The organism is Psychromonas sp. psych-6C06 (assembly GCF_002835465.1).
Lineage (GTDB): Bacteria > Pseudomonadota > Gammaproteobacteria > Enterobacterales > Psychromonadaceae > Psychromonas.
On the sequence record NZ_PIZM01000007.1, the window covers coordinates 57,672 to 115,342 of the forward strand.

Annotated in this window: 51 protein-coding genes (2 of these 51 cut by a window edge); 17 read left to right on the forward strand and 34 right to left on the reverse strand. The window is 40.8% G+C overall.

What is annotated here, in order from left to right:
* From CW745_RS11255 to CW745_RS11270, 4 genes are all read right to left on the reverse strand, one after another.
* Positions 1–1,177, reverse strand: the 5' portion of a protein-coding gene (locus tag CW745_RS11255) for a pilus assembly PilX N-terminal domain-containing protein (protein WP_193755595.1). 434 nt of this gene lie to the left of the window's left edge; only the first 1,177 of its 1,611 coding nucleotides appear in the window; it begins with the start codon at positions 1,175–1,177; its stop codon lies beyond the left edge, outside the window.
* A 276-nt stretch (positions 1,178–1,453) separates the two neighbouring features.
* Complete coding sequence (locus CW745_RS11260) at positions 1,454–1,921, reverse strand: FKBP-type peptidyl-prolyl cis-trans isomerase (RefSeq protein WP_101108781.1); 468 nt, start codon at positions 1,919–1,921, stop codon at positions 1,454–1,456.
* Positions 1,922–1,983: 62 nt separating this feature from the next.
* Positions 1,984–2,457 carry an NYN domain-containing protein gene (locus CW745_RS11265; protein WP_101108782.1) on the reverse strand — a complete coding sequence of 158 codons (474 nt, stop codon included), beginning with the start codon at positions 2,455–2,457 and terminating at the stop codon, positions 1,984–1,986.
* Between the two features lie 278 nt (positions 2,458–2,735).
* Complete coding sequence (locus tag CW745_RS11270) at positions 2,736–4,022, reverse strand: DEAD/DEAH box helicase (protein ID WP_101108783.1); 1,287 nt, start codon at positions 4,020–4,022, stop codon at positions 2,736–2,738.
* A gap of 203 nt (positions 4,023–4,225) precedes the next feature.
* Here CW745_RS11270 and CW745_RS11275 point away from each other — a divergent pair, with 203 nt between their 5' ends.
* On the forward strand, positions 4,226–5,821 hold the full coding sequence (locus tag CW745_RS11275) for an ABC-F family ATPase (RefSeq protein WP_101108784.1): 1,596 nt from the start codon (positions 4,226–4,228) through the stop codon (positions 5,819–5,821).
* Between the two features lie 249 nt (positions 5,822–6,070).
* Here CW745_RS11275 and CW745_RS11280 read toward each other — a convergent pair whose 3' ends face one another.
* The 5 genes from CW745_RS11280 to rluD all read right to left on the reverse strand — a co-directional run bounded on the left by CW745_RS11280 (position 6,071) and on the right by rluD (position 12,658).
* On the reverse strand, positions 6,071–6,907 hold the full coding sequence (locus CW745_RS11280; protein ID WP_101108785.1) for a hypothetical protein: 837 nt from the start codon (positions 6,905–6,907) through the stop codon (positions 6,071–6,073).
* 2 nt (positions 6,908–6,909) lie between these two features.
* Positions 6,910–8,100, reverse strand: a complete 1,191-nt coding sequence (locus CW745_RS11285; RefSeq protein ID WP_101108786.1) for a methyltransferase — start codon at positions 8,098–8,100, stop codon at positions 6,910–6,912.
* Entirely contained in the window at positions 8,090–10,663 is a 2,574-nt protein-coding gene (gene clpB, locus CW745_RS11290) for an ATP-dependent chaperone ClpB (protein WP_101108787.1), read from the reverse strand. The genes CW745_RS11285 and clpB overlap by 11 nt, the downstream gene beginning before the upstream one ends.
* A gap of 199 nt (positions 10,664–10,862) precedes the next feature.
* The gene (gene pgeF / locus CW745_RS11295; protein ID WP_101108788.1) at positions 10,863–11,615 is read right to left on the reverse strand and encodes a peptidoglycan editing factor PgeF; all 753 of its coding nucleotides are present in this window, start codon (positions 11,613–11,615) and stop codon (positions 10,863–10,865) included.
* Positions 11,616–11,689: 74 nt separating this feature from the next.
* Positions 11,690–12,658 (reverse strand): 23S rRNA pseudouridine(1911/1915/1917) synthase RluD, encoded by a 969-nt coding sequence (gene rluD, locus CW745_RS11300; RefSeq protein ID WP_101108789.1) that lies wholly within the window; start codon positions 12,656–12,658, stop codon positions 11,690–11,692.
* A 193-nt stretch (positions 12,659–12,851) separates the two neighbouring features.
* Between rluD and CW745_RS11305 the strand changes: the two genes are divergently transcribed.
* Entirely contained in the window at positions 12,852–13,640 is a 789-nt protein-coding gene (locus tag CW745_RS11305; RefSeq protein WP_101108790.1) for an outer membrane protein assembly factor BamD, read from the forward strand.
* 65 nt (positions 13,641–13,705) lie between these two features.
* Here the strand turns inward: CW745_RS11305 and glnB are convergent, their stop codons facing one another.
* On the reverse strand, positions 13,706–14,044 hold the full coding sequence (glnB, locus tag CW745_RS11310) for a nitrogen regulatory protein P-II (RefSeq protein ID WP_101108791.1): 339 nt from the start codon (positions 14,042–14,044) through the stop codon (positions 13,706–13,708).
* A 121-nt stretch (positions 14,045–14,165) separates the two neighbouring features.
* Between glnB and CW745_RS11315 the strand changes: the two genes are divergently transcribed.
* Positions 14,166–14,666, forward strand: a complete 501-nt coding sequence (locus tag CW745_RS11315; RefSeq protein ID WP_101108792.1) for a GspH/FimT family pseudopilin — start codon at positions 14,166–14,168, stop codon at positions 14,664–14,666.
* Here the strand turns inward: CW745_RS11315 and CW745_RS11320 are convergent.
* The 12 genes from CW745_RS11320 to murJ all read right to left on the reverse strand — a co-directional run bounded on the left by CW745_RS11320 (position 14,663) and on the right by murJ (position 28,780).
* Entirely contained in the window at positions 14,663–14,971 is a 309-nt protein-coding gene (locus CW745_RS11320; RefSeq protein ID WP_101108793.1) for a TapY2 family type IVa secretion system protein, read from the reverse strand. The genes CW745_RS11315 and CW745_RS11320 overlap by 4 nt on opposite strands.
* 10 nt (positions 14,972–14,981) lie before the next feature.
* A complete protein-coding gene (locus CW745_RS11325) occupies positions 14,982–15,395 on the reverse strand; it encodes a type IV pilin protein (RefSeq protein ID WP_101108794.1) in 414 nt (137 codons plus the stop codon).
* A gap of 100 nt (positions 15,396–15,495) precedes the next feature.
* The gene (locus tag CW745_RS11330) at positions 15,496–18,912 is read right to left on the reverse strand and encodes a PilC/PilY family type IV pilus protein (protein WP_101108795.1); all 3,417 of its coding nucleotides are present in this window, start codon (positions 18,910–18,912) and stop codon (positions 15,496–15,498) included.
* A gap of 69 nt (positions 18,913–18,981) precedes the next feature.
* Positions 18,982–19,422: a hypothetical protein gene (locus tag CW745_RS11335; RefSeq protein WP_101108796.1), complete on the reverse strand. Its 441-nt coding sequence runs from the start codon at positions 19,420–19,422 to the stop codon at positions 18,982–18,984.
* Positions 19,415–20,428 (reverse strand): PilW family protein, encoded by a 1,014-nt coding sequence (locus CW745_RS11340; RefSeq protein WP_101108797.1) that lies wholly within the window; start codon positions 20,426–20,428, stop codon positions 19,415–19,417. Before CW745_RS11340 ends, CW745_RS11335 begins: the two co-directional genes overlap by 8 nt.
* Entirely contained in the window at positions 20,425–21,039 is a 615-nt protein-coding gene (pilV, locus tag CW745_RS11345) for a type IV pilus modification protein PilV (RefSeq protein ID WP_101108798.1), read from the reverse strand. The genes CW745_RS11340 and pilV overlap by 4 nt, the downstream gene beginning before the upstream one ends.
* Positions 21,040–21,334: 295 nt before the next feature.
* Positions 21,335–22,279, reverse strand: a complete 945-nt coding sequence (gene ispH / locus CW745_RS11350; RefSeq protein ID WP_101108799.1) for a 4-hydroxy-3-methylbut-2-enyl diphosphate reductase — start codon at positions 22,277–22,279, stop codon at positions 21,335–21,337.
* A 9-nt stretch (positions 22,280–22,288) separates the two neighbouring features.
* Positions 22,289–22,735, reverse strand: a complete 447-nt coding sequence (gene fkpB / locus CW745_RS11355; RefSeq protein WP_101108800.1) for an FKBP-type peptidyl-prolyl cis-trans isomerase — start codon at positions 22,733–22,735, stop codon at positions 22,289–22,291.
* Complete coding sequence (gene lspA, locus CW745_RS11360; RefSeq protein WP_101108801.1) at positions 22,735–23,253, reverse strand: signal peptidase II; 519 nt, start codon at positions 23,251–23,253, stop codon at positions 22,735–22,737. Before lspA ends, fkpB begins: the two co-directional genes overlap by 1 nt.
* A 75-nt stretch (positions 23,254–23,328) precedes the next feature.
* Entirely contained in the window at positions 23,329–26,160 is a 2,832-nt protein-coding gene (gene ileS, locus CW745_RS11365; protein WP_101108802.1) for an isoleucine--tRNA ligase, read from the reverse strand.
* A gap of 24 nt (positions 26,161–26,184) precedes the next feature.
* A complete protein-coding gene (gene ribF / locus CW745_RS16825) occupies positions 26,185–27,135 on the reverse strand; it encodes a bifunctional riboflavin kinase/FAD synthetase (RefSeq protein WP_101108803.1) in 951 nt (316 codons plus the stop codon).
* Positions 27,136–27,199: 64 nt separating this feature from the next.
* A complete protein-coding gene (gene murJ / locus CW745_RS11375; RefSeq protein ID WP_101108804.1) occupies positions 27,200–28,780 on the reverse strand; it encodes a murein biosynthesis integral membrane protein MurJ in 1,581 nt (526 codons plus the stop codon).
* Between the two features lie 610 nt (positions 28,781–29,390).
* Here murJ and rpsT point away from each other — a divergent pair.
* Complete coding sequence (gene rpsT, locus CW745_RS11380) at positions 29,391–29,651, forward strand: 30S ribosomal protein S20 (RefSeq protein WP_101108805.1); 261 nt, start codon at positions 29,391–29,393, stop codon at positions 29,649–29,651.
* A 147-nt stretch (positions 29,652–29,798) separates the two neighbouring features.
* Here rpsT and CW745_RS11385 read toward each other — a convergent pair whose 3' ends face one another.
* The 3 genes from CW745_RS11385 to epmA are packed head-to-tail and all read right to left on the reverse strand — an operon-like array spanning position 29,799 to position 31,320.
* Positions 29,799–30,059, reverse strand: coding sequence for a DUF4404 family protein (locus CW745_RS11385; RefSeq protein ID WP_101108806.1), 261 nt, complete (start codon positions 30,057–30,059; stop codon positions 29,799–29,801).
* 54 nt (positions 30,060–30,113) lie between these two features.
* Entirely contained in the window at positions 30,114–30,338 is a 225-nt protein-coding gene (locus tag CW745_RS11390) for a hypothetical protein (RefSeq protein ID WP_101108807.1), read from the reverse strand.
* 1 nt (position 30,339) lies between these two features.
* A complete protein-coding gene (epmA, locus tag CW745_RS11395) occupies positions 30,340–31,320 on the reverse strand; it encodes an elongation factor P--(R)-beta-lysine ligase (RefSeq protein ID WP_101108808.1) in 981 nt (326 codons plus the stop codon).
* Positions 31,321–31,482: 162 nt separating this feature from the next.
* Between epmA and frdA the strand changes: the two genes are divergently transcribed.
* From frdA to CW745_RS11420, 5 genes are read left to right on the forward strand one after another with little or no spacing between them, the layout of a single operon-like run.
* Positions 31,483–33,261: a fumarate reductase (quinol) flavoprotein subunit gene (frdA, locus tag CW745_RS11400; RefSeq protein ID WP_101108809.1), complete on the forward strand. Its 1,779-nt coding sequence runs from the start codon at positions 31,483–31,485 to the stop codon at positions 33,259–33,261.
* Positions 33,261–34,013, forward strand: coding sequence for a succinate dehydrogenase/fumarate reductase iron-sulfur subunit (locus tag CW745_RS11405; RefSeq protein WP_101108810.1), 753 nt, complete (start codon positions 33,261–33,263; stop codon positions 34,011–34,013). The genes frdA and CW745_RS11405 overlap by 1 nt, the downstream gene beginning before the upstream one ends.
* A gap of 31 nt (positions 34,014–34,044) precedes the next feature.
* Positions 34,045–34,434 (forward strand): fumarate reductase subunit C, encoded by a 390-nt coding sequence (locus CW745_RS11410; protein WP_101108811.1) that lies wholly within the window; start codon positions 34,045–34,047, stop codon positions 34,432–34,434.
* A 9-nt stretch (positions 34,435–34,443) separates the two neighbouring features.
* A complete protein-coding gene (gene frdD, locus CW745_RS11415) occupies positions 34,444–34,821 on the forward strand; it encodes a fumarate reductase subunit FrdD (RefSeq protein WP_101108812.1) in 378 nt (125 codons plus the stop codon).
* Between the two features lie 21 nt (positions 34,822–34,842).
* Positions 34,843–35,622: a transporter substrate-binding domain-containing protein gene (locus tag CW745_RS11420; RefSeq protein WP_101108813.1), complete on the forward strand. Its 780-nt coding sequence runs from the start codon at positions 34,843–34,845 to the stop codon at positions 35,620–35,622.
* 94 nt (positions 35,623–35,716) lie between these two features.
* On the opposite strand, the gene efp is transcribed toward CW745_RS11420, so the two are convergent.
* Entirely contained in the window at positions 35,717–36,286 is a 570-nt protein-coding gene (gene efp, locus CW745_RS11425) for an elongation factor P (protein ID WP_101108814.1), read from the reverse strand.
* Between the two features lie 27 nt (positions 36,287–36,313).
* On the opposite strand from efp, the gene epmB reads away from it, so the two are divergent.
* Both epmB and CW745_RS11435 read left to right on the forward strand, forming a co-directional pair.
* On the forward strand, positions 36,314–37,330 hold the full coding sequence (gene epmB, locus CW745_RS11430) for an EF-P beta-lysylation protein EpmB (protein WP_101108815.1): 1,017 nt from the start codon (positions 36,314–36,316) through the stop codon (positions 37,328–37,330).
* A gap of 38 nt (positions 37,331–37,368) precedes the next feature.
* The gene (locus CW745_RS11435; protein ID WP_101108816.1) at positions 37,369–37,683 is read left to right on the forward strand and encodes a hypothetical protein; all 315 of its coding nucleotides are present in this window, start codon (positions 37,369–37,371) and stop codon (positions 37,681–37,683) included.
* 17 nt (positions 37,684–37,700) lie between these two features.
* Here the strand turns inward: CW745_RS11435 and CW745_RS11440 are convergent, their stop codons facing one another.
* A complete protein-coding gene (locus CW745_RS11440) occupies positions 37,701–38,261 on the reverse strand; it encodes a rhomboid family intramembrane serine protease (protein WP_101108817.1) in 561 nt (186 codons plus the stop codon).
* Between the two features lie 64 nt (positions 38,262–38,325).
* Here CW745_RS11440 and CW745_RS11445 point away from each other — a divergent pair, with 64 nt between their 5' ends.
* Positions 38,326–40,047 carry a proline--tRNA ligase gene (locus tag CW745_RS11445; RefSeq protein ID WP_101108818.1) on the forward strand — a complete coding sequence of 574 codons (1,722 nt, stop codon included), beginning with the start codon at positions 38,326–38,328 and terminating at the stop codon, positions 40,045–40,047.
* A 109-nt stretch (positions 40,048–40,156) separates the two neighbouring features.
* Here CW745_RS11445 and CW745_RS11450 read toward each other — a convergent pair whose 3' ends face one another.
* Positions 40,157–40,369 carry a hypothetical protein gene (locus CW745_RS11450; RefSeq protein ID WP_101108819.1) on the reverse strand — a complete coding sequence of 71 codons (213 nt, stop codon included), beginning with the start codon at positions 40,367–40,369 and terminating at the stop codon, positions 40,157–40,159.
* An 89-nt stretch (positions 40,370–40,458) separates the two neighbouring features.
* Between CW745_RS11450 and CW745_RS11455 the strand changes: the two genes are divergently transcribed.
* The 5 genes from CW745_RS11455 to CW745_RS11475 all read left to right on the forward strand — a co-directional run bounded on the left by CW745_RS11455 (position 40,459) and on the right by CW745_RS11475 (position 45,579).
* Positions 40,459–41,535, forward strand: a complete 1,077-nt coding sequence (locus CW745_RS11455; protein WP_101108883.1) for an alpha/beta fold hydrolase — start codon at positions 40,459–40,461, stop codon at positions 41,533–41,535.
* Positions 41,523–42,314, forward strand: coding sequence for a Cof-type HAD-IIB family hydrolase (locus CW745_RS11460; protein ID WP_101108820.1), 792 nt, complete (start codon positions 41,523–41,525; stop codon positions 42,312–42,314). Before CW745_RS11455 ends, CW745_RS11460 begins: the two co-directional genes overlap by 13 nt.
* Positions 42,315–42,467: 153 nt before the next feature.
* On the forward strand, positions 42,468–44,054 hold the full coding sequence (locus CW745_RS11465) for a hypothetical protein (RefSeq protein ID WP_238596789.1): 1,587 nt from the start codon (positions 42,468–42,470) through the stop codon (positions 44,052–44,054).
* 381 nt (positions 44,055–44,435) lie between these two features.
* Positions 44,436–45,356 carry a transporter substrate-binding domain-containing protein gene (locus CW745_RS11470; protein WP_101108822.1) on the forward strand — a complete coding sequence of 307 codons (921 nt, stop codon included), beginning with the start codon at positions 44,436–44,438 and terminating at the stop codon, positions 45,354–45,356.
* Complete coding sequence (locus CW745_RS11475) at positions 45,346–45,579, forward strand: hypothetical protein (protein ID WP_101108823.1); 234 nt, start codon at positions 45,346–45,348, stop codon at positions 45,577–45,579. The genes CW745_RS11470 and CW745_RS11475 overlap by 11 nt, the downstream gene beginning before the upstream one ends.
* Positions 45,580–45,804: 225 nt before the next feature.
* On the opposite strand, the gene CW745_RS11480 is transcribed toward CW745_RS11475, so the two are convergent.
* The 6 genes in view from CW745_RS11480 to CW745_RS11505 are tightly spaced (at most 20 nt apart) and all read right to left on the reverse strand, a layout consistent with a single transcriptional unit that may run on beyond the window.
* Entirely contained in the window at positions 45,805–46,365 is a 561-nt protein-coding gene (locus tag CW745_RS11480) for a hypothetical protein (protein ID WP_101108824.1), read from the reverse strand.
* Positions 46,365–46,949: an OmpA family protein gene (locus CW745_RS11485; RefSeq protein ID WP_101108825.1), complete on the reverse strand. Its 585-nt coding sequence runs from the start codon at positions 46,947–46,949 to the stop codon at positions 46,365–46,367. Before CW745_RS11485 ends, CW745_RS11480 begins: the two co-directional genes overlap by 1 nt.
* Positions 46,936–48,252 carry a TolC family outer membrane protein gene (locus tag CW745_RS11490; RefSeq protein ID WP_101108826.1) on the reverse strand — a complete coding sequence of 439 codons (1,317 nt, stop codon included), beginning with the start codon at positions 48,250–48,252 and terminating at the stop codon, positions 46,936–46,938. Before CW745_RS11490 ends, CW745_RS11485 begins: the two co-directional genes overlap by 14 nt.
* A gap of 20 nt (positions 48,253–48,272) precedes the next feature.
* Entirely contained in the window at positions 48,273–49,589 is a 1,317-nt protein-coding gene (locus tag CW745_RS11495; protein WP_101108827.1) for an HlyD family type I secretion periplasmic adaptor subunit, read from the reverse strand.
* Positions 49,586–51,727, reverse strand: coding sequence for a type I secretion system permease/ATPase (locus CW745_RS11500; RefSeq protein WP_101108828.1), 2,142 nt, complete (start codon positions 51,725–51,727; stop codon positions 49,586–49,588). Before CW745_RS11500 ends, CW745_RS11495 begins: the two co-directional genes overlap by 4 nt.
* A protein-coding gene (locus CW745_RS11505; RefSeq protein ID WP_101108829.1) for a hypothetical protein crosses the window boundary here: on the reverse strand, positions 51,727–57,671 show its 3' end. 6,913 nt of this gene lie beyond the right edge of the window; 5,945 of the gene's 12,858 nt are visible here — the last part of the coding sequence; its start codon lies beyond the right edge, outside the window; its stop codon occupies positions 51,727–51,729. The genes CW745_RS11500 and CW745_RS11505 overlap by 1 nt, the downstream gene beginning before the upstream one ends.

Sequence of the window (57,671 nt, forward strand, 5' to 3'; positions counted from 1 at the left end):
TTAATTCACCCTTGACCATAATGGTGACATCACCAGTGATAGTCACCATCGTATTTTTCATTTTGACACTATCAAAAACATACACCTCTTTACTTCCTTGCCAAAGCTCAGAAGTTAAGGAGGTTGGATAAACGGTAACCAACTCGTTTGTGGTGTTAGTTTCATCAAAGACTTGTGCACTCATTTCGCTGAATTCTAACTGTGCAAGCTCACCACCATGTGCAGTACTCAAATTTGATTTCACATGCCCAGAGGTCGTTGTGGGCATTGCATTTGCAATATCTTTCTCATTGCATTTATGAGAGGCCATCATCGGCGCGACAGGGCTAGCGTCGTTCACGGTGCCTGAAAACATTGCGATATCGTAAGAGTCATATTGCTTAGTTAAGTTACCAGCATAATTAAGTGCGCCCGTTGTCGTTGCAGAGTCATTTAATTTAAAATTACCAGTTATATTAACATTACCTGAATCTGGATCAGTAAGCTTGCCAATCGATCCTCCCATAATAGTTGCATTTTGACCGACACTGACGTTTCCATGTACCGTCGCCTGCGCTAAGTTTAAATCCTTGCTGGCATTAATATCGCCACCAATGGTTGTAGAGCCACTTTGAGTAATCGTACCATTAACAGTAAGATCGCCCTTAAGGTTGGTCCCACCGTGAATACCGACATCACCATTTATGCTAACTACATCGGCATTACTTGTTGCACTTAATGCACTATAACTGCCATTACGGGAATCAAAACTATCAATCAAACCGCCACCCGTTAATGACACACCATCGCAGGCAACTACCGCACCACCGTTACCTAAAGCTGCGGTACCATTTTCTATCAAAACTTCCGCTTTTAGGTAAGCCGTTGCGCCATGATATTGCCCTTTACTTGTTATTAGTAATGTATTAGCCGTTGCGCCAAAATCTGCACTCAACAGATAATGACCAACTTCACTTTGCCCACTGATCAGCGACTTTATCTGTGCTAATGTTTTATCATTATTTTGTTGCTGTTTAATAAACTGGTAACTATCAAACACACCTTGTTCTGCTTTAGCCCGCGCATTGATCTCTTTTGCTTGATTACCTGCAATACGCTCTTGTAAGCGGTTTTCACCGATTGCAGATAAAGCAACAAAAGTTGAAATGGTAGTGATAATAAGGACTGAAATCAGCACGAATCCCTGCTGCTTTGATCTCGTTGACATATTAACCTTCTAATATTTTTATGTTTTTTATTTCAATGTACTAGCAAGTAACCTTGCAAAGTGTGCGATTTTATAATTTAGCAATATTACGTAAAAACAGAGTCAAAGGCAGTAATGAATTTGTAACAATAGGCAAGTTTTGGGTGAGATATTAGAAGCTGTCACAATAAAAAAATATTTGTGAAAATAATTTGTTTTATACAAAAAACAGTCTACGCCCCTCGAAGTGTTAAGGGGCAAAATGGATTAATTGATGCTGAAAAGCTCTACATCAAAGATTAATAGTGAGCCCGCTGGAATAGCGCCTACACCACTATTACCATAGGCAAGTGAGCTCGGGATATAGAAACGATATTTATCTCCCACAACCATTAGCTGTAATCCTTCCGTCCAGCCTTTTATCACTTGATTCAATTTAAATGAGATGGTTTTATCGCGCTCTACAGAGCTATCAAATACACTACCATCAATTAAGGTACCGTGATAATGGACCGTTACTTTACTCTTAGCAGTGGGGTGAACAGATCCGTCACCTTTACTTAATATCTCATACTGCAAACCAGATTCGGTTGTGTGCACCCCTTCTTTTTGACCATTTTCAGCCAAAAATTCAACGCCAATTTGAATATTTTGCGGTGCATTTTTACTGGCCATAAAATTTTTGAAAAGAAAAAATAAGCCAACTAATATCAGCCCAACAATAACTACTTTCAATGTATTCACCTTTTAAATTAAATAAACCACCACTCTACTAAATTTACAGAAAAATGGATATGTTAAAGCAACAGTTCTCTGTCTATGGCATGAAAATAAGTACATGAATCAATCAGCGATTTAGAGGTTAGCTGTGGCACACCATAAGCCTCCGTTTGTACCGAAAATCGTTGCTTTACATTATCAAGTAAAATAGCAAAATCACCATCGCCCGATAACAAAATAATAGTATCCACTTGCATCGCTATTTCCATAATGTCAATGGTAATGCCGACATCCCAATCACCTTTGGCTGTGCCGTCGCTACGCTGAATGTAGGGCTTTAGCTTGACCGTAAACCCCAAGTGTTTAAGCATATCTTGAAATTTTTTCTGTTGGTTATCGCCTTTATCAATGGCATAAGCAAAAGCATGGGTTATCTCGCCCTGCGATTGTATCCTTTGCCATAACTTGCGGTAATTAAATTGTTTGCCGTAGGCTTGCCGCGAGGTGTAATAGATATTTTGAACGTCGGCGAAAATTGCAATTTTTTTCATTGAAGTGCTAGCCTCTCATTGTGAACCTCAATCATGCCAGAAGGCGATAAAAAAAGCCCCCAATAAACAAGGTTATTAGAGGCTAATAGTATCTGTTGCTAATAGCAGTGAAATTTAGAAAGTGATCTCGTATTACATAGGAAAAATTACGTAGGAAAAATTTAAACTACCAAGGTGTGAGATGCACAAGTTAGTTGTTCTCCCTTGAAGACCCACAACACAGGTAGTGTAAATTTTAACAAGTAAGACTGATCAGCTTTTTAATTCTTTTGCTATAACTACCCACCCACAAAGTTATTTCGTGGGCTACGCTGCTTGTGACGACTTCCAGTGCCAGCACCAGAGCGAACACCATCTGCATGGCCCACTTTAGGCTTTTTCGGCTTTTTAGGTTTCGGTGCGCGTGTATCTAGCACAGATGGTGGCAGTGGTGTACCCGGTTCAAAACCCGCTACCGTTTTACGTGGAATCACTTTTTTAATTAGCTTTTCAATATCTTTAAGCAGTTTAAACTCTTCGTTACACACCAATGAAAGTGCTTGCCCGAAATTACCTGCGCGCCCCGTACGGCCAATACGATGCACATAATCTTCACTGACATGCGGAAGGTCGAAGTTAACAACTTGTGGGAGTTGATCAATATCGATACCACGGGCTGCAATGTCGGTTGCCACTAAAACGGTGATCTGCCCCTCTTTAAAAGCAGCTAATGCTTTGGTACGTGCGCCTTGACTCTTATTACCATGAATAGCAGCAGCACGAATGCCACGCGCTTCAAGCTGTTTGACTAAACGGTTAGCACCATGTTTGGTTTTTGAAAAGACTAATACCTGTTTCCAGTCGTTTTCTTTAATTAAGGTCGTTAATACGATCGATTTTTTAGTTTTATCAACTTCGTAAATAAACTGTGTGACACTCTCGGCAGTAGTATTACGTGGGCTTACTGATATTTCTACAGGGTTGTTGACCAAACCTTTGGCAAGCTGGCGAATATCTGGCGAAAACGTGGCCGAGAAGAGTAAATTTTGTCGCTTTTTAGGTAAGAAACCGATGATACGTTTGATATCATGAATAAAGCCCATATCTAACATGCGATCCGCTTCATCTAAAATCAATACTTCAAGTTGCTTAAAACGTACTGCGTTTTGGTTATACAGATCTAATAAACGTCCCGGAGTTGCCACTAGCACGTCAACACCTCGGCGAAGCAGTTGCATTTGCGGATTAATCTTCACACCACCAAAAACAACCGCACTACGTAGTGGTAAATTTTGACCATAGTTTTTAACGCTATCATGTATCTGTGCAGCCAACTCTCGAGTCGGCGTTAAAATCAACACTCGTACTTGATTGGATTTTGCAGCTTCACCATCAATAAGGTTAGCTAATAAAGGTAAAGTGAATCCCGCTGTTTTACCCGTTCCCGTTTGCGCGGCTGCCATCACATCTTTTCCCTGTAAAATAACAGGAATTGCTTGTGCTTGAATAGGTGAAGGCTCTGTATAGCCTTGTTCTTTAACCGCGCGCAGTAGCGTTTCAGGTAAACCTAGGGAGTCAAAACTCATAAATAAATCTCTTTGTAAAATGGGTGTACAGGTGACATTAATGGCTAAATTTTAGCAATTAATCACAGGTACAAAGCAAATAATCGCGTAGCTTACAGCAAAGCGCCGATTAGATGTGATTTAAATCACCATTGCTCTATAAATAATCAATTTGATCGGTATAATGCCATTTTTTATTATTAACCCCATTTAGGAAGATTGCCTTGCTTAGTACAAACAACATCACCATGCAGTTTGGTGCAAAACCACTTTTTGAAAATATCTCTGTTAAATTTGGCACAGGAAATCGTTATGGTTTAATCGGTGCAAATGGATGTGGTAAATCAACATTCATGAAGATCTTAACCGGTGATCTTGAGCCAAGTGCGGGTAATGTCAGTAAAGATCCAAATGAGCGTATTGCTAAACTTCACCAAGATCAGTTCGCCTTTGAAGAATACACAGTACTAGACACTGTTTTAATGGGCCACAAAGAGATGTGGGCCGTTATGAATGAACGTAACCGCATCTATTCTTTGCCAGAGATGAGTGAAGAAGAGGGGATGCAGGTTGCTGACTTAGAAACTGAATTCGCAGAGATGGACGGTTATACTGCCGATTCGCGTGCAGGGGAAATTCTACTTAGCGTTGGTATTCCACTGGAACAACATTACGGTTTAATGTCTGAAGTAGCACCGGGTTGGAAACTACGTGTATTACTGGCACAGGTACTTTTCTCAAACCCAGATATCATGTTACTCGATGAGCCAACCAATAACTTGGATATCGACACTATTCGTTGGTTAGAAACAGAATTGAATGCACGCCAATGTACAATGGTTATCATCTCGCATGACCGTCACTTCTTAAACTCTGTTTGTACCCATATGGCAGATATCGATTACGGTGAGCTTCGTTTATTCCCGGGTAACTACGATGAGTACATGACGGCAGCAACACAAGCGCGTGAGCGTTTATTAAATGAAAATGCTAAGAAAAAAGCGCAACTTTCTGAGTTACAAGACTTTGTTAGCCGTTTCTCTGCAAATGCTTCAAAAGCGAAACAAGCGACTTCACGTGCTAAACAGATGGATAAAATTCAACTTGAAGAAGTTAAAGCATCAAGCCGTGTTAACCCTTATATCGTCTTCAAACAAGAGAAGAAGCTTTTCCGTAACGCATTAGAGATGGAAAATGTCGCACAGGGTTTTGACACAACATTGTTTAAAGACTTAAACATCATGATTGAAGTGGGTGAGCGTGTTGCTATTATCGGTCAAAATGGTGTTGGTAAAACGACGTTATTACGTACATTAATGGGCGAAATCGAAACAAAAGCGGGTGAGTTCAAATGGTCTGAAAACGCGAACTTAGGTTACTATGCACAGGATCACGCCTACGCATTTGAAAAAGATCAAACACTCATGGAGTGGATGGCGCAATGGATGAAAGAGGGTGACGACGAACAAGCCGTTCGTGGAACACTCGGTCGTTTATTGTTTGGTTCAAACGATATCGGCAAATCGGTTAAAATCATCTCTGGTGGTGAGCAAGGCCGTATGTTGTTTGGTAAATTAATGATGGATGCGCCAAACATCCTGTTAATGGATGAGCCAACCAATCACTTGGATATGGAATCAATCGAGTCATTAAACTTAGCCCTTGAAAACTATGAAGGTACGCTGTTGTTTGTTTCTCATGATCGTGAGTTTGTATCATCACTAGCTACTCGTATCATCGAAATCAAAGAAGATAAAGTCGTTGATTTCCAAGGTACTTATGCAGAATACTTAGCAAGCCAAGGTATTGTAGAGGGTTAAACCTCGCGGTCTAATAGCTGCCAGCTTTTAGCTGTCAGCTGTTAGACAAACTCAAAGACTCCCCTTTCAGCTTTCAGCTTTCAAGCATTCTAACTTTCCAGCCCCTAAGCCTTCCAGCCCCTAAGCCTTCCAGCTTACAGCCTTCAAACCTTCCAGCCCCTAAGCCTTCTAGCTTTCAAGCCTTCTAACTTTCCAGCCCCCAAACCTTCCAGCTTACAGCCTTCTAGCTTTCAAACCTTCCAGCTTCTTTTACTCCTGCTCCTGTGCCTTAGAAACATAAAAGTACTGCACATCATTGCTCCATAACTGTAAAAATTTACGTTTTTTATCTTTACTCTGAATGCATTTAGCAAAAATAATAAACCCCGCCCCTTCGAGATCACGTGGCTCCTGTATATCAAAGCGCGATAAAAGTGCCTGTCGATATTTACTGATAGGGATAGAAACAGTGCGCTCTTCCGCAGGGTTTAACCAATTTAAGGTTTTATCGGCATCCGCGATGGTGCCCCAATACATTCTTGGTGCACCATTATCAGTAGGCTGTGCATCATTGACATGAATAAATAGATTCTTGGCACGCCATTTATGTGTTTCACTGGTATATACCCACACATCAGAAGTTGCCAGTGAACTACCCCGTAATAAACTCACTAGCAGTTTTTTAAGTCCCTGCTTATTGACCCTAATTTCAGCTTGTTGCTTTACTGTACTTAAAGCGGGTGTGGTTTTGATGCTTGCTGTAACGCTCGATTCAGTGTCTCGTTTTTTGCTAATGGGCGCACTAAAGTCTATCTGTAAGGCATCGCCTTCAAGCAATAGGTTTTCCACCTCAGCGACCTGTTTTTCTTCTTCGCTTTTACGTTTTGAGGGGTTAAATTCAGCACAGTCGGGCAAATGATAGCGACTACCAAAACAAGCTTGTTTTCCATCTCGCGATGCTTTTCTAAAATATGCTTTCTGCCGGCAAACCGGGCAAGATAATGTGTAACGTAATCGGTCTATTTCACTTTCTGGCAATGTTTTAAATTCAAAAATGGAGAAGACTTTTTCACTGTTTTCGTCAATAACACAAATTGCATCCAGCATACTTACTGCTCCGTTAACCTAGCTTGTATTAATAAATTACGTGGCGTTATTTTCTCGGCACAAAAAGTCGATAATCTCACCTGATAACCTGACTCTTGAAGTGCTAATGCCCTATCATAAACTAACCATAGCTCGAGTGGGCGTACAAAAAATTGGCTAAGTAATTCCATTCGACGTACTTTTTTTACTCTTTTCTGTGCCAATTCAAGAAAAGGCTGTAAGCAAGCCGGTAGCTGAAATTGCAATGATTTTTCTAACATCGCCCAATTAACGAATTCACTAAACTGACCTGATAATAATGCCTTAGGAAAACTAGGTAGTGGAAAGTAATGTTCCGTTTTTAACATCTGCTTTTGTAGCTCATCAAACGCGAGACGCCACAATACTTCCTGCTCGCTCAAACGAGATTGCCGTTTACCTGTTGTGGTCTGCTTGTTTACCGCCAGCTTCAATTGCTGTTTACTAATGTCTAAGAGGGAGTTTTTAGCGACGCGCGAATAGGGTTGATAGGTTGTCTTTTGCGTCAGGTGATAACAACAAGGGCTAATCGTTAGCTGGGCTGGCTGTTGTGTTTTAGCCAGCGTAATCAAACGTAGGTGCAAATCACCACAGGCGTGAAGTGCAATGGCGTGGACATCAGGTTTAATATAATAATCTGCCTCGCCCTTTAATACATCTGCTTGTTTGAAATGTTGATTGAGTTGCATCTTTTTTGATTCAGCTTCGCCTGCTTCACAGAGTGACTGTTGCCACTCAATCGAAGTGACAGGCAATTCCTGTTGCCAACTAATTAATCGCCCTAAATGGCCTTTACCCGCGCACCATTCAACAATCTCATTTTGATTATTAACCTGATTAGCAAAGGCTGATATTTGTGACCATTTTCGCCCTTTGATGCCATTACTTAACCAAAATGGTGTTTTTATCTCTTTAGGCGCCAACAAAGGCACACAAAAGAGCTCATCGGTTAACGCTAAAAGATTTCCAATAAAAGCACTTAAATGAGGCAGTAATGTGTCGGGGTATTGCTGATAAGTTAACAGTTCCTGCTCGGTGATGTTATCTAAAAACTCACATAAAGCAGGATCTGTTGCTTGCCATGGATAGTCGCCATGATGAAACGCTTCAAATTGCCAGAAGCGTTTCAGGTCGGTTAAATAGCGATCAAGAGATTGAAAGCGTTCATTGAACAAAAGCTATTTTCCCTTCAACCACATCAACTAATATTTTCTTACCTTTTTGCAACTCTTCTGAAAGCATCTGCTGTGCCAGTTGATTCTCTAGTAGTTGCTGAATAGCACGTTTTAAGGGCCTTGCACCATAAACAGGATCATAACCAGCATTCACTAACAACTCAATGGATGCATCATTGAAAGTAAGGTTGTAGCCCAAGCCTTTAAGACGTTTTTGTAATTGGTGCAATTGAATAGTGGCAATCGATTTAATATGTTGCTCAGCTAAGGGATGGAACACGACAGTTTCATCGATTCTATTTAAAAACTCAGGTTTAAAGTGGCCACGCAAAATCGTCAATAATTGCTCCTTCACATCATCATAACCATTTCGCCCAAACTGCTCATGAATGATATCAGAGCCAATATTAGAGGTCATAATGATCACGGTATTGCGAAAATCAACTGTTCGTCCTTGCCCATCGGTTAAGCGTCCATCATCTAATACTTGTAATAAAATATTAAATACATCTGGATGCGCTTTCTCTATTTCATCAAGCAAAATAACTGAGTAGGGTTTACGACGCACCGCTTCTGTTAGATAGCCCCCCTCTTCATAACCGACGTAACCGGGAGGCGCCCCAACCAATCTGGCAACTGAATGTTTTTCCATAAACTCTGACATGTCGATACGCACCATATTATCTTCACTATCAAAGAGAAAATTAGCCAATGCTTTACAAGATTCGGTTTTACCTACACCCGTCGGCCCTAAAAATAAAAACGAACCAATAGGGCGATCAGGGTCGCTCAATCCTGCACGACTGCGGCGAATCGCATTGGAAATAGCATCTATCGCTTCATTTTGACCAATCACGCGACTATGTAGATGCTTCTCCATTTTCAATAGCTTATCACGCTCGCCTTCAAGCATTTTATCTACAGGAATACCTGTCCAGCGCGCTAAGATCTCTGCAATCTCATTTTCAGTCACGCTATGCTTGAGTAATGTCATCTCCTGCATTTCAGCCTGTGTTGCTAGGTCGAGCTGTTTTTCAAGCTCAGGTATTTTTCCGTATTGCAACTCAGACATGCGCGTTAAGTCAGCAGCACGACTGGCAACTTCTAAATCTAACCTTGCCTGTTCAAGTGCTTTTTTAATATTTTGTGTACCAGAAAGTGCTGCTTTCTCAGCTTTCCACACTTCGTCTAATACTTTGTACTCTTTACCAGTTGTCTTAAGTGATTTCTCAATGGTTTTTAAACGTTTTAATGTTTCGTCATCGGTATCGTTTTTAAGTGCTTTTTGTTCTACAGTTAGTTGGATTATTTTACGTCCGAGCTTATCTAAGCTTTCAGGCTTAGAGTCCATCTGCAGGCGAATACTTGAAGCGGCTTCATCAATCAGATCAATCGCTTTATCCGGTAATTGACGATCTGAAATATAACGATGTGATAGGGTTGCAGCAGCGACAATTGCTGGATCAGAGATCTCAACCTTATGGTGTAACTCATAGCGCTCTTTTAGACCACGTAATATCGCAATGGTATCCTCAACCGTAGGCTCATCAACTTGTACTTTTTGGAAACGGCGTTCAAGAGCGGCATCCTTTTCAATATATTGACGGTATTCGTCGAGGGTAGTCGCACCAACACAATGTAACTCGCCACGTGCTAACGCAGGTTTCAGCATGTTACCGGCATCCATTGCGCCATCAGTTTTACCCGCACCGACCATAGTATGAAGTTCATCAATAAAAAGAATTACTTGCCCTTCTTCTTTGGCAAGCTCTGCTAATACCGACTTTAACCGCTCTTCAAATTCTCCGCGGTACTTAGCACCTGCAATCAATGAGCCCATATCCAATGATAAAACACGTTTATTTTTTAAACCATCTGGTACTTCGCCATTAATGATACGTTGCGCAAGCCCCTCAACAATGGCTGTTTTACCAACACCAGGTTCGCCGATAATAACAGGGTTGTTTTTGGTGCGACGTTGTAGTACTTGAATCATGCGACGCACTTCATCATCGCGTCCAATCACTGGATCAAGCTTGCCCTGCTCAGCCCGTTCGGTAAGGTCAACAGTAAATTTATCAAGCGCTTGCTCTTGTCCATCGCTATTTTGATCATCGACATTTTGCCCATCTCGAATTTTATTAAGCGACTGATTAACCTTTTCTTTCGTTAACCCAAGATCCGTTAGTATTTTTCCCAATGCCCCCTTATCTTCACAAGCTGCTAATAGAAACAGCTCAGAAGAGATAAACTTGTCTTTGTTTTTTTGTGCAAATTTATCGCAAAGGTTAAACAGAGTACCAAGTTGCGCAGAAAGCTGGATATCGCCACCAATGCCAGAAACAGCGGGAATGCGCTCAAGCTCAGCTGATAGTTGCGAACGAAGGCGATTAAGATCTATCTCAAGATCTGCGAGTATAGGTCGAATTGAGCCACCATCTTGGTTAAGTAGCGCCAACATAAGATGTGTCGCTTCTATATATTGATGATCACGTCCTAATGCGAGAGATTGCGCATCGGAAATGGCAAGCTGGAATTTACTAGTAAGTTTATCTAAACGCATAATCCTCTCCTAACATATGCCAGGAATACTTTTCCTAACATACTTGTTTAATATGTTTGAACTGTACTTATTAGATGTAGTTAGTGCTGATATATTTCAAGGGTGTGTTCGATTATTGTACGAATAAACCTGCAAAAAATGACGTTTAATTAATTATGTAGCGCCCTCGGCCTATTGTAGCGTTTACCAGCTGTTGGCCTTAACTTTCTGCGGCGATATAAATCACCGTGGCCATTCGTCCAGTTTTTCCATCACGACGATAGGAGTAAAACAGATCAGGCTCAGTAAACGTACAATGTTCGCTAGCACTTATTTCAGCGACTTGAAACGGCGCTAAACGCAAGCGCGCGAGCTGATGCAGATCAGCTAAATAACGGTCTTGATATACTGAAAATGCATACTTTGCTCGTGCATCATGCTGCATAAACTGCTCTCTAACTTCACTACCGACTTCAAAGGACTTTTTACCGATACACGGGCCAAGCCAGACGAGACATTCCTGAGCAGATATTTCCATTTTTTGACAAATTTGTAGTAACGATTTTTCAATAATTCCATCACATAGCCCACGCCAGCCGGCATGAATAGCGCAAACAAAACTACCTTGCTTATTTGTTATTAACACTGGTAAACAATCTGCAGTCATCACTACACAGGCTACCCCTTTATTGCTACTCCAAGCGGCATCTGCTTCAAGACATTGCTCTGTTTCAGCACTTAACTTTAGCAATAAAGTACTGTGGGTCTGATTTAACCAGCAGAGCGGGGAAGCTAACGGTAAGGCTTCATTGAATAACATACGATTCTGATCGACTAGAGAAATATCATCCCCAACATGCGCCCCCAGATTAAGACCACGATACGGTCCTTTACTAACGCCATTAATACGTGTCGTTGAAAAAGCTTTAATATGATTTGGGGCAGACCAAGCAGGAGTGATTAAGTTAAGCATGAAAGCTTCCTCAACAATACTAAGTATCAACCGACAGTAGGGAACTGCCGGCTAACGATGAAAGCTTCAGGGGGTTATTTTTCGTAAAAAATAGTATCTGCACGCAATACGGCAGCTAATTTTTCCATATCTTCTGGCACTGGCGCATGCCACTCCATCAATTCACCAGTAATCGGGTGGTAAAGACGTAACATAGTTGCATGTAATGCTTGACGCTTAAATGCACGCAGTGTTGTTGTGAGTTCTTCCGATGCACCTTTAGGGGGACGAGGGCGACCTCCGTATACAGGGTCTCCAGCTAATACATGTCCTAGGTGTGCCATGTGTACACGGATTTGGTGAGTACGTCCAGTCTCCAAACGTAAACGTAAACGTGTATGTGCGCGATACTTTTCAGCAACTCGATAATGTGTCACCGCATGCTTACCGCCAACCGTTGCAACCGCCATTTTTACACGATTAACTTTGTCACGACCAATCGCGGCTTCGACACGCCCACCAGCAGTAAAAATACCCATCGCAATGGCATCGTATTCACGCGTAATTTCACGCTCTTGTAAAGCCGCAACAAGATGAGTCTGAGCTGGAATTGTTTTAGCGATCACCATTAATCCCGTCGTGTCTTTATCAAGGCGATGCACAATACCGGCACGTGGTACCTCTGCAATTTCTGGGTAACGATATAAAAGCGCGTTTAATACCGTACCATCAGGATTACCTGCGCCAGGATGAACAACTAAACCAGCAGGTTTATTGATAACAAGAATATGCTCATCTTCAAAGACAATATCCAGTTCGATATTTTGTGCTTTAAATACAACTTCATCTTCTAGGAAGGCATTCACTTCGACTGCTTGATGGGTATACACTTTTTCACGTGGAATATTCACAACTTCCCCATCAATCTGTACCATTCCTTCTAAAATCCACTCTTTGATGCGAGTACGAGAATAGTCAGGAAATAACGACGCGAGCGCTTTATCTAAGCGGAAACCTAATTGTTGATCGGTTACTTCTGCGGTTAGGTGTAACTCTTGACTCATATTCTCTTCTCTTCTTTTTCTTTTAACGCGATGCTTGATGACGCTAATGGCGATTAATTAACTGTGATTTGCGCATTGTAATGCAATCTTGTCACATTTTGTCTTTTTTAACTTTTCTTTTTTAAGTCGATAGCAGATACTGTGCGCTTATCTACCCGATTTTCAGAAAGGCATGACAGGCATTATAACACTTATGAACAAGATCCTCAGACTATTAACAACCTCTGTTTTCATTATTTTTTTTACTGTGGGTTGCTCATCGAAAAAGAATGACGCGCCTAAAGTTGAAGATAAGCCACCAGCAGAGTTATATGCTGATGCACAAAGAGAGCTTGATGCTGCAAATTATGAGAAAGCCACTGAAGTTTTAGAGGCGCTTGATAGTCGTTATCCTTTTGGCCCTCATTCAGATCAGGTCCAACTTGACTTAATTTACGCTTATTATAAACGTGATGAAACAGCACTCGCTTTAGCGAATATCGACCGTTTTATGCGCCTTAACCCGACCCACCCGGATCTTGATTATCTCTATTATCTGCGCGGATTAACGCATATGGCCACTGACCAACAGTTTTTCCAAAATATGTTTGGTATCGATCGTTTTAACCGAGATCCAAGTCATTCATTACAAGCGTTCAAAGATTTCAACCACTTGATTAAATTTTATCCTAAAAGCAAATATGCAGTAGATGCACAGCAACGTATGGTATATATAAAAAACCGTCTAGCACGCTATGAAATTGCAATTGCAGAGTGGTATATCAGACGAGAGGCTTACGTAGCAGCCATTAACCGCAGTAAATTAGTATTGAATAATTACCCTAATACCGCGTCAGTTGAAGATGCATTGAATATTATGATTGATGCTTACGATGAGTTAGGTTTAGTGGAGCCTAAAGAGAATGCATTAGCGGTATTAAAACTAAATTATCCTAAAAGCCGTACTGTTCGAAGAAGTGAACGTTGGACACTATTTGATTAAGACAGTTTGACTAATACTTGCTGTCAGCGAGATGCTGACAGCAAAGGTGAGACAACAGTTACAATTTAAACCGCTTCATTATCTTCTTCACCGGTACGAATACGAATAACGCGCTCAACTGGCATAACAAATATTTTACCGTCACCAATTTTACCCGTTTGTGCAGTATTCATAATAGCTTCAATACAACGCTCCACGTCTTCTTGTTTAACTACTAGCTCAATCTTTACCTTAGGTAGAAAATCAACCATGTACTCGGCACCACGATATAACTCTGTATGGCCCTTTTGACGGCCAAAACCTTTTACTTCAGAGACAGTCATACCTGTGATATCGATATCAGCAAGGGCTTCACGTACATCATCCATTTTAAACGGTTTAATTATTGCTTCTATTTTTTTCATGATTCTCTCTCTTAATTGAACAATTGTTTTCTACTTTAATACGAATTGAGACAAATATACAGGCAGAAAATTAAAAACAAGATTACACTCATAGATTGTGTTTAGTGAATAAGGTTTTGATATGTACGCTGCGCGTGGTTTTACGCTTCTTGAGTTAGTTATTGTATTAATTATTAGTATGTTACTTATCACAATTGGTATTCCTGGATTTCAAACCCTCATTCAAAATAATCGTTTAACAGCGGCCGCTAGCAGTATTAAAAATAACCTTTTATTTGCACGTAACCAATCCGTCAGTTACCTCAACTATGTAACAGTTTGCCCGCTTGAAAGTAACGTGTGTACTAACAACTGGATTTCGGGAATTGATATATTTATTGATAGCAATAGAAATGGCAGCTATGACAGTGGTGAAGTGTTATTAAAGACAGGGGATAAGTTTAATAGTAATGATACCCTGGTTTTCCCAAGTAGCAGTATTACTTATACGCCAGATGGACAGATAACAGGAAGTTCAGCGATATTTAGATATTGCACCGGAGACGAACGCATTGGTGTTTCAGTGGCTTATAGTGGTCGCCCCAAAACTATCTCCGGTGAAACATTTAGTAACTGTAATTAAAAAGGGGTATTTCTTTCTAGTTTAATTGCTTCTTTATTCTTAAAGTTACTTTTATTATCTACACACTCATAAACAGTAATTATTGTTTGTTCTGTTTTGCCATCGACCATGAACACAGGTTTTCCAATTAGTTGGCTGGCAAATTGCTTACTGTTTTTCTCATTACTAACAAACTGATGCACAATATTACTGTTGTCTTCTATCTGTACATAACATTTTATCGGTATACGTAACTCATTTTTTGCAGTTGCAAAGGAGGTGATCGTAATTCCCAATAACCCTATTAGCCAATATTTAGTTTTCATTATAATCTCCCTATTTCCAGCAATTTGTACCATTTGCATTAGTCGCTTGTTTGTCTTGATCATGTGTAATTGATAGCGTTGCACAGTCACTATCAGCAGCCTGTGTATCAATCGCGGTTGCAGTTAGTGTAAAGCCAACAGCGGCAGAAACAGACCCGCTGGGCTGGATAGAGTAATAACCATTATCGGTGATAAATGGATGTGCTCCCATGCCTAAATCAGTATCTAAATTAGTAGCATAAGATCGGTGATCAAGGTAATACATCTCCTGACGATTAGCTAAATCAATAAGCGCAGATTGTGCTTCTGTGCGACGTGCTTTTTGTACATAACTTATATAACTTGGGTAAGCGATACTACTTAAAACGGCAATGATAATTACAGTTACCAACAACTCTATCAGTGTAAATCCTCTGTTTTTCATATTGTGCTCTTTATGTAAAGTTTGTTGCAACAAAGATGAGAAAATCATTGTTGCATTGTAACCTTGTCGCCTTAAGCAATAAGGCGACAAGGTTTGAAAATTAGTTTTCTTTAAAGTAACTATAGATACGGCGAGGCATCATATCGGTATTAGTATCAACCGTTCCCTTAAAAATAACTTCTTCTTTTTGAGTTTCTTCATTATAGACAACCTGTTTATCACCTTGACCTACTCCTAACAGGCGAATAACGCTTTTTTCTTGGTCATCAACACCAGCGTGAATAACTAAGGAATCAGGTACACGGGAGCCAATATCTACTTTAGCAATCGCTTCCTCTTTATCATTTTTAAAACGACGTTCACCTGTGTGTAAGTCAACAGCATATAACCAACCTAAACCTAGATCGCCGACACCACAGCCAATATTAATCGTTGAATTAGGCACAAACGAGGTAAAATAGACAGTCCCTTCTAATACAGCGCCTTGCCCTAATGATTTCTCCCCGATCCCTGTAAATGCATACTTCCATCCTTTATAAGTACTTAAGTCTGCAAACACATCTAATATTTGCGAGCCACTGTAATTACCGACTGGATCCTCTTCAATACTATAAAGGTTAGCGATATTGATTGGTGTTGGCTTTTCGGGAAAACCGGTTTCACCAAATAACGTTGGGAAAATGGCATAATCATGAACAGAAAAGTAATAATCGTTAACATCAACACTAGAGGCTGGATGGGCTCTATCACCAGAGCCAATCAAAATGCCATCATAGGCAACCTTTTCATAGGAGAAAACGTCTTGGTCACTTTTGTTCACTTTATTCTGATAGGTTCTTACAATCACAGGCGCGGTAAAGAAGCGTCTATCTTGAGTCGTTGAATCACTTGCTAAGGAAGCAAGTTTAATAGTGCTCCATTTACTCGTATCTGTGCCTGCAAGATCCATTCGCCATAGGTTACCACCGGAGTCTCCAGCATAAAGTCGATCAACATACCCGTCGCTGTCTGCATCTAATAATCCAACCTGCCCAGGAATACTATCTCGCATACAATGAACATCATCAGTGGCACAAGTTGCTCCCCCTGTAGACCAAATTTTGTTCCCTGTTAACGCATCAACAATAAACACGCCTCGCCCAGCAACATCATCACAGTTTTCTGAAGCAGAAGGTATACAACTATCTTTATTAGTGTCATAACCCGCTCCGAACGCAAGCCCAGGACCTGTTGTTGGGGTACTACCTACTTTATAGGAAAACAAACCAATACTTGGCATCGACCATGTCTGAGCTAACTCAGAAAAACCGCTTGTACTAGCATCTATTTTCCATGCCAATGACGGTGAGTCGGGGCTGGTAATATCTATTGCATAATAACTTTGCCCTCCACGGCGCATCCCTACAATGGCAATAATTTTACTCACCCCCCCATCATTTTCGATAACTTTGATAGCAATAGGTGACAAATCCATTCCATATTGATGGTCACTTGATACAGGCGCATCGCGTAAAGAGGCCCCAAAGCTCAGAAGCTCTGCAGGAATAAACGCCCAATTTTCAGTGACACTATCACCGTTATCAGTAAACATATGTAAGAATCCAGCATTAGTACCGACTAATAAACGCACCACATTAGCGCCATTTTCTGTATAGGTAATAGCAAGAGGTTTAGAATGCAAGGGATCGGCAAATATATCACTACGATAATCGACGCGAGAGTTATCGCCATTATCATCATCAACATCAACTCCTTTCAACCAACTTAATGTATCAGCTAGATCTGTTTCATCTAGGCCTAATTCACTCGCAACAGCGGCGTCTGTAGCGACAGAGTAGTAAGCCTTAAGGTTTGTAATGTTAGGTTCTTTCAAAGTAGTTGGGTTAATATTACTAAGTACTTTACGGCTAGTCACATCACCTAGCATGGCTGCAACCCCGCCTTCTGCAACGGCATTACCATCTTGATCCCCCCCCCAATAGGTAGAAGCGGAGTCCTTAATATTCCCGTCAGCATTGATAGCTGGCACACCAAGTCTATCGACTAAAACACCATCACTATTCATCGTTAATTTTTTAATATTACCCTGCCAAACTGATGTATTACTTGGCATAAACATAGAGTAATAAACTGAATCTAAACTACGCGTTCTATCGAAGTTGTTGTTAGCAATAGCGGGTGATGAAAGGCTTGATGAACTATTTAAAATATCTAAAATAGTTGCTTGAAAAGCTTTCTGCAGAGCAATTGCATCTGAAGCGGGATAATAAGCCCCCCCCCCTCTGACTGCGGTCTCACTTAATAGCTCACCAGCATCATCGTCAGCGTCTTTACCAAAACCAATCGTATAAGTAGTAATATGCTGATCGCCATTTGTTGCTTCTCCATCAATATCACTGCTATTCATCCACTCCGTTAACGTAGGCATAAAGCTATCTTGAATTTTTCCTTGCCCTGTTAACGTGCTAATTAAAGAATTAGCTGCGGCATCTTTGGTTGGCTCACCGTCGGTCATCAGGATAATATAGGCGCGCTCCTGACAATTTTTAAATGGAGAGGTATATACCCCATTATTTTCAGCAGTCATATCTCGACCAGGTAGCGCGCTATCATTATCATCTCCAAAATATACCCCTTTACCAGCGTAATAACGGTATGCTTCATACATACTTTCACATAATGGTGTCCATGTTTCTGCATTAAGAGAGTTAATTCTATCGATTAAATCCTGTGATTGTTGTGTATTACGTAACATCACTTTATCCACAATACGTGCGCCATTTTTATCACTCGCACCATCGCCATTATTTGCATTAAAAATACCTAAACCAAAATCAACGGAAGGAGTACTACTGATCAAACTGCCAATTGCCTCTTTAGCGATATCTAAACGACTTTTACTAGTACTGCCACTATTTTTATGCCAATAGATATAATTAGCCGAATACAAGGTGACTGCATCACTGCCCGAAAACACACTGTTTACAGTGGAAATATAAGGCCCATTTTTACCACTTCTCGGAAAGCCAGGATCACCAGTTGTTGCCGGATTAGTGGGATCTTCATTAGAAAAATCCTCTTTACATTCAAACAGATCACCATTATTACCAGATAATGTTTTCCAGCGTGATTTAGAAGACTTTTTGTTAGGTACCCAGCGTCGCACATTACCGTTGTACAACCCGTTGCTAGCAAGTAACGCAATAGAAGCATTACAATTATTTTTACTAGTTAAAAAATATTGGTTGCTACCAGTATCAGGGACTTCTCCCCCCTGTTTCGTCCAATAGATGCGATCGGACTTACTACCAGCCCCATAATCCTGTGTATGATCATAGGGCACAGCTACGACTTCCTCAGAGCTTCTCATGCTCCCAGAATTATCAAAAATAATCAGAACTTGAGGCCTTATTCCATTTTGCGCACTGACATCCGACACAAATAGTTCTGTGTCATCGGCAACCAATAACGAACAATAAGCAGTTAATAATGTTGCGAGCAATCGTTTCATAAACATAATATTTCTCCCTTTGCCTTTCTAAAAGTACGCTGGCAATACGCTTTAAACCTATAAATTTACTGTTAATTAATCTGAGATAATAGGTTGTTCAACCCCGATGCTCATAGCATTTTGAGCCCATTTAGCGCCCCCAGATTTTGTTCTTCCAAACTCATGTACAAAGTTAACTTGTAGATATTTACATTTGAAATTATTGCCACTTGCTTTCATGCGCCGTTTACAGTTTATTTCACCATTTAATTCAACATTACTGCTGACATCGCCATAGGAAAAAATAGTGTTCGTAGTTGCGCTAGCAAAGGATTGAGCTGTGCCTGAGCGGTGTAAAATTTCGTTGGCAGCACTGTTCAGAAGAATATTTGACTCTCCCTGTAACACGCGCGCATCAATCATCTTAAGCCCAAGAAAACTATTACTCATTACCAAAACACCAAGTACTAATAACAATGGTAAAATTAACATCGCAATAAAAAGTGCGATCCCTCTTTGTTTATGTAAGCTAGTCATTTACTAATACCACGCTATTTTGGAAAAGAATCACTGTTGAAACGAGCTCTCTTTTATAATTATCATTGGCAGCAGGAAACAAGTAATCCCCCATTTGGTAAGTATTGCCATTTGTATAACCGGCAGTTTTCTCAAGAGATTTGACCAATAAAAATATTTTTACTCCGATCACTCGGCCAGTATCCCAATCATTATTGGTCACCTGTGAAGCACCAACAAAGGAGTGCACAGAGCCATCCCGTTCGCTTGCAACCAAAGCGTCTAATGCGAACATAAATTGCATACTTTCAACACCTTCCACTAAGACTTCTTCACGAACCATTTTACTTGTTCGTAAGGTTAAGCGACGTAAACGACCAATCTCATCCTGCTTATCTAAGTAGTAGACGTGATGAATATATTCCCAAACCGGTTTGACTGCACTACTGGTTAATGCACTGGCATCACCTTGGTAAACAGTTAACGCTGAGGTATTGATATCCAAGTAAAATCGATCAGCAATATAGCTACCCTCTTGCTGGTAACCACGTACTCTTTTTAATGAAAGGTAATCACTATTAACCACTAAGCTAGTATCACTGTCGCCATCATTAATACAACTCATCGCTAAGCTACCGATGGATGCAGGCACAGAAGCTGCCCACAAAGGGCGATATTTCCCGCCATTAGGGAAAGATCCACTGGATACATTGTCTAAGCAGTCATCACTATTAGCGATAATTGCACCATTGAGATCCCACAAGCTTTTATTTTCACCAGTCGCCTGTGAAAAAAAGTACGATTGCTTGAGGTCTCGCGCTAATAGCTGCAAAGCAAACGTCGCATTTTCTTGACGTTCACCACTGCCCAGTGCTTCATTAGTTGCTCGTTGACTCGCAATAAAAACACTTAACAAACCAGCGGTTAAAAACAACGAAAGTAATATCGCAATCATCCATTCAACTAACGAATAACCTAACTGCTGGCGGATATTTTTAGGGGGTGAGATAAGACGAGGACCAATCATGATGATTTACTGATGTAAGTTTCAACACTTAGCTGACGACGATGCGCATTCGCCGTACCACAAGTATTGGTTAGATCCGTCGCCCCAGCATTCGCAGCTGCATCCTTACTTTTAACAGTTGAAAACCAACTAATGACGATCTGCACAAGCTCACCATCAGAGCCCGATGCCGGGGATACTGCTATGCAAGCATCTGCTTCAACTAGGCCATTTTCACCATTTGTGCTGGCATTAACCTCTGCACCAGTAAATTTTTGCTTCCACTCATAAAGGTCGTTGTTTTTTATATCTTCGCCACTACAATTAACAAACACCCCGCCCGACCCAATACAGTTCGGTATCGATAGGTTAGCATCTGTCAAGCTATCAATACTGTAGCTATTACCAGCACCACTTAGCCATAAACGATTAAGTTGCATACGTTCAGTAATATCGGTAATAAGGGAATTGGCGAGACTTCTTTGCTGAATTTCGATAGTAGATTTGACGGCTGTAGATTGCATGCCAGCTAAACCGAGCAAGCCGAGCGCTAAAATAAAGGCACTGATCATAATTTCAATCAGGCTAAATCCACCATGAGTGGCATTAATGTTTAAACAAGTCTTTTTCATAAATCAATCCATTGCTTAACCTTAAAAAGGTTTCCAATCAATAATTATAGTTCGTGTTGAACATTAGGAATCAATAAAAGACAAAACTGATGTGAATAGTAGGTGATCTCTTAGGGGAAAATGAGACACAAAAAAAGCCAATTTATAAAAATCATAAATTGGCTTTAAAAAAGACGACAGGCATTCTAACAAAAACCGTCGATTACAATAACTACACACTCGTAATTATTTGATTTGTTTGTAAAATAAAATCGATAAGATAATATTCACAAGGTGACTTTAATAGTCGTTAGGCTTAGTCTATCTGTCTTACTCGTAGCTCAGCAGGCACCTCAAAAACTGTATTTTCACGCACACCAGGATTTTCAATGACTAACGTCCCACCGAGTGCTTGTAACTTATCAACCACCTCTTTAACTAATACTTCAGGTGCGGAAGCACCAGCTGTAACACCAACTTTATTGACATTTTCAAACCATTCGCAATTAATATCTGATGCATTATCAATAAGGTAAGCGTTCACTCCTTCGCAACTCGCCTTTTCTCGGAGACGGTTTGAGTTAGAAGAATTGGTTGAGCCGACGACTAACACTAGATCGGTTATTTGTGCGAGATCCTTCACTGAGTCCTGACGATTTTGGGTGGCATAGCAAATATCGTCTTTACGAGGGCCTTCTATTTCCGGAAACTTTTCACGTAATGCATTGATTATGTTGGCTGTATCATCTACTGAAAGCGTCGTTTGAGAGCTATAGCATAACTTAGTCGCATCTTTTACTTGTAACTTTTCTACATCCTCAGGCGACTCAACAAGATAAATTCCCCCCTTATCATTGTCATACTGCCCCATGGTACCAACGACTTCAGGGTGCCCTTCGTGACCAATTAAAATACACTCCTGAGCACGGCGACTTGCTCGTGTTACTTCCATGTGCACTTTTGTCACTAACGGACAGGTCGCATCAAATACTTTTAACTCGCGTTTTTTCGCTTCATTACGTACTGATTGTGCTACACCATGGGCACTGAAAATAACAATATTATCATCGGGCACTTCATTGAGCTCTTCGACAAAAACCGCACCACGCGCTTTTAATCCGTCAACAACATACTGGTTATGAACCACTTCATGGCGAACATAAATAGGCGATGGAAAAAGATCTAAAGCTCGCTCAACAATTGAGATTGCACGGTGTACCCCGGCACAGAAACCACGTGGGTTTGCTAAAATAATTTGCATAATAAATACCTAGCCTAATACTTCAAGTACATCAACTTCAAAAGTCAGTATCTGACCAGCAAGTGGATGATTAAAATCAACGGTGACACTGTCCGCGATCACCTCACGAATAACACCGGGTAACTCGCTACCATCTGGTTGAGCAAAAGTAATAATTGTACCCACCTCTGCTGGGACATCGGCACTAAACTTACTTAACTCTAAATGATGGACGTTATCTGGGTTTGGCAAACCAAATGCATCTTCAGGTGCAAGGGTAAAAGTTTCAGACTGCCCCTCTGTTAAACCTAATAAACAACGCTCAAAATTAGGCGTTAGGCTACCATCCCCCATTACAAATTTTGCAGGCTTATTGTCAACCTTACTGCTGTCTACCGCAGAGCCATCGGCTAAACGGATTGAAAAGTGCATCATCACTTCACTGTCTGCAGTAATTGTTTTTGTTGAATCCGTCATTATTTATTTTCCTTTTCTTTTGCTTTATCTTTTTGCTCTTCAGGGTAGAGAAGAGAAGCAAGAATAATCATTGCGGCACCAATAAAAATAGCAATATCCGCTACATTAAAGGTTGGCCAACGATAAAAACCTAAATCAAAATCTAAAAAATCAACCACATAGCCAAACATCAATCGATCCATCACATTACCGATTGCGCCTGACAACACTAAACTAAAGGCAATATTTTCCCAACGTTTATTAACACTGTTGTTTTTCAATGAATACAGTAAATAGGCTGACACCGCAAAAGCAATACTGGTAAACAGATACTTTTGCCAGCCGCCTGCATCGCCTAAGAAACTAAAAGCAGCTCCGTAATTACGCGCATAGGTAAAATTAAAAAAAGATAATACTTCATAAGACTCATAAAGGTCGAGTGCCTGAACGGTCCAATATTTAGTTGCTTGATCTAAAATTAACAATACGGCAGTTATCCATAACCAGCGTAACCCTGACTTTTCAATTATCTCTGTCATTGCTTTCTCTTATTTTAAAGCTAAAAAAAACGCCTTAATAATGTAAGGCGTTTTATTAAGGATCGTGCTTACTTATTAAGCAAACTGGCGCTGTTCGCCATCGCCATCAACGTTAGTGACACAACGTACACATAACAGAGGGTGTGTTTCATCGGTACCCACACTTTCGTGGTGGTGCCAACAACGATCACATTTAGCATGTACGCTTTTCTCAACGGCAACACTCAATCCAGCAAGCTCAGTTGTTACCGCGGTTTCAGGTGCATCTGAAAGTGCTTTTACAGTCGCTTTTGAAGTAATTAAAACAAAACGTAATTCATCTGCTAAACCGTTTAATAAGTTAGCAGTGTTATCATCTGCGTATAAAGTGACTTCCGCTTCTAAGCCACCACCGATAACACTCTCATTACGCGCAAGCTCTAATGCTTTGTTAACTTCAGCACGAACAGCAATTAATTGATCCCACTGCTTATTTGAAACAGCTTCGTTATCTGTTAAACCAAATAAGCCATCGTACCAAACGCCAGTGAAGACAAATTCATCACGCTCGCCCGGCATACGTCCCCAAATCTCATCGGCTGTAAAGCTTAAGATTGGTGCCATCCAACGAACTAATGCTTCCGCTAAGTGGAACATCGCGGTTTGACAACTACGACGTGCAATACCGTCTGATTTAGCGGTGTACTGTCTGTCTTTAATGATATCTAGGTAAAAGCTACCTAGTTCAATTGAACAGAAGTGTGTTAGTTTTTGATGAACGGCATGTAGGTTGTATTCGTTGTAAGCAGTAACAATTTCAGCTTGTAATGCATCCGCTTTAGCAACGATCCAACGATCTAATGCAACCATCTCATCGCTTGCAAGCATATCTGCTTTTGGATCAAAACCGTTTAAATTAGAGAGTAAGAAGCGCGCTGTATTACGAATACGACGGTAGCTATCTGCACTACGGTTTAAGATCTCATCGGATACGGTGATTTCACCGGTGTAATCGGTAGAAGCAACCCAGAGACGCAAAACATCAGCGCCTAAGTCATTCATTACTTTCTGTGGTGACATTACGTTACCAACAGACTTAGACATTTTCTTACCTTGTGCATCAACCACGAAACCGTGTGTTAATACCTCTTTGTAAGGGGCCTTATCTTTGATTGCAACACTGGTCATGAGTGATGATTGGAACCAACCTCGGTGCTGATCTGAACCTTCAAGATAAAGGTCGATATCATTAACAGCATCGCCATTTTGGTATTCATCGCGTACGCCAACAACAGCTGAGTGAGTCGTACCAGAGTCAAACCATACATCTAATGTATCTGTCACTTTACGGTATTGGTCTGCTTCAAAACCTAATAGTTTTTCTGCGTCTAAATCCCACCACGCTTGAATCCCCTCTTTTTCAATTTTAAGGGCGATAAGCTCCATCATCTCAACACTATTAGGGTGTAATTCATCCGTCTCTTTATTAACAAACAGCGTAATTGGTACGCCCCATGTACGCTGACGAGAAATACACCAATCAGGGCGACCTTGAATCATTTTTTCAATACGCTGCTCACCCCAAGCAGGGATCCATTTAACTTCTTTGATTTCACCTAACGCATTATCACGCAACCCTTTTTGGTCCATCGCAATAAACCATTGTGGCGTCGCACGGAAGATAATCGGCGTTTTGTGTCTCCAACAATGTGGGTAGCTGTGTTTTAGTACTTTATGGCAAACTAGCGCATTCTTTTCAGTTAGCACTTCGAGCACTTTATCGTTCGCTTTAAATACATGTAGACCGGCAAAGAATTCAGTATCTTCACGGAATACACCATTATCAGCAACTGGGTTTGCAACCTCGAGATCATATTTTAAACCAACGGAGTAATCGTCTTGACCATGACCCGGCGCAGTGTGCACACAACCTGTACCAGCATCAATGGTTACATGGTCTGCAATAATCGCAGGTACCTGTAGATTTAAGAACGGATGATTAAACAGTTGTTTTTCTAAATCAGCACCGCTACAAATTGCCACTGTTTTAGCATCTTCAATGCCGTAACGCTCCATTGCGCTATTAACTAAATCAGTCGCTAAAATCAAACGACGCTCGCCCGCTTGCACTAATGAGTATTCAACTTTAGCAGCCAATGCAACCGCGCGGTTAGCAGGCAGTGTCCAAGGCGTTGTTGTCCAAATAACAGTACAAATATCACCGTGACCTAAGTCATCACCTTCAGGGTTAAAACAAGCAATGACAGCTTCGTTATCAACCGCAGTAAATGCGACATCAATCGCAGGCGAGTTTTTATCTTCGTATTCAACTTCCGCTTCTGCTAATGCAGAGCCACAGTCTGTACACCAATGCACAGGTTTAGAGCCTTTATGCAGGTGATCATTTTTGATGATTTTCGCTAAAGCACGAACAATGTTCGCTTCTGTTTCAAAGTTCATCGTTAGGTAAGGGTTTTCCCAATCACCTAATACACCAAGTCGCTGAAAGTCTTTACGTTGCCCATCAACTTGACGTGCAGCATATTCACGGCATTTAACACGGAACTGTGCAGGCGTTAATTTTTTACCTGGTTTACCATGTTTTTGCTCAACTTTTAGCTCGATCGGTAAACCATGACAATCCCAGCCCGGAATGTAAGGCGCGTCGAAGTCAGAAAGTGTTTTAGATTTGATAATAATATCTTTCAGAATTTTATTTACCGAGTGACCGATATGAATATCACCATTTGCATAGGGAGGACCATCATGCAGAATAAATGTTTTTTTACCTTTTTTAGCGCTGCGAATCTTGCTGTACAAGTCATTTTTGTACCAGTTTTTCAACATATTTGGTTCACGATTCGCCAAATTTGCACGCATCGGAAAACCTGTTTTAGGAAGGTTTAATGTACTTTTATAATCACTCATCGGTTTTTTATTCCATCTTACGATTTAATTGTTAATTGTTTTGATGCTGGCATTTTCATGCCATCGCTTAGCGTCTTGTATATCTTTATCTATCTGAACTTTTAACTCAGCGAAGGACTCAAACTTCACTTCACTGCGTAATTTCTCTTCTAACACGACTTCAAGTTGCTCTCCGTAAAGATCCCCCTCAAAGTTAAAAATATGTACTTCTAACTGCTGCCTTTCACCTTTAACCGTCGGGCGGGTACCGATATTAGCAACCCCCTGATAGCTTTTCCCTTTAATGCCAAGTACCGTGACAACAAACACGCCTGATAACGGAGATACGCGACGTTTTAGTAGCAAGTTGGCAGTCGGCACACCAATGGTGCGTCCGAGTTTACGGCCATGGCTTACACGCCCAGCAATACTATATTTACGCCCCAACATATCGGCGGCTTGAGCTAGTTCACCCTTCGCTAAGAAATCACGAATACGGGTGCTGCTTATACGTTGTGATTGCTGCACTAAACTTTGCGTATCAACAACTTCAAAGCCATGTTTTTTACCCGCTTGCTGTAAAAGCTGAAAGTCTCCGCGGCGCTGGTAGCCAAAATGAAAGTCATCACCAACGACCAAAAACTTTATATTTAGCTTATTAATCAATAACTCTTCAATAAAAGCTTCTGCGCTAATATTGGCAAACTGTCGCGTAAAAGAAACACATAACAAACGGTCTAATTTCAACTTTTCAAGCTGTACAAATTTATCACGTAAGCGACTCAATCGAGCAGGTGCGTTATCACCTAAAAACAGCTCTTCGGGCTGTGGCTCAAAAGTCATGACTGTCGCAGGCACATTAAGACGTTTAGCTTCACGTAATAAACGAGATAACACGGCATTATGTCCGCAGTGAATACCGTCAAAATTACCAATGCTTAAAACACAACCTTGATGTTGCGAGTTAAGATTATGAATGCCACGAACTAATTCCATCACTCTACTTTTCTATATATACACAGACGCAAAAGGAGGATTATATAGCATAGCGCTCAACTTATCAGCTCTCATTTTTTGTCTTTTCAGCACTAATTTTAAAGTGCCTGATACGCAAGCCAATGATGCCTGCACAGACAAAGTAGGTTGCAACACCTAACGCGATTAAAGCAAACAATTTATATGCGGCTTCAAAGAGGCTAAATTCACTCCATTGTTGCAAGCTAGGGTTAAGATAAACCATCGTAACCGCCATCACTAACGCTGAAATAATAATGCGTAAAAGTACACGAATAGTCTCATTTTGTTTTTGGTAAACACCACTACGATATAATCCAAACCACAACATACCTGCATTTAATGTTGCAGACAGCGAGGTGGCAATAGCCAAACCAACATAGCCAAATGGAATAGCAAATATAATGTTTAACCCCATGTTACTCACCATAGCAATAATGCCGTATTTAACCGGTGTTTTTGTATCCTGTCGTGCGTAATACCCAGGGGCAAGCACTTTCACCATCATGAAACTCAGCAGCCCAGAGCCATAGGCAAATAAACTCATGGATGCCATACTTACATCATCCATACCGAACTCGCCACGCATAAACAACACACGCAACATAGGTTCAGCTAATACAATAAGCCCCAACATGGCTGGAAAACCTAACATGCACACCATACGCATTCCCCAATCCACCGTTTTAGCAAAGTGCTGTGGGGATTTACTGACATGTGACGAGGAGAGACTAGGCAGAATAACAGTCGCAATCGCAATACCAAAAAGACCGAGAGGAAACTCCAATAATCGATCCGAATAATAAAGCCAGCTAATTGAACCTGTTTGTAAAAAACTGGCAATAAAAGTATCAAGTAGTAGGTTAATCTGACTAACCGATACCCCAAACAGAGCCGGTATCATCAAAGTACGGATTTTCACTACCCCTTCATGATGCCAATTCCATTTTGGTTTTACTAACATCCCCTCTTTTGCCATGAAAGGGATTTGAAAAAAGAATTGAATCGCCCCCCCTAATAACACGCCAATTGCAAGGCCAAATTCAGGTTGTGCTAATTTTGGTGAAACAAACAGGGCACAGCTAATAATGGCAATATTTAAAAACACCGGCGTAAAGGCCGCAACGGCAAACTTGCCAAGAGTATTTAGAATAGCGCCAGAAAGTGCAGTAAAGGTGATAAACCATAAATAGGGGAAAGTAATTTTTAGCATATCCGAAGCAAGTTCAAACTTATATGCTTCTGCGCCACCGTTATACCACTCTAAAAACCAACCAAAGCCAAATAGTGCAGTGATCACGCTTGAGCCTAATACACCAAGAAGCGTAATAACGGTGACAATTGTACCTAATGTCCCCGAAACGGCAGCGATGAGCTGTGTCACTTCATCTCGTGATTTGGTTTTTTCATATTCAGTCAATACCGGTACAAAAGCTTGTGCAAATGCTCCTTCGGCAAATAATCGACGCAAAAAATTGGGAATTTTATTAGCAAAAAAGAAAAGATCAGCCGCTGCCCCAGCACCCATTAAGTTTGCTATCACGATATCGCGCACTAACCCTAATACACGGGAAATCAACGTCATTGCACTGACTATCATCCCTGATTTTAATAATTTTTTACTCACTCGCGAGATCTCTAGCTAAATTTAGAGGGGCATTTTATAGCGAAAGCATCATAATACCAATATGAATAAAGCGTTGTTGATAAAGACATTTATAATCAATTAGTTAAATTTAGAATCTTTTATAAAAATTAAGTGCTGTATCCCTTAGTCATACTGAAACGCCTTACTGCAAACTATCAAAAGTGATTAAAAGCCACCCAACGCAATTATTTGAAGTCTAAAAGTTAAGCTGCATAAGTAATCAAATTGATAACTCTTAAATAAGTCAGAAAATTAATCAGCAAAGAAGCGCAATAAATCCATTGTAAATTTGCATCTAAGTGTCGTTGAGTATAAAATGCGCGCAGTTTAACCACCTGTCAGGATTCTTCGCAGTTTTTTCAGCGGTTAAAAGCTATTTCTAGACTGTGAAAACTTAGCACTAAGCTCATACGCTTAGTTGAAGACAAAGGGCAGTTTAGTCGTTTCATATATATCGTTTCATATTTTAAGCGATTAATGAGCACGAAAGAGTAGTTAAAATAAGAAACCATTTGACAATACACATGTTACAAGGCATATTCCTCGACCTTTGATTATCCCTTGTATACAGAATTTAGGAGTTAAGGTCTTGGCTAATATCAAGTCTGCTAAAAAACGCGCTATTCAATCTGAAAAACGCCGTAAACATAACGCTAGCCGTCGTACAATGATGCGTACTTTCATCAAGAAAGTTGTTGTTGCTATCGAAGCTGGTAATAAAGAAGTTGCAGCTACAGAGTTTGTTACATTACAAGCTACTTTAGATAAATTCGCAACTAAAGGCTTAATAAGCAAAAACATGGTAGCTCGTAAGAAAAGCCGTCTTTCTGCTAAAATTAAAGCGCTTTAATATTAAAGCTATTCGATGCTACGCTTTTTCGGCGTAACATACGTAGTTAAAAAAACCGACTTTTGTCGGTTTTTTTGTGCCCGTCTTTGACTCAGTAAATAGAGCGATGAATATCTAGCAACACACAACTATTATTCATTTATAAAACTAAATGCCCATCCCCGATAATGCACTCATTAAATCTTTAATGGTTTTACCAACAACCGGATGGCTTTCTTCAAGCATAAGCAACTGCTCTGTTATTTTTTTGTCACGAATAAGTTGTGCCGGATCGCGTGATAAGATCGCCTCTTGAAGCTGATCATGCACCGTTTTTAACTCTCCTGCCGTACATTCATCGGCAATCAGATCGTTATCTAAAATATCAGATAGATTTTTTACTTCCGATTTCACTTTATTAATTGGCATATAGACCTCTTTGCAATAGCGACAATAAATAAAGTGTAGATGCTAAACAGGCACTTATTTTTCTTTAATTTTGAAAAGGTGATCTAAATAGCGACCCAAGCCTAAAAAGCCAATCACGAACAACAAACTGATGATCATTAAGCCCACTTTAAACCAGCTTTGTTGATCAAAGTGTTGCGTAAAAAGCATAGAAAGGTAGATAGCGACCAACCAGTAGGCAATACGAATCGCATAAGCCCAAACCGAATAGGCTTTATCGGTTAACCATAATTTAGCCATGTTAGGCTCCTTTAATCGTGAAACTTACCACGTTGTCGATATGCGACTGCCCTGTTGCAAGCATAATCAAACGATCAATTCCCAATGCAACCCCCGAGCAGTCAGGTAATGAATCAAGTGAATCGACAAAACGATGGTCGATAGGCATTTGTGGCAAATTATTTTTTTGACGCAGTCGATTATCTTTTTCAAAACGTAATCGTTGCTCTTTACTGTCACTCAACTCATGAAAGCCATTCGCTAATTCAATACCTTTGTAATACACCTCAAAACGCTCTGCAACTCGATTATCATCTTTACTAATGCGTGCAAGCGCGGCCTGAGATGCAGGGAAATTATAAACAAAACAGGGCGCATCATTGGCAATAACAGGCTCAATCGCAACACAAAAAAGCAACTGTAAAACCGTGTCTTTATCATCTTCATTATCTAATACATCGCCTAAATCAAGGCTCGCTCCAGCCACTTTTAATTGCTCAAGCGAGGCACTAAGCGGGTCTACATCAAGGTGTAATTGAAATGCCTGCTGATAGGTCAAACGCGTTGCATTATCGCATGCTAAAACTAATTTGAGCAATTGCTCCATCTCATCCATCAGTTGAAAATGATCAAAACCAACACGATACCACTCTAATAGGGTAAACTCAGGATTATGGTAACGCCCAGACTCTTCGTTTCTAAACGCTTTCGCGATTTGAAATATGCTACCACTGCCCGCCGACAGAAGACGTTTCATATGAAATTCAGGTGATGTTTGCAGATAAAGGGGCACACCTAATGGATCTGGCTTTCGCTCACTAATTTCAGGCCCGACAAAGTGAGTTTTAAAACAAAAAAGGTGCTGATCCGTTACCCCTGCTTGACTCAGTGAAGGCGTTTCTACTTCAAGTAGATCGCGTTGAATAAAAAAACGTCTCATTTTTTGAATAATAACAGCACGCTTTTTCAGCAGTGCAATATCGGCATTGGGTAACCAGCTCATATTTCCTCTCTTATTTATAATAAGAAGTTTATCAAATTATTGATTCCGCGTAATAAAAAGTCGAACTCTTCACAAACAATCTTAAAAACCTTACCACTCTCACGGATTTTTAAGATTGCATTGCTACACTGAATACTTACTTTTTGGTGGGAGGAGATAAGCGTGCAAATAATTAAAACAGATGTCGCCATTATTGGCGCCGGCGGTTCAGGTTTACGAGCTGCCATTGAAATAGCAGAAAATCATCCCGAACTCGATGTTGCGCTTATCTCTAAAGTATACCCGATGCGAAGCCACACCGTGGCTGCAGAAGGGGGGGCTGCGGGTGTTGCACAGGATCATGACTCGCTGGATAACCATTTTAATGACACAGTTTCCGGTGGTGATTGGTTATGCGAGCAGGATGTGGTTGAATATTTTGTTGAAAATGCGGCTAAACAATTAACCCAATTGGAACATTGGGGATGCCCTTGGAGCCGTAAACCCGATGGCAGTATCAACGTACGTGCCTTTGGTGGTATGAAAATAGAACGCACATGGTTTGCAGCAGATAAAAGTGGTTTCCATATTCTTCATACCCTCTTTCAAACCTCTATACAGCACCCCAAAATCACCCGTTATGATGAACATTTCTGTCTTGATTTGATCGTCGAGGATGAAAAAATTCAAGGTGTCGTTATTCTTGATATTGCTGAAGGCGAAGTAAAATTAATTCAAGCCAAATCCGTAATCATGGCAACCGGTGGTGCCGGCCGTGTGTACAGCTATAACACTAATGGCGGTATTGTGACCGGTGATGGAATGTCACTTGCCTATCGCCACGGTGTCGCACTGCGCGATATGGAGTTTGTACAATATCACCCGACGGGCCTACCTGGCAGCGGTATTTTAATGACCGAAGGTTGTCGTGGTGAAGGCGGTATTTTAGTCAATAAAGACGGTTATCGTTACTTGCAAGATTACGGTCTAGGCCCTGAAATTCCAGTGGGTGAAACCAAAAACAAATATATGGAACTCGGACCACGCGATAAACTCAGCCAATGTTTCTGGCAAGAGCAACAAAAAGGCAATGTAATTAACGGTGAGCGTGGAGATTATATCCATTTAGACCTACGCCACTTAGGGGAAGAAAAAATTAACGAACGCTTACCCTTTATACGTGAGTTAGCAAAGGCCTATGTGGGGGTTGATCCTGTTCATGAACCGATTCCGGTTCGCCCTACCGTGCATTACACGATGGGGGGTATTGAAACCGACGCTAAAACCGCGACCTCTCTAGCGGGTTTATACGCGATTGGCGAGTGTGCCTCTGTCGGCCTTCATGGCGCTAACCGTTTAGGCTCTAATTCATTAACTGAGCTTGCCGTATTTGGGCAACTTGCAGGTGAGCAAGCGGCTGAATATGCGAAAGCCAATAAACATGAAAAAATCACGCCCATTAAAAAACAAGCAGAAGCGGTAATGCAACGCACACATGCTCTGCTCAACAGCAATGGCACAGAAAAGATGGCCGATATTCGCCAAGAGATGGGCGATAGCATGGAAGAAGGTGTCGGTATCTACCGCACAAAAGAGTCGATGCAGGCAACCATAGATAAACTCGCAGAGCTGAAAGAGCGTTACAAAAACATTCATATTGCCGACAAATCCAGCGTATTTAATACAGAGTTTTTATATGCGATAGAGCTTGGTTACCTGCTTGATACTGCAGAAGCGATGGCACACAGCGCATTACTTCGTGAAGAGTCGCGTGGTTCACATCAACGTATTGATGGCTTTGAAGCACGTGACGATGAAAAGTTTTTAAAACATTCACTCGCTTATTATCAGCAAGATAAAGCACCTAAAATAGCTTACAGCGATGTCACTATTACAAAGAGTCAACCTGCCGTGCGTGCCTATGGCGCGGCTGGCGACCAATCAGCGCAGGAGAATAAATAATGACTGAACAAATTATTGAAATAGACATTCTGCGTTATCGACCAGAGGAAGATAATCAACCTTTTACACAAACCTTTGATGTACCCTATCGTCCTGATATGTCCATTTTAGAAGCCTTACAATATATTAAAGATCACCTCGATAGCACCATTAGTTTCCGTTGGTCTTGTCGTATGGCGATTTGTGGTAGTTGCGGCATGATGGTCAATGGCGTACCTAAACTAGGTTGCAAAGCTTTTTTACGTGATTATTACCCGAAAAAAGTCTCCCTAGAGCCACTGGCTAACTTCCCCATTGAGCGTGACTTAGTGGTTGTGATGGACGACTTCATTAAAAAGCTTGAAGAGATAAAACCCTACATCATCCCTGAAAGAAATGAAGCCGGTGAAAGTCGCAGTTTATCTGAGGGCGCCTATCAACAAACACCTGAGCAGATGGAAAAATACCGACAATTTTCAATGTGTATCAACTGTGGCCTATGTTATTCCGCTTGTCCACAGTATGCCTTAGACAACAAATTTACAGGACCAGCAGCGCTCGCTCTATTAGCACGCTATAACCGCGACAACCGTGACGCTGGAAGTGCTGAGCGAATGAAAATAGTCAATCAAGAGGAAGGTGTTTGGGGCTGTACATTTGTCGGTTATTGCTCGGTTGTTTGCCCTAAAGGCGTTGATCCCGCAGCCGCTATTCAGTTATTGAAAGTAGAGAGTAGTAAAGACTACTTGATCGGAATGTTTAAGCCAGACTAAGCATAGATTAACTTTACTAAGGAACGAAACCATGAGTAAACGCAAACCTTATACACGGGAACTACCCACTGATTGGTGGATGAAACAACTTTTTTACACCAAATATATGCTCCGCGAAGGTAGTAGTGTCCTGATCACTATTTATAGCTTAATTCTTGCCTGGGGCTTGTTACGCTTAACTCAGGGAGAAGCAGCCTTTAATGGCTGGATAGAGTCACTGCAAAATCCCATTGCAATAGTATTCCATATTATTGCCCTCGCTTTTGCCCTTTACCACACGATAACGTGGTTCTCATTAGCACCGAAGGCGGTTGATTTGTGGATAAAAGGCAAACGTCTCGATGATAAAGTGATTGTTTCTGCACATTACGCAGCATTTATTATTATCAGTGTTTTATGCTTATTAATCATCACGCTATAAGGAGAAGAGATGTCTGATTTAAAAGAGAAAAAATACATTCGCTCCCACGAGCCTGTGTTCTGGGGATTGTTTGGCGCAGGTGGAATGCTGACCGCTTTTTTAACACCAGTGATGATACTCATAACCGGACTATTAATTCCCTTAGGGATCATCGATAAAGGAAATTTCAACTATCAAAGCATTCATGCTTTTGCGAGCTCTTGGTTTGGCGCCGCTGTTATTTTGGTTTTAGTGGCACTGCCTTTATGGCATACACTACACCGTATATTTCATGCGTTACACGATCTCGGTATTAAACGAGGCAGAGACTGGCAACAAGTACTGAGTTATGGCTTTGCCTTTGCAGTTAGCGTATTTGTTTTTACGCTATTATTGCAAATGTTTTAAAGTGGTTGTTTAATTAAGCCTATGCTAATAAATCATAAAAGCGTGTTGAGTTTATTACTTGCCACGCTCACTCTTTTTACTACCCAGAGTTATGCCAATAAGGTGTACACTATTGGCGTACAAAATTTTAAGGACTATAGCCCCTATTCGTCCGTAAAAAATAATCAATATCAAGGCTTTAACCGCGAACTCTTAGATATGTTTGCATCCAGCCAAAACTTCACTTTCGATTATAAAACACGCCCTATTAAACGTTTATATTCGGAGTTTCTAAAGGAAAAGTTAGATTTTAAATACCCAGACAACATCAACTGGGCACCTGAAAAAAAGCAACAAGCTGCAATCCATTATAGTGATGCGGTTGTGCAATATATCGATGGCTTAATTATCAGGAAAGAAAATAAAAATAAAACATTTTCTCAATTAAAGAAAATTGGCGTGATGAGCGGATTTACTCCAGACCAACGTTACTTAGACGCACAACAGAAAGGAGAACTGGAATTTATTTATGTTAATAATTATGAGCGCTTATTCAAGCTTGTAAACGAGCAACGGATCGACGGTGCTTATTTCGATATTATTATTAGCCAACATCATATCCTACATTCAGCGTCACAAAAACAACACTTGGTATTTAATGAAAAACACCCTTTTAGGCATGGTACTCGTAGCTTATCCTCTATCAAACATCCCGAGATGATTGAACAGTTCAACCTTTTTTTAATCGAACATGCCACGCAAATAAACGCGCTTAAATTGCGTTACAATATTAGTGAACGAAAAGTTATCGCTAGCCGATAAAAGAAATCACTACTCTGTGGATAGTCAGCCTTTCTCTTACCCATAAAAAAACCCAGATAAACTGGGTTTAACAATATAAATCAAACGGTATTAATTATTTTTTTACACGGCCAACATATTCTGCGCTACGCGTATCAACTTTAACCACTTCACCTATTTGGATGAACAAAGGTACACGAATTATCGCACCCGTTGATAATGTTGCAGGCTTGCCACCCGTTCCTGCAGTATCACCTTTAAGACCAGGGTCAGTTTCAGTTACCTCTAACTCAACAAAGTTAGGTGGCGTTACACTAATCGGATTATCGTTCCACAGAGTAATTGTACAAGGATCTTGCTCTACTAGCCATTTCTCCATGTCACCTACTGCTTTCGCTTCTGCAGCCACTTGTTCAAAGGTATCATTATTCATGAAGTGGAAAAATTCACCATCGCTGTAAAGGTAAGAAAGCTCAATATCCATTACGTCAGCAGCTTCGACAGATTCACCAGACTTGAAAGTTTTCTCTACAACTTTACCTGATAATAACTTACGAAATTTAACACGGTTAAAGGCTTGCCCTTTACCCGGCTTTACTAATTCATTCTCAAGAATGGCACAAGGCTCTTTATCGAGCATGAATTTTAGCCCGCCCTTGAATTCACTGGTACTATATGTAGCCATAACAACCTCTTTATAAAATAATTTAAAATGACAAAAATAATTACCGTGAATAATACCGATGTGCTGAGCTCTTGGCAAAAAGAACTCGCAAATGCGGTCAAAAACCCCGTACAACTTTTGCAATTATTGGAGATTAACCCAGAAAGTGTGCCATTAAGTGAGGAAGCTCGTAAAAGTTTTAGCATGTTAGTGCCGATGCCTTTTATCAATAAGATGAATAAAGGCGATCTTTCTGATCCTCTTTTACAACAGGTACTGCCAGTGCAAGATGAAGAGCGAATCGTTGAAGGGTATAGCTTCGACCCTCTCGGCGAACACCAAAATGGCATTCAAGGCGTATTACATAAGTATAAAAGCAGAATTTTACTCATTTTAAAATCGGGGTGTGCTGTTAATTGTCGTTACTGTTTTCGTCGCCATTTCCCCTACCAAGAAAATAACCTTAATAAGCAACAATTTCAGGAAGTATTAAGTTACTTAAAAGCACACCCTGAAGTTAACGAAGTTATCTTAAGTGGTGGTGATCCGCTAATGAGCAAAGATACGTTTATAAACCACATCGTTACTGAGCTTGATAAGCTCCCGCAACTCAAACGACTTCGCATCCATACTCGACTTCCAGTCGTTATTCCTCAACGTATTACCGATGAATTATGTTCGATTTTACAGCGTAGTCGCTTAAAGGTTATTTTTGTATTTCACATTAACCACGCCAACGAGATTGATGACTTATTTCGTCAATCAATCACTAAATTGCACCAAGCCGGTATTCAATTACTGAACCAAAGCGTTTTATTAAAAGGCGTGAATGATAGTGCACAAGCCTTAATCTCACTTAGTGAAGCATTATCAGAGGCTAATATTATGCCCTATTACCTCTTTTTACTGGATAAAGTACAAGGGGCACAGCACTTTGATTTAGAAACAGAAAAAGCGTTACAATTGATGAAACAGATAACCGCAGCCTTACCCGGCTATTTAGTGCCGAAATTAAGTCGAGAAGTAGCTGGTGAAGCAAGTAAAACACTGATTCATTCGCTATAATTGATGCTAATGCGCATAATAATTGAATAGGAAAGTATATGAGTAAAGAGACGGTCTTAAAACATTTACAGGAAAATGTTAAAATCATCTACCATAAGGCAGTTGATGCCGACAAACAGATAGCACTGTTACGTGAAAACAAAAAAGCCACCTTCAAGCAGATATTTGCAGCCGATACCGCATTTACTAACCATTCAGATACTTTTTTGCCATATGTTGAAGAATTGGCGGCAGACCTACAAGCGATCCAAACCGATGATGAAGATCATTACCAAACTTTACTACCTAATATCGTAGTCAAAATCGAGTTACTCTTTAAAATGTTAAACTCCTTCAAAAGCAACTTAAAATAATACGCTGACAATAAAACCTATCGCCGAGTGCGCTCTGTTTTAGCAAACAGGTAACCACTAAGCGCACCGACGATGGCACCAAGCAGATGGCTTTCAAAGGAGATACCCGGCCTCGTGGGTAACACCCCAAAGACAAGTCCGCCATAAATGAGCAGTGTTATTAAAGAGATCGCAATATGTAAAAATTTTCTTCTTACCAAACCATACACAATTAAATACCCCCAAAACGCATAAATCACCCCGCTCATACCAATATGTACACTGTTACCACGTGCAAATAACCACACTAAGCTTCCCGTTGTAATGATGTGTAAAATAAAGAGAGTCCAAAATCGCTGCTGACTTTTTAAGCCGATTAAGCCACCAAAAACAACAAAGGGGATAAAATTGCTAAACAGGTGAGCCCAGCTTCCATGTAAAAAAGGAGAAAACAAGATCCCGGAGAGATGTGAGAGCGAACGTGGGACAATACCAAATTGATTTAAATTAAGCGGTAAAAGCGCATTTAAAACAAAAATAAACGTGCAAGTGAGCATGATATAGAAACTAACTTTGCCACTTTGTAGATACTGCTTCATTTAATCCCCTTTCTTATATAAAATCGCACTCTTTCTATATTGACTGATTTAATTAAGGATCACCATGCGTACTACCAATTATTTACTTTCTACACAAAAAGAAGCACCTAGCGATGCAGTAATTGTTAGCCACCAGCTAATGTTACGTGCAGGTATGATCCGAAAATTAGCATCAGGTCTATATACATGGCTGCCAACCGGCTTACGTGTACTACGCAAAGTCGAAAGAATTGTTCGCGAAGAGATGGAGCGAGCAGGCTCTGTCGAAATTTTAATGCCTGTCGTACAGCCAGCCGACCTTTGGATGGAAACAGGTCGTTGGGATAAATATGGCGGTGAACTATTACGCGTAAAAGATCGCCATACTCGTGATTTTGTTTTAGGGCCAACACATGAAGAAGTTGTTACAGAGCTAGTTCGTAAAGAGATAAATAGCTATAAACAGTTACCACTTAACCTTTTCCAAGTTCAGACTAAATTCCGTGATGAAACCCGTCCTCGTTTCGGCGTCATGCGTGCACGTGAATTTACCATGAAAGATGCTTATTCATTCCATTTAGGCCAAGAGTGTTTAGAAAAGACATATCAAAATATGTATACAGCCTACTGTCGTATCTTTGAGCGACTAGGCCTTGAATATCGCCCAGTAATCGCAGATACCGGCAGCATTGGCGGCAGTGCGTCACATGAGTTTCATGTATTAGCGCAAAGCGGTGAAGATGCAATCGTATTTTCAACGCACAGCGACTTCGCAGCCAACATCGAAAAAGCAGAGGCTCTTGCCCCAGCATTTGATCGCCCAGCACCAAGCGCATCCGTTAGTAGTGTTGAAACGCCAAATGCACATAGCATCGAAGATGTTTGCGCAGCACTTAACGTAGAAGCAAAACAAGTCGTTAAAACGCTATTAGTTGAAGGTACATGTGAAGAGGGTGAAACAGCACCAGTAGTCGCACTCGTTGTACGTGGCGATCATAACTTAAATGAGATTAAAGCAGAAAATATCGACGGTATCGCAAGCCCATTAATGTTTGCAACAGAAGCGCAAATTAAAGCTGCTGCAAACTGCGATGCAGGTTCAATCGGTCCTAAAGGTTTAACTATTCGTACGATTGTCGATCGTAGTGCGGAAAAACTTGCTGACTTTATCTGTGGCGCGAACGAAACAGGTAAACATCTAACAGGGGTTAACTGGGATCGTGATATTACCGATTATGAAGTAGCAGATATTCGTGATGTAGTGGAAGGTGATCCGAGCCCATGTGGTACAGGTACGTTAGCGATTGCTCGTGGTATCGAAGTAGGTCATATCTTCCAATTAGGTGAGACTTACTCAGAAGCGATGAAAGCGGCGGTACTAAACCAGCAAGGTAAAAATGAAACGCTGACGATGGGTTGTTACGGTATTGGTATCTCACGTATTGTGGCGGCAGCGATTGAGCAAAATAACGACAAAAATGGCATTATCTGGAATGACCAGTTAGCACCATTCTCTGTGGTTATCGTACCGATGAACATGAAAAAATCACACCGTGTAGCAGAACTAGCAGAGAAATATTACGCAGAGCTACAAGCAGCCGGCATTGAAGTACTACTTGATGATCGTAAAGAGCGCCCTGGTATTATGTTTGCAGATGCAGAGTTGATTGGTATGCCACATACTTTAGTGATTGGTGATCGTAGCATCGATAACGGCGTGATTGAATATAAAGACCGTCAATCTGGCGAAAAGCAAGAAGTTAAGATTGATGAAGTGATTGACTTTATCAAAGCAAAACTGGCTTAATTTAGCCTTGTTATACCATTGCGTATAATGAGGTAAAATAAGTTAGCTCAGATACTTATGCGGATGGGTGTTATCTTCTTTGAAGAAGCCGTTAATATAACGGCTTCTTTTATTCTGCTAATTGTGCCTCTAATTTTTTAATGTAATTTTTTTGCGATGATAAGTTAAAACTATCTTCTAACGCCTGCCACTGTAACAGTTCATTTTCCGAGGTAAGCTTACTTACCTGTGATTGCTGAAAAAAAAGCCCGCCAATCATTAAAATAAACAACACCAACAACACTAAAATTGCATCTAAATGTAGACTAAACTTCTTTTTCATATATTCCCTTTTTAAAACAATACCAATTAGATAGACTTAATGGTCAAATATTACCTAATAACTTAGAATAACAGACCCTAGGGATCAAGATGAAAACATATATACATCTATTAGGTGCTTTATTCATGTGCTATACCTCAATAATTGTTGCTAATGATAATATGCAACCTTTTCCGTTCAGTGGCGAATTAACGCTCTCCAGTAACTATAATGCTGAAATAAATGCTTTTTGGTTACAAGCACAGCCTTTATCATTTCAAGGAGTTGATAATAAGAGGTTAGAAAGCTTTTCTTTACTGGGCGGGAATACACGAGCAATAGTTATTAGCCAAGGCCGTAACGAAAGCGTACTAAAATATAAAGAGGTCGCTTTCGATTTTTTCCGCCAAGGCTATGATGTGTTTTTACTTGACCATCGCGGACAAGGCTTTTCTGAACGCTTTGGGGGCGACCAACACCGTGGTTACGTCAATAATTTTCAAGACTATGTTGATGACTTCAATCATTACGTTACTGCACTTGAATTAGATAAAAAGTATCAACAACGCTATCTGCTTTCTCACTCTATGGGAGGAACAATTAGTGCGCTCTATTTAGCCCAGTATAACCACCCGTTTCAATCATCCGTTTTTTATAGCCCAATGTTTACCATCAATACAGCGCCCTTACCCAACTTTATGGCTAAGTTAATTGCCTACAGCAGTGCCAGTGTCTGTAGTTGGTTCAGCGATAAAGCTTGCTATGTACCAGGGGGGAAAGGTTATCAAAAGAAAATATTTGAAAATAATCAATTAACCACAAGCCCTCGTCGATTTGATGCAAGCCAATATGATTTCGAGCATTTTCCTGAAACACAACTTGGTAGTGCAACAATGCGATGGCTAGCAACTAGTCTCAGTGCAACTGAGCAAGCGATAGAAGAGGCGCATAACATTGATATTCCGATACTCGTGGTTCAAGCAGGTAATGATCAAGTGGTCAACGGGGAAGGACAGCATGAATTCTTCGACAATGTAACATATTGTAAATTTAATCAGTTTTTAACCATTGAAGATGCAAAACATGAGATATTACTAGAGCGTGATGAGTTTCGCACCATTGCCCTCAGTCACACCCTACAATTTTTATCAAAAACAGCACAAGGTAAACGGTCATGTATAAAGTAGCCATTTCTGATCTTGACGGAACATTACTCGGGCCAGATCATAAAGTATCAGCTCAAACGAAACAAAGCATCCATCGCTGGGTCGAAAGTGGTCGCAAGTTTGTGATTGCAACTGGGCGTCATTATATCGAAGCAAAAAGCTTACAAGATGAATTAGGCGAGCCAATCTACCTAATTACCTCTAATGGTGCACGTGTACATAATCGCGAAGGGGAAATTATATTAAAACAGAACCTTTCCAGTGATATCGCGACGGCAATCTGTGATATAAATTTTGCCGAAGGTGTTCAGGTGAACCTATTTACAGATCACTGCTGGTATGCCAACTACGCCATCCCTGAATTAACTGGAATGGCATTAGACCAAGATTTTTATTGTCGTCCCACAGACCTTAAAACACTGGATAAAAGTAATACTATAAAAATATTTTTCTATGCCGAACCAGAATTATTACAGCCTGTTTATGAACAATTAAAAGCCCAATTTGGTCATCGTATCAATTTAACTTTTTCACTCGATAAATGTTTAGAAGTTATGGATGTAACAGCGAATAAAGGCACTGCTGTTGAGGCTGTATTAAAAGAGAAAGGCTTTACTCGCAGTGAGGCGATCGCGTTTGGTGATGGCATGAATGACGTAGAAATGCTTAGCTTAGTTGGCAAGCCAATATTGATGGAAAATTCACAGACTAAGCTTCGTGATGCTTTACCTAATGCTGAAATGACACTTTCCGCTAAAGAACATGGCGTGGCAGCAAAACTCAACAAAATATTAGATTAGTATCTCTAAATAACTACACTCAGGGCAACGTAAAATAATACAACAATATTCTGTTGTTGCCCTATTATCTTCATTATCAAGTTTTTGCTTAAATCCCTCATTAATTATTGTTATTACAACACAAATTTAATTGCTACGGGATGAAATATGTAAATGCACTGTTATACTGAGCAGGGTATTCTCATTACTTTTATGGAACAAAGGTTAATTATGCGTCTCTCTTCCCTACTACTTACAGCGCCACTTTTTCTGATTGCATGTTCATCGACACCGCCACCTGCCCCAGTCGTTGAAGAAAAACCCGCTCCCGTTATTAAACGAGACTTTGCCAAAATATTAGAGGGTAATTTTCGTGGACAATTTAGCTTCGGTGATGGTAAAGGTTACTTTAAAGCTTGTGATGCTAACAAAGAGTTTTCAGTGAATGCCAATTTTGCGCTTCGCAATATTTATGAGCAGATAGCTTCTTCTCCATATACGCCTGTTTATATTGAATTTGCTGGCGAAATTACCTTTAGTAAAGACTCAGAGAAAGAGATTGATTCAGTCATGCGTATTGATCGCGTTCATCATATGGCATTAGCAAAAGCTTCTTTACAGTGTGCTAAACCTATCGATACTTTCCTTTTTAAAGCCAATGGAGATGATCCTTATTGGCGTATTAATATCGATAAAGAGCAACTATTCTTCTCTACAAAAGCCAGTAATCAAGCCTATGAAGTTAAGGACTCTAATTTTAGAACGACTCAAATAAACCATGTTTTTACTACCAATAAAAAAGGTCAAAAGTTAAAATTAACCATCCAACCAGGCCACTGTTATGATTTAAAAAATAAAGAGTACTGGGGTTATACAACGGCAGTTAGCAGTGTATGGGGTGAATTTAGCGGTTGTGGGGAGCCTGGGTGGCCTATTGTTGATCAAGTTTTTACTGGTTACTACTTAAGTAAAAGTAACAATACCACCACAAACTTAACACTTAATGCCAACTACACTGTGGAATACAAAGAAAAAACGCTTGATGGTGAAATTCTAAAAACAGGCTTTTGGAAAACTAACTCACCTAATCGTGCCGTTGTCATGTTAACTAAAGAGGGCGAAAAGAACATTCGTCAAGAGTTAGTATTCCACCGTGAAGGACTCGCGCTAAGTACAACTGAAATAAATGATGCGAATATCATCAAACCAATCCTTGGTGAACCACTTAGCTTTAACAAAATGAATGCAAAAGAGGGTGTTGAAACGATTAAGGTAAATCGCATCAATCGCGAGTTTATTGCTGAAGATATTAACCCAGCATCAGAGGTTGATATTGAAATTCAAAAGGCAGTCAACGACTACTTTAAAATTCACCGCACAGACCCTAAAGACACTAAATTTAGCGCAGTCAAATACGATCTAAATGGTGACGGGCGTGATGAAGCAATCGTCTTGCTTGACTGGTGTTCAGAGGCAAATGGTTGCGAGATGCTTATTTTTGAGGGGCGTAAACAAGGCTATCGTTTCTCTAGTCGTATTTCTCGTATTCATGCTCCCGTTATTGTGTCTAAAACGCAACATTACCTCTGGCAAAGTTTGCTTATTGAAAAGCAAGCAGGATGGTCTGTGTTGAAGTTTGATGGACTCAGTTACCCTATTCATACACGAGATCTAAATGTCATTAATAAAGATGATTACTCAACCGGCATTTCGTTGTTTAGTAATGGTAAACCAACACAATGGTTCCCAATTAAAATGTAATGTTTTAGATAATCAACAAAAAGGGCGAAAGCCCTTTTTTTGTGCTTACTTCACCTTAGATTAAGACAAAATTTGACCTAAAAAATTGTTCCCTTTACTAAAATTTCAACGAAGAGATAAGTTGTTTTAACCAGTAAATAGATTAGCTCTTTACTCCGTTTAGGATAATACCTTACTGACTAAATGAGCACTCACAACAAACAAATACTTAAGATTTCCATTCAAACAATATTTTAACAACCTTCACCAAAATGCAGCATAATACTACTCGCCTCACATTCACCTACTAAAAATGGGACAAATTTTCAATAACGCAGTACTATCAAAATAGGCTCTAGCACGGATTTAGCTTTGCCATACTTTTAATATGGAAGTGATCATATGTTTAACAGCAGAACAAACAGCTCTCTTTTTTTCCTACTCATCCTTCTGTTTAATCAGCAAGTTTACGCGGTAACTAAAATAACCGTTTGGGAACACACCGTTAACGACCCGACTGAAATCATCATGGATACCCTCCATAGAGCACTTGAAGTCACCAAACCTGAATATGGTGAATATGAATTAATCACCTCTTTAAAAATGGAGCAAGGACGAGCATTACGTGAACTTGCAAAAATTAAAAACTCGCATCTAGATTTAGCCCATTTCTCGCCTACAGTTGAGCGTGAAAAAGTCGCAATTGCGATTAGAATTCCGCTTATTCAAGGTTTACTCGGTTACCGTTTATGCTTAATTAAGCAAGGAGAACAGACTAAGTTTTCGCAAATTCAGAATAAAAATGAGTGGTTGAATAGCAAACTCATTATCGGGCAACACCAAGATTGGCCCGACACTCAAGTATTAAAAAATAATGGCTTAAGCGTTAAAACTACACATCGCTATGAGCTACTCTTTCAACAACTTGCTAAACAACGCTTTGATTGTCTTGCTCGTGGCGCGAATGAGATTTACTACGAACATCACGCTCACCCTAATTTGGGATTAGCAATTGAAAATAACATTGTATTACATTACCCTTTTCCGCTATTTTTCTTTGTTAATCGCAATAACGCGACACTTGCAAAACGCTTAGAGCTTGGTTTATCACGTTTAGTTGAAAGCGGTACTTCAGAAAAATTATTTGAATATTATTATCAAACACAGCTAGAAACATTAAACCTTAAAAATCGCCATATTATTCATTTAAACAATACCATGCTGTCCCCCAAAACAGTGCAAGCGATCAAACAATCTAACCAACGCTTTATTGATAACTACCTCAGCCAACAGCAAGAAAATGAGAGCCAGAGTGCACCTTAATAATGAAAATAAAAGCAACGCTTTCCATATCAGTAGGCTGACAACAAACCAAGGAACTTTTCAAATAACGGGGCAGAATAACCGTGTTAGTTTCAACATTAAGCGTTTATTGATGATGGGAACTGATGGTTGGGTTGAACTAGATTTAGACAAACAGAAAGTACAACAATTAATCCTATTGATAAGTGAAAACATTACAAATCACCTAGGGGATGTGGCTTAGTCATTCTAAGCGAATTTCGACTAACAGACAGCAAAACGTCTTTTAGTTTTGTCTTGCGTACTGTTTGACGTAGTCAAATAGAGCAAGGGCAAAGCGTGTTGTGTTGGACCCGAAGGGCAACATTTGTTGCAAAAATAAACTCGAAAGATCAACAGGTCTGTATAAAACAGCGCGACTAATTGACTCATCACGCTGTTTTATCAAACTAAGTACAACTTAAATGGATTATTTATAACCCCCTTCAAACTGCGCATCGCGTAACCCCAGCGCCACTAAATTTTGTTGCTGTACAGCTTCTGGTAACACCATTAAATTACGTTTGCTAAACCAAGCTTGTAACGTTTGGGTAAAGTGTAAACCTAACGCCTCTTTCTTCTCTTTATCCATGTTTGCCGTCAAGTATAGATACAATAATTTATCACCACTTCTTCCAGAGAAGACTTCTGCTTGTTGTGCTAAGGTTGCCTCTTTTAGGTCAGAAAATGCACCTAGCGTTAACACAATCGGTAAGCTCTGATGACGTTGTTTATAATCAGCCATCTGTTCATCAGTCCACTCGCTTTGCGATATAAGTAACTGCGTTTCACCGCTGTTCATTAACTCAAAGCTACCGGCAATAATTTCAAAAGGATAGTTTTCTAAGTTAGGTACTTCATCAAACTCAACATCGCTGTTGCTGGCGATAGTAATTGTAGGTATTTCTTCAACTGGCTCTGCAAATGCCATGGTGATATAGGCTGGTAGAAAAGCGAATATAGCTAATAGCATTACTGTTTTTTTCATCATTATTTCTCTTCCGTTGTATAGATATTCCACTCTTTAGTCAGCACATTTTTAGGGTCTACAAATACTGCAATAGTACGACGCTGACGACTTTTAAGGTGCGCGGTAAAAGGGGTTGGCTGATCAAATATTTGTAGTTCTATACGTTTCTCATCGATCCCCCTATTCACTAAATATTGCTTCACTGTATGATTACGGCGTTTTGCTAATGCTTCGTTATATACCAATGAGCCCTCACCACTAGTATCTCCGATCAAAATCAAACTGACATCCTCACTTTCATTTAAGCGTGCAAGTGCTTTTTGTAATGCTGGTAACTCCGACTCTCTAATGCCTGATTTATCAAATGCAAACTTAACTTCAAACCAGCTAATGTCTTCAAAAGGAGCCCAATAAGCACAACCACGATTATCCACTGCGACCAGCTCTGGCGTTTCACTACAAATGTCACGTTGGTTAATAATGCCATCACCATCGTCATCGCGAAGGTCATCAAACTGATAACGATCAACTTGAAAATGGGTCGTCTCTACACAGGCAGTTAAGGGCAGTAATAGTGCCAAATATAATAGTTTAATCTTGCTCATTATTGATCACCTCTGTTTTCCATTGTTCTGGGTAAGCAAGTCGCATTGCATAACCTAATTGTCCTGTTGCATTTAATAAGCGGTAGCTCGCTAAACGTTGATTATAAAAGGTATCAATATAGCTTTTACGAGCTAAAAACAGTTCCACTTTTGCATCTAATACATCTAATAAGCTACGTCGATTAAGTTTAAACTGCTCAATATAACCGCTCTCCGCTTGCTTAGCTGCATCGACGTTCTGCTGTAACCATTCCAATTGTTGTTGCTGCATGCTCCATGAGTTCCATGCTAAACGCACGCCCTCTGAAACCTGTTGCTCAGTGCGCAGACGAATTGACCTAGCCTCCTCCTTTCGCCAAATAGCAGACTCTTTCTTAGAGACAGTATTACCGCCACTAAAAATATCATAACTCATGGTGAGCATTATACGTGCGTCACTATCTCGGCCTTCAAAGCCTCCCATGTCATCATTATAATTAGCATGCAATTCGAGGTTTACTTCGGGGTAAAAGCTACTCGATTCACGGGTAATTTCATGATTAGCAGCTTCCAAATCCGCTAAAGCGATACGAATTTCAGGGTTGTTTTTAATCGCATTTTGTACTGCCATATCTTCATCGACGGGCAACAAAAGGCTATCCACTTTAGGCTCAATTAAGCCTTCAGGACGAACGCCAACAAGGCGAAGATATTCGACACGCTTATCCATTAAATTATTATTCGCCACGATCAAAGACGACTTAGCCGTCGCAACACGTGAACGAATTTGTGCTAAATCAGATTTACTGCTTAATCCCTGTGATTGACGTACTTCAATATCAGCGAGAACGCGCTCATGGTCTTGCACGTTACGCTCAGTCAACTCGATAAACTGCTGTGCTTTAAGCAACTCTAAATAAACACGTGCAACATCTAAGGCTAAGTTTTCAGCATCACTAAGCAAACCTAATCGTTCCGATTCTGCTTCAAAGGCTAAACGGTCCTCTTCGGAGACATCCTCAAAACCATTAAATAGGTTTTGTGTTACTTTTACGCCGATCTCTTTACGCGTTAGTTGTTCATCAATTTTTTGGCCACTGTTATATTGAGTATCTTCATAACCGATGCCACCATGTAAATTTACCTGAGGGTAATAGTTACTGCCGGCAGCATCCATATCTCGAACGTAGGACTCATACTTCGCATATTGCTGTTTAATCAGAGGGTTATTGTCAATGGCATGTGCTATTGACTCCTCAAGCGTGATGGCTAACGCTGGCTGAACTAGCATCAAGCATGCTAATGGAATAAATTTTCGCGACATTACTTTTCCTTGTTTCATATTTATGGTTCTCTCAACGCATTAGCACGCGCACGCAAGAGAGGTTTTAACCAGTAGTTTAAAACCGATTTTTTACCGGTTTTAATATCAACACTGGCTTGCATGCCAGGGATGATTTCAAAACTAGTTTGAGTTTGCTGTGTCTCAATGTTGACTTGGTAGTAGGTTCCCCCCTCCTCATCTTGCAGGGCATCTGCACTTATATAGGTAACTACCCCTTTTTCTCCACCATAGATAACGAAATCATAGGCGGTAAATTTCACCATTGCTTCTAAGCCCATTGATAAATAAGCGATATCTTTGGGTTGAATACGTGTTTCAATAATCATTTTTTCGCTGTCAGGCACAACCTCCATGATCGACTCTCCCGGCTTGATAACACCACCAAGGGTACGCCGTGCAATATCTTTAACTCGCCCCTGTAACGGGGAATAAAGCGCGGCACGTTGCAAACGATCCGCTAAGGCAGGCTGACTCTCATTGAGTTGTGCTAACTGGTTGCGTGCATCAGTAAGCTGAGTACGAATTTTAGCGCGAAAGTCACGGGCTAAGTTAACCGTATCAGTGATCGCCCCTTGATAGGCGGCCTGCAAGCGTTTTTCATTTAAGCGGGAACTGCTTAGCTCACCCTGCATACGAATCTGTTCACGCTTTAACTGCAACAACTCAATTTCTGAAACAGCCCCTTTTTGAACACTTATCTCCGTTAAACGTATCTCCTGTTGCGATAACTTAACGCTCTCAGATAAAGTGCGAGAACGACTTTTAGCTTCATTAAATGCTTGAATAGCTTGCTCTATCTCTTGCTTTTCCAAAGTTAATAAAGAGCGTAACTGACTCAGCCTTTCATGATAATTTTCAATAATAGTTTGCGCACGTTTTTCAGAAAAAGCACCACTATCAACTTCGACATCAATAATTTTTACACGCTCTCGCCAATCTTTATGGTCAGCATCAATTTGAATACTTTGTAATTCGGCTTGTGAGCGCACAATCAACATCTTTAACGCATCGCTTTGTTGTACCCCCTCCTGCCAAGCTGCTTTAGAGTAAGTATTATCAAGCGTTGCAAGCAATTGCCCTTTCTCAACAAGGTCGCCAGAGCGAACATGTAATTCCGTCAATATGCCGCCTTCCAAGCTTTGAATTTGTTGAACTGCACTCGCAGGTACAACCCGTCCTTCACCAATAATAACTTCATCAAGTTCCGCCCAATGCGCCCAAAAAATTACGGTGCAGAGCAAAGCAACACTGATCCAAACAACACGCCTTGAGCGACGCGCTTTTACCTGCTGTTGCCAAAATAGAGAGGTACTCATGATTCTCTCCGTGTGACGTTAACCGACTTAATACGTGATCGGTTTATAGTTTGTGGTGTTTTTTGCGCTGTGGGTAAAATAGTCTCTCGTGGGCCGTCACTAATAATACGCCCCTTATCCATGACAATAATACGCGAGCATAAAGCAATCATCGAAGGTTTATGACTAACCATGATATATCCCACCTCTTTAGGTAGCTGTTTTAGCCCCTCAATAACATCATTTTCAGTCTGCTGATCCATTGCACTACTTGGCTCATCAAGTAGCAAAAGATTTACATCACGTAACAAAGCACGCGCTAAAGCAACCGCTTGTCGTTGCCCGCCAGAAAGATAACGGCCAGACTCGCCGACAGGGCTTTCTAAACCTGCGCTAAAACGACTCGCTAGACGCGCGACACCTGAATGCTGAAGCACTTGTGATAGTTTATCCTGTTGAATATCGGTATTACCTGCACAAATATTTTCTAATACAGATCCAAAAAAGAGATTCGGCTGTTGCGATACCCACCCTGTATGTTCTCGAATAACACTCGCAGGCCATAGTTTGCTGTCGATATTGTCGTAATTCAGCGCGCCCGAAATAGGAGATAGTTGATTAGCAAGCAATGCTAATAAAGAGGATTTACCAGCACCGGCTGCACCAACAATCGCGACGCGTTCACCAGGTTTTATATGCAAGTTGATGTCGATAAGCACCTGCATCTCTTGATCAGGATAGCTAAAATTAACCCCATCGAGTTTTATATCTCCCTTAAAGCTTTGGTTTTCAACAATTTGACTATCGCTATTTTCTTGCTCAAGTACCATCACACTTTCTAAGCCTTGAATTGACGAGCGTGCTTGCTGATACCGCAGTAATAACCCTGAGACCTGATTAATTGCCCCCGCACTTCGCCCACTCAACATCACCATCGCAATTAGTCCGCCCATGCTTAAATTACCCGCACTAATTTGGTAAACCCCGGTAATAATTAAACCGATAGTGACCAGTTGTTGACTACTAGTTACCAAATGGCTAACCACATTGGAGATGTTTTTCGCATTGATGTTCCAGTCAGCAAGAGCTGCCACGGTTTGTTCCCAACGTCGTTGAGCGGCACCTTCACCGTTGATCTGCTTTATTTCAACTAAGGTATTTAGGTTCTCAATTAATATCGCTTGGCGTTGCGTAGATAACTTGCCCGTTTCTTCTAAGGCATTTTTTATTTTTGGTTGCACCACTAAACTCACGACAATAATCAGTAACATCACCGCAATCGGAATATAAACCATGAAACCGCCTAACCACGCCATTAACCCTAGAAAGAGCAACGTAAAAGGAAGGTCTACTAAAGTCACAATCGTGGCTGAGGTTAAAAATTCACGCACACTATCAAACTCTTGAATCTGTTTACTAAATGCGCCAATCGACTGCGGTCGTTGACTTAATTTCATGCCCAGCGTTTTAGCAAACAGCTGTGATGATAGAGACAGATCAACCTGACGCCCTGCCATGTGCGTTAAATGAGCGCGTGATTGTTTTAGTATCCAATCAAAAAGCACCGCAATGAATGCGCCTGTTGCCAATACCCATAAAGAATCAAAGGCAGCATTAGGCACAACACGATCATATACATTCATGGTAAACAGTGGGATCACGACAGCGAGCAGGTTAATCAAAAAAGAAGCAATAAACAGATCTCGATACCAAGGACTTACCTGTTTTAAGGCTTGTTTGAACCAATGCGTCTGATGACTCGGTTGAAATTCCTCGGCACGGCTATCAACGACATTATCGACACTAATTCGCCATGCCTGTTTTGAGTTATCCTGTAATGAAGCAAGTGGCATTATCGATTGTGTCGACTCATTATCAGCAGAAAAAAAGTGTACCGTTGCCTGCTGTTTTTCCAATGCGGTGATCACTGCAGTTTGCCCGTCAATTAAAAGCAAAATGGGCAGGTTATCCGCACAAAACTGCTTACTGTTGATCTCATCACAGAGTAAACCTGCATTAGCTAAAACACGGGGTAACAGGTGATTCTCAATTCTGCCATTTTCGAGTGGCAAACCAGAAAGCAGTTTGGTTTTATGGCAACGTTTAGCAAACTGCTTTGCTAAAAAAAGCACCGCAGCTAAATTAGTATCGTTATTCATTAACCCTGTCCAGTGATCAGGGTTTGATCATCAAGTAACTTGGTTAAAATAGCGGTTTCGTCAAAACCAGAAGCACCACCATAGAGATCATTTATACTGGTATTTTCTAACACGATATTCTGTACCACATTACTACCATCGAGTTTTACAGCAAGGGTCGTATCAGTGCCGCTTTCAGTGAGATCCATCACCGCATCGAGTTGAGCTCCCGAGCTTGCACTCACCTGCTTTAATAGATCGGTTAAATTGAGGCTATCGCTGCCAACCGTAAAATCGCTAATTCGGTCAGTTACGGGGCTACTCTGTCCATTATCATTAAAGGCAAACTGATCATCACCGTTGCCACCACTCATTTCATTATCTCCGGCCCCTGAAACAATAACATTGTTATCGTTATTACCTACGTTAGTCGTACTATCCGCGAGCACATTAACCGCTAACGTTTGCCCAACCCCCGATGCTTTATCTCCCGCCAATTCTCCGACAGGTACAATAGTAAGATCAAAGTTTTGCACGCTGTTTAGAGCTGTTAGCATCGCATTTGCTAAATCAGCTTGTGCAATCGTCCATACACCACCATCTTCGGTCGCATGGCTGATACTTACCCCCGCTGGTACACCAGTGATTTCAACATGACCTTTTTCTGTTAGCGCAGGATTAACTAAACTTAACTCAAGCGCTAATGGTGCGTTGCTTCCAAGTACAGCAAATATTGAGTCAGCATTAAGTGTTAAATCAGGAATATCAACCACAGGGGCTAGATCCAGTGTGCTATCAAAGGTGACTTCAGGACCGATATCTACTTCCTCTACACCGCCAACGATTGCTCTATCGATAGTTGACAAACCTATTTCTAAATCAAGTAAACCAAAGGTATCTGGCCCAGAAAGTAGCTCAAAACCATCAAACTCAGAGGCATTTACTTCTAGTGTGGCAACGTACATATTGCCAATTAATACAAAGGTTGCTTCTTGCCCATCAACACGAATACGGTCAAGGCCAACAATATGTTCTTCATCCTGTATTCTCACGCCTAAACGTAAGGTTTCATTACTGTTTGTTTCGCTACTTTCACCACGCATATTAAAGTGAGTAATTTGCCCTTCAGATCCAGTTAACGCTTCCGGGACACTAAACACCTGAGCGACATCGCCAATCGGCAGGACTTCTAATACAAAATATCCCTCTGTAGTCACATAATCACTAGTGCCTTTTTCATAGCCGATAACAGTCACTTTCATTGGAATATCACCACTAAAGTCTAGTGGCGGCTTCATTGCAAGCGTTGCAAATTGATTCGCCGTAATGCTCCATTTATAGGTTGCTTGACCATTGAAGGAGCCACCATCTATCCCATTATTGGGTAAAATAGTACCGCCATTCCACACCAAAACAGCCCCCGTTGGTACACCACTTATCTCAATCGACATCGTTTCCGAGCCATCATCATCAATAAAGCTCACTGCTAATCCGGTTAAGTCGATAAACGTATCTTCATCACCTCGGCTACTATTTGCGCTAATATTAACGGCATCAGTGACCGGTAAAACTTCAATGGAAAAGCTGCCAGAGACTGATCCCGTATCGGTCATCGCTCCGCTATAACCAGTAGCGGTATCAACAACTTGCGCTGTATATCCAATATTAATATCGCCAGAGTAATTAAGCGGCCCTTTGTATAATATTTTATCAATACGGGTTAAATCGTTTACCGTCCAAGTGCCATCATTGTTATCAGTTAATACACCAACCGGGGCACGTAAAAAGCCGCCATCGGGCAATGTTAATAACAATGAAGTAATCGATTCAATGCCCTCTCCAGCTATATTCGAATCGGCAAATAGGGTTTGTAAATCCAATACTGTATAGGTATCTTCTAAAATTTGTGCGTTACCAGCCTCTAATGCCAGCTCATCAACAACGGGGGCTATCTCAAACTGTAATTGCTGTACTTCAATACGTGTATCACCACTCTCTCCATCAGTTGCAATCGCGGTGATTGGCACCTCAAAGGTGCCTGCAAAGTGTGCATCAATGCCAACTAGTTGCAGATTATCAAGTGATGCTTGGGTAAATAAGTACTCAATTAATACTTTGCCAGAGCTGTCATACACGGCAATCACATCACTACCGGTTATCGTCCCTCCTTGTGGCAAGTCTGACGCTAATATGACAAAACTCAGTAGGTCATTCGCATCGCCATTTACGCTGTTTAGTGTCTGGCTACCGATATCTATATTATTATCTTCGTCAGCAGTAATGGGTGCCGAAGCGAGTGTTTGTATGTCACTGGCGACACTGTTACTGCCATCCGCGGTAAAATGAACAAATAAGTTTGTATTGATCATGAGCTCATCATTACCATCTAAAACTCGCGCACCAACCGTGATTGATACCGGTAATAATGAAGACTCACTACTATAAATAGTGGCACCTGCTAATACCTCAGCACCAACCTCTTGAATATTAGCAGCAGTGAGTCCATCAGCCGGAATTAACCAATGTCCTTGACCATCGTGAATAGCACCATTTGGATGGGTAACTAACCAGTTATCCCCTTTAGGCACAGTAATAATAAGGTAATCAATCGTTTCAGATCCGTCGTTATCTTGATCGTAAAAAGTAACTACCCCAGCTAATGAAATGGGATTGCCATTGCTTACCTGGACATCTTTACTCGACTCCAAGCGGGTAATATCTTCGGTAACATCATTATCGGGTGAAAGTAGATCTTCGACTTCAGCGTTGACATTAATCAGCAAATTATCATTATATGAAGCGCTCACTTGCGCACCACTGTCAGAGGTGTCGGTCACTTCATAACTAATAGCAACATTAAAGCTACCACTTGCATCGATAGGCGCTTTAACGCTGAACCGTCCACTGTCCATTAATTCACTTAAGCTAGGGCTAGTCGCATCAATATAGTCAGCTAAATCAACCGGCAACTGTCCAATCTCAACACCATCAAAATAAAGTTTCATCCCAGGCGCAAGAGCGGTAATGGAAAAAGCAGTGACGGTTTCACTACCATCTGAGTCTTCATTTGTCGTAGGAAGTAGTTTTAATGGGACTAATAAGTCTTCTGTGCCAGAAGCGCTAATGTTAACGTTGGTTGCACTGTTATCAATCACTGGTTGTAAGTCTATTTCAACTTTAAGCTGATAAAGGTTATCGTCACTCCCCCCATCTGGTTTTGCATCGCCATCAGACTCTGTGATGACCGCTTTAATATCAAACTCAATCAAACCGCTAAAATCGGTAACCGGCTTAATATATAAATTTTGTAACTCAGCCAACGTGACTTGATAAACCGGCTGACCATTAACAAAATCAACAATCGCTAGATCAACCGCATCGCCAGAGCTGTTAGTGATACTGACACCATTTGGTAGATTGGAGATCAGCAGATTAATATTTTCAGATCCGTCTTTATCGGCTGTGGTAATGCCTATCGCTAAGGAAACCAGTGAATCTTCTAATGCGCTATCGTTACGAATAATTTGTGTATTGCTATCAAAGTCCCAGCCTGCACCAGGTGTCACCGTTGGTGTATCCACAACCCCTTTTAAAAACACCTCAAAGGTTTTTTCTGCAGACAATGCTGTCTCTACACTAGGCGCAATTCCCTCTTGCGTTGACTCTGTTGATAGCGCTTGCACAGTGAACGTAAAGCTTCCCGTTTCCGAACTCACATGAGGTGCGGGTAATAACCCAACCTCTCCAGATTCAACATCAGCACCTTCAACCTGAAAACGTCCACCACCTAAATCTGTGACCACAGCAGTAGATCCAGCAACAGCTACGACGCTCCAATCGGTGGCAACTGTAATAATATAAGAAAGTGTTTCACTGCCATCCGTATCAGTTAGGTTCCCATTCAATACGCTGTTTAACAACACAACTTCATCTTCTAGCCCTTTCGCGTTCACAACCGCAAGTTCAGGGGTATCAGCAATAGGTTGGACATTAAAACTAATGGTTTTCTCAATACCTTGCGCACTATCGTTATTTTCACTTTCAGTGGCAATCGGGGTTACGGTAAACGTTAAAACACCTGCAAAGTTAGCATCCGGTGTGGCTTTTAATTGCGTAAGTTGCACCTGCGTTAATACATCACCACTATTTACTTTTGAGCCGAGTATCGTCAATGTCAGTCCCGCTTCAATGCTCCCTATTTGATAAGTTAGAGTTTCAGAGCCATCTACATCGAAAAGATCTGCATTTAAAGCAACAGGTTGCGCGCCACCATCTTCGAGTAAGGTATATTGATAATCAGAATTTGCATCATCCCAGGTTGGCGTGTCAGCCACCGAGGTAATCGTTAAGGGGATGCTATTCGGCGTCACTATATCGGCACTGCCATCTTTACTAATTTGCGCAGTTACCTCCAGCGTTACCGTTTGTGTTTGATCTGAACTGTTTAGTAAAGGGTGGTATAACAGTGGAAAGGTCGGGGTATACAAACCATTAACACCGACAGTAAAATCACTCGTAGTAAGAATATAATCCCCATCCACATTGGTTGCTAAAGGGTTACCGTTAAGGGTCAAGCTCCCGCCTTGCAGGCTAGTAGCCGTAAACACGACTTGTAAAAGCTGTTCATTATTATCGAGATCGCCTACCGAGACAGTTAAGTTTAACGCTAAACTATTGTCTTCTAAGGTAGTGGTATTGGTGATCGTCACTTCCCCCTCTTCATCAGCTATATCCATCAGTAACCGGCTGACTACACTATCACCATCACCATCCGTGACGGTATAGTTAACATTGTCTAAAATCCCAAAACCAGGGTGATAAACATTGCTGTAAGTTTCTAGCGTTCCAGTACCATCCGCATTAATAAGAATGCGTCCATAGACCGTACCACCACTAGTCGCTAATGTTATCCAGTTCCCAGGGAGGTAATCGATGCTATCAACGTTGACCGCCGTGACTGAAGCGCCATCAGCACCGGTGATCGCTTGACTGCCTAATAGATTAAGCTGTGTCGTTTCACCTTCTTCTAAAATCATTAACGTGTTAACCACTTCAGGGACATCATCAACGATATTTATATCGACTAGATTATTAATCAACCGGCTCACATCACCATCACTATCCAGCGCTTGAATTGCTAACGATAAGGTTAATGTATCTGCACCATCAGCAGGATGATCAACGACATCAAGCAACCTTAAATCGATCGTACCATTGAGATTAAAGCGTACTTTTAATACATCACTGCTATTGGTACTCGCTATCCACCAGCCATCGCTATTTGCACTGCTTGCTAATGTCACCGATTGACCGGCACTGAATAAGTTAGGGATCAGTTGCCCCGCTAATAAAGGTTCTACGGCAACAATATCGTCACTACCTTGATCAAGCTGATATTGAATGCTGTCTTTATCGTGCTCTGTCAGAAGTACGTTTTCATCAACATTTAAGTTATCGCTAACGAACAGTGATGGCTTTTTACCATCATCAATACTTAAATTAATATCATGAATAATTTGGCTTTGATCAGAGTCTATCACCACAAGCGGGAGGGTAATATCAAGGTTGTTATCATGCATGACTTTATCATGATCAACACTCTCGATTAAGGTAAAGGTCAATGCCACATCAGCACTTGTGCCTGCACTAATATTGATATTTTCAGATAATGTCAGCTCAAAAATGATGGTTCCATTCGCTAATACTCCTTTATAATTGCCATCACTACTTTCTTGCCATAATACAGATTCGCCATTTCTCATTAACGTTGAGCCATCACTTAACAGAACAACACCGTTATTAGAAACATCAAGTTTAACATCCACGATAGGATCGAGATCTGCACTAATATTAACCAAGGTCGTATCAGTATTATTAAATGAATTTGGCGTTGTAGGCGCAAGTGGCTGTTCACTGACATGTAAAGCCCCCCCCGCGACAATAGGTGCACCACTATCGCTGATAT

Coding starts and splice junctions, on each gene's coding strand:
- CW745_RS11385 (WP_101108806.1), bottom strand. CDS start 30,059: ATGCCAATTAATAAAGTGAAATCGGAAGTAAAAAATCTATCTGATATT.
- clpB (WP_101108787.1), bottom strand. CDS start 10,663: ATGCGTTTAGATAAACTTACTAGTAAATTCCAGCTTGCCATTTCCGAT.
- frdD (WP_101108812.1), top strand. CDS start 34,444: ATGTCTGATTTAAAAGAGAAAAAATACATTCGCTCCCACGAGCCTGTG.
- pgeF (WP_101108788.1), bottom strand. CDS start 11,615: ATGCTTAACTTAATCACTCCTGCTTGGTCTGCCCCAAATCATATTAAA.
- CW745_RS11495 (WP_101108827.1), bottom strand. CDS start 49,589: ATGAGTACCTCTCTATTTTGGCAACAGCAGGTAAAAGCGCGTCGCTCA.
- CW745_RS11455 (WP_101108883.1), top strand. CDS start 40,459: ATGAAAACATATATACATCTATTAGGTGCTTTATTCATGTGCTATACC.
- CW745_RS11460 (WP_101108820.1), top strand. CDS start 41,523: ATGTATAAAGTAGCCATTTCTGATCTTGACGGAACATTACTCGGGCCA.
- epmB (WP_101108815.1), top strand. CDS start 36,314: ATGACAAAAATAATTACCGTGAATAATACCGATGTGCTGAGCTCTTGG.
- lspA (WP_101108801.1), bottom strand. CDS start 23,253: ATGACAGAGATAATTGAAAAGTCAGGGTTACGCTGGTTATGGATAACT.
- fkpB (WP_101108800.1), bottom strand. CDS start 22,735: ATGACGGATTCAACAAAAACAATTACTGCAGACAGTGAAGTGATGATG.
- CW745_RS11420 (WP_101108813.1), top strand. CDS start 34,843: ATGCTAATAAATCATAAAAGCGTGTTGAGTTTATTACTTGCCACGCTC.
- CW745_RS11320 (WP_101108793.1), bottom strand. CDS start 14,971: ATGAAAACTAAATATTGGCTAATAGGGTTATTGGGAATTACGATCACC.
- CW745_RS11305 (WP_101108790.1), top strand. CDS start 12,852: ATGAACAAGATCCTCAGACTATTAACAACCTCTGTTTTCATTATTTTT.
- CW745_RS11335 (WP_101108796.1), bottom strand. CDS start 19,422: ATGACTAGCTTACATAAACAAAGAGGGATCGCACTTTTTATTGCGATG.
- CW745_RS11315 (WP_101108792.1), top strand. CDS start 14,166: ATGTACGCTGCGCGTGGTTTTACGCTTCTTGAGTTAGTTATTGTATTA.
- CW745_RS11490 (WP_101108826.1), bottom strand. CDS start 48,252: ATGTCGCGAAAATTTATTCCATTAGCATGCTTGATGCTAGTTCAGCCA.
- CW745_RS11340 (WP_101108797.1), bottom strand. CDS start 20,428: ATGATTGGTCCTCGTCTTATCTCACCCCCTAAAAATATCCGCCAGCAG.
- ileS (WP_101108802.1), bottom strand. CDS start 26,160: ATGAGTGATTATAAAAGTACATTAAACCTTCCTAAAACAGGTTTTCCG.
- CW745_RS11280 (WP_101108785.1), bottom strand. CDS start 6,907: ATGCTGGATGCAATTTGTGTTATTGACGAAAACAGTGAAAAAGTCTTC.
- epmA (WP_101108808.1), bottom strand. CDS start 31,320: ATGAGCTGGTTACCCAATGCCGATATTGCACTGCTGAAAAAGCGTGCT.
- CW745_RS11470 (WP_101108822.1), top strand. CDS start 44,436: ATGTTTAACAGCAGAACAAACAGCTCTCTTTTTTTCCTACTCATCCTT.
- CW745_RS11265 (WP_101108782.1), bottom strand. CDS start 2,457: ATGAAAAAAATTGCAATTTTCGCCGACGTTCAAAATATCTATTACACC.
- CW745_RS11435 (WP_101108816.1), top strand. CDS start 37,369: ATGAGTAAAGAGACGGTCTTAAAACATTTACAGGAAAATGTTAAAATC.
- CW745_RS11330 (WP_101108795.1), bottom strand. CDS start 18,912: ATGTTTATGAAACGATTGCTCGCAACATTATTAACTGCTTATTGTTCG.
- CW745_RS11480 (WP_101108824.1), bottom strand. CDS start 46,365: ATGATGAAAAAAACAGTAATGCTATTAGCTATATTCGCTTTTCTACCA.
- pilV (WP_101108798.1), bottom strand. CDS start 21,039: ATGAAAAAGACTTGTTTAAACATTAATGCCACTCATGGTGGATTTAGC.
- rluD (WP_101108789.1), bottom strand. CDS start 12,658: ATGAGTCAAGAGTTACACCTAACCGCAGAAGTAACCGATCAACAATTA.
- CW745_RS11325 (WP_101108794.1), bottom strand. CDS start 15,395: ATGAAAAACAGAGGATTTACACTGATAGAGTTGTTGGTAACTGTAATT.
- CW745_RS11450 (WP_101108819.1), bottom strand. CDS start 40,369: ATGAAAAAGAAGTTTAGTCTACATTTAGATGCAATTTTAGTGTTGTTG.
- CW745_RS11390 (WP_101108807.1), bottom strand. CDS start 30,338: ATGGCTAAATTATGGTTAACCGATAAAGCCTATTCGGTTTGGGCTTAT.
- ribF (WP_101108803.1), bottom strand. CDS start 27,135: ATGGAATTAGTTCGTGGCATTCATAATCTTAACTCGCAACATCAAGGT.
- efp (WP_101108814.1), bottom strand. CDS start 36,286: ATGGCTACATATAGTACCAGTGAATTCAAGGGCGGGCTAAAATTCATG.
- CW745_RS11465 (WP_238596789.1), top strand. CDS start 42,468: ATGCACTGTTATACTGAGCAGGGTATTCTCATTACTTTTATGGAACAA.
- CW745_RS11410 (WP_101108811.1), top strand. CDS start 34,045: ATGAGTAAACGCAAACCTTATACACGGGAACTACCCACTGATTGGTGG.
- CW745_RS11405 (WP_101108810.1), top strand. CDS start 33,261: ATGACTGAACAAATTATTGAAATAGACATTCTGCGTTATCGACCAGAG.
- ispH (WP_101108799.1), bottom strand. CDS start 22,279: ATGCAAATTATTTTAGCAAACCCACGTGGTTTCTGTGCCGGGGTACAC.
- CW745_RS11445 (WP_101108818.1), top strand. CDS start 38,326: ATGCGTACTACCAATTATTTACTTTCTACACAAAAAGAAGCACCTAGC.
- glnB (WP_101108791.1), bottom strand. CDS start 14,044: ATGAAAAAAATAGAAGCAATAATTAAACCGTTTAAAATGGATGATGTA.
- CW745_RS11440 (WP_101108817.1), bottom strand. CDS start 38,261: ATGAAGCAGTATCTACAAAGTGGCAAAGTTAGTTTCTATATCATGCTC.
- CW745_RS11270 (WP_101108783.1), bottom strand. CDS start 4,022: ATGAGTTTTGACTCCCTAGGTTTACCTGAAACGCTACTGCGCGCGGTT.
- CW745_RS11500 (WP_101108828.1), bottom strand. CDS start 51,727: ATGAATAACGATACTAATTTAGCTGCGGTGCTTTTTTTAGCAAAGCAG.
- CW745_RS11485 (WP_101108825.1), bottom strand. CDS start 46,949: ATGAGCAAGATTAAACTATTATATTTGGCACTATTACTGCCCTTAACT.